Origin of the sequence: Ruegeria sp. PrR005, from assembly GCF_010500245.1 — a bacterium.
GTDB classification, from domain to species: Bacteria; Pseudomonadota; Alphaproteobacteria; order Rhodobacterales; family Rhodobacteraceae; genus Ruegeria_B; species Ruegeria_B marisflavi.
The window spans coordinates 1-57,671 of sequence record NZ_JAAGOX010000006.1 but is presented as its reverse complement, the minus strand read 5'-3'; the positions used below and the strand labels follow the sequence as shown (position 1 = coordinate 57,671).

The 57,671-nt window shown below is 58.4% G+C and carries 41 protein-coding genes and 7 pseudogenes (1 of these 48 running past the window's edge); 22 read left to right on the top strand and 26 right to left on the bottom strand.

All coding sequences use genetic code 11. The annotated features are described in order from the left end of the window. The 4 genes and pseudogenes from G0P99_RS04370 to G0P99_RS04355 form a co-directional block, all read left to right on the top strand. Window positions 1–952, top strand: partial view of a hypothetical protein gene (locus tag G0P99_RS04370; protein WP_164128083.1) — the 3' portion only. Its footprint begins 389 nt before the window's first position; 952 of the gene's 1,341 nt are visible here — the last part of the coding sequence; its start codon lies beyond the left edge, outside the window; its stop codon occupies window positions 950–952. Between the two features lies 1 nt (window position 953). Then, window positions 954–2,369: an aldehyde dehydrogenase family protein gene (locus G0P99_RS04365; RefSeq protein WP_164128081.1), complete on the top strand. Its 1,416-nt coding sequence runs from the start codon at window positions 954–956 to the stop codon at window positions 2,367–2,369. 12 nt (window positions 2,370–2,381) lie between these two features. Next, window positions 2,382–3,128: a sulfite exporter TauE/SafE family protein gene (locus G0P99_RS04360; RefSeq protein WP_164128079.1), complete on the top strand. Its 747-nt coding sequence runs from the start codon at window positions 2,382–2,384 to the stop codon at window positions 3,126–3,128. A 347-nt stretch (window positions 3,129–3,475) separates the two neighbouring features. Further along, a pseudogene (locus G0P99_RS04355) lies at window positions 3,476–4,503 on the top strand (IS110 family transposase). 284 nt (window positions 4,504–4,787) lie between these two features. Here the strand turns inward: G0P99_RS04355 and G0P99_RS24665 are convergent. Further along, window positions 4,788–4,922: pseudogene (locus G0P99_RS24665) on the bottom strand (IS6 family transposase); the annotation flags it as partial. A 68-nt stretch (window positions 4,923–4,990) separates the two neighbouring features. Further along, window positions 4,991–6,535: a hypothetical protein gene (locus G0P99_RS04350; RefSeq protein WP_164128077.1), complete on the bottom strand. Its 1,545-nt coding sequence runs from the start codon at window positions 6,533–6,535 to the stop codon at window positions 4,991–4,993. Window positions 6,536–7,009: 474 nt separating this feature from the next. Here G0P99_RS04350 and G0P99_RS04345 point away from each other — a divergent pair, with 474 nt between their 5' ends. Further along, entirely contained in the window at window positions 7,010–8,125 is a 1,116-nt protein-coding gene (locus G0P99_RS04345; protein WP_164128075.1) for a linear amide C-N hydrolase, read from the top strand. 99 nt (window positions 8,126–8,224) lie between these two features. Beyond that, window positions 8,225–9,169, top strand: coding sequence for a cation transporter (locus G0P99_RS04340; RefSeq protein WP_164128072.1), 945 nt, complete (start codon window positions 8,225–8,227; stop codon window positions 9,167–9,169). 15 nt (window positions 9,170–9,184) lie between these two features. On the opposite strand, the gene G0P99_RS04335 is transcribed toward G0P99_RS04340, so the two are convergent. Continuing rightward, window positions 9,185–10,081 (bottom strand): transporter, encoded by an 897-nt coding sequence (locus G0P99_RS04335; RefSeq protein ID WP_164128071.1) that lies wholly within the window; start codon window positions 10,079–10,081, stop codon window positions 9,185–9,187. Between the two features lie 301 nt (window positions 10,082–10,382). Between G0P99_RS04335 and G0P99_RS04330 the strand changes: the two genes are divergently transcribed. The 4 genes from G0P99_RS04330 (at window position 10,383) to G0P99_RS04315 (ending at window position 17,171) form a co-directional block, all read left to right on the top strand. Continuing rightward, the gene (locus tag G0P99_RS04330) at window positions 10,383–12,122 is read left to right on the top strand and encodes an amidohydrolase (protein WP_164128069.1); all 1,740 of its coding nucleotides are present in this window, start codon (window positions 10,383–10,385) and stop codon (window positions 12,120–12,122) included. Window positions 12,123–12,267: 145 nt separating this feature from the next. Then, a complete protein-coding gene (locus G0P99_RS04325; RefSeq protein WP_164128067.1) occupies window positions 12,268–12,750 on the top strand; it encodes a hypothetical protein in 483 nt (160 codons plus the stop codon). A 112-nt stretch (window positions 12,751–12,862) separates the two neighbouring features. Further along, entirely contained in the window at window positions 12,863–13,849 is a 987-nt protein-coding gene (locus G0P99_RS04320) for an SMP-30/gluconolactonase/LRE family protein (RefSeq protein ID WP_164128065.1), read from the top strand. A 193-nt stretch (window positions 13,850–14,042) separates the two neighbouring features. Next, on the top strand, window positions 14,043–17,171 hold the full coding sequence (locus G0P99_RS04315; protein ID WP_164128063.1) for an AAA family ATPase: 3,129 nt from the start codon (window positions 14,043–14,045) through the stop codon (window positions 17,169–17,171). Here the strand turns inward: G0P99_RS04315 and G0P99_RS04310 are convergent. The 5 genes from G0P99_RS04310 to bla all read right to left on the bottom strand — a co-directional run bounded on the left by G0P99_RS04310 (window position 17,168) and on the right by bla (window position 23,474). Further along, on the bottom strand, window positions 17,168–18,565 hold the full coding sequence (locus G0P99_RS04310; protein ID WP_164128061.1) for a hypothetical protein: 1,398 nt from the start codon (window positions 18,563–18,565) through the stop codon (window positions 17,168–17,170). The two genes, G0P99_RS04315 and G0P99_RS04310, sit on opposite strands and share 4 nt — an antisense overlap. Continuing rightward, complete coding sequence (locus tag G0P99_RS04305) at window positions 18,565–19,281, bottom strand: hypothetical protein (RefSeq protein WP_164128060.1); 717 nt, start codon at window positions 19,279–19,281, stop codon at window positions 18,565–18,567. Before G0P99_RS04305 ends, G0P99_RS04310 begins: the two co-directional genes overlap by 1 nt. A 3-nt stretch (window positions 19,282–19,284) precedes the next feature. Continuing rightward, complete coding sequence (locus G0P99_RS04300; protein ID WP_164128058.1) at window positions 19,285–20,319, bottom strand: catalase; 1,035 nt, start codon at window positions 20,317–20,319, stop codon at window positions 19,285–19,287. 490 nt (window positions 20,320–20,809) lie between these two features. Then, window positions 20,810–22,228, bottom strand: coding sequence for a serine hydrolase (locus G0P99_RS04295; RefSeq protein ID WP_203582969.1), 1,419 nt, complete (start codon window positions 22,226–22,228; stop codon window positions 20,810–20,812). Further along, window positions 22,197–23,474 (bottom strand): class A beta-lactamase, encoded by a 1,278-nt coding sequence (gene bla / locus G0P99_RS04290; protein ID WP_239059668.1) that lies wholly within the window; start codon window positions 23,472–23,474, stop codon window positions 22,197–22,199. Before bla ends, G0P99_RS04295 begins: the two co-directional genes overlap by 32 nt. 175 nt (window positions 23,475–23,649) lie before the next feature. On the opposite strand from bla, the gene G0P99_RS04285 reads away from it, so the two are divergent. From G0P99_RS04285 to G0P99_RS04275, 3 genes and pseudogenes are all read left to right on the top strand, one after another. Next, window positions 23,650–24,696, top strand: coding sequence for an AraC family transcriptional regulator (locus G0P99_RS04285; protein ID WP_239059667.1), 1,047 nt, complete (start codon window positions 23,650–23,652; stop codon window positions 24,694–24,696). A gap of 214 nt (window positions 24,697–24,910) precedes the next feature. Continuing rightward, window positions 24,911–25,554 (top strand): annotated as a pseudogene (locus G0P99_RS04280) (IS5 family transposase); the annotation flags it as partial. 661 nt (window positions 25,555–26,215) lie between these two features. Continuing rightward, window positions 26,216–27,817 (top strand): recombinase family protein, encoded by a 1,602-nt coding sequence (locus tag G0P99_RS04275; protein WP_164128056.1) that lies wholly within the window; start codon window positions 26,216–26,218, stop codon window positions 27,815–27,817. A 401-nt stretch (window positions 27,818–28,218) separates the two neighbouring features. Here the strand turns inward: G0P99_RS04275 and G0P99_RS04270 are convergent, their stop codons facing one another. The 14 genes and pseudogenes from G0P99_RS04270 to G0P99_RS04205 form a co-directional block, all read right to left on the bottom strand. Continuing rightward, window positions 28,219–29,142, bottom strand: a complete 924-nt coding sequence (locus G0P99_RS04270; RefSeq protein WP_164128054.1) for a dihydrodipicolinate synthase family protein — start codon at window positions 29,140–29,142, stop codon at window positions 28,219–28,221. Beyond that, on the bottom strand, window positions 29,135–29,815 hold the full coding sequence (locus tag G0P99_RS04265) for an aspartate/glutamate racemase family protein (protein WP_164128053.1): 681 nt from the start codon (window positions 29,813–29,815) through the stop codon (window positions 29,135–29,137). The genes G0P99_RS04270 and G0P99_RS04265 overlap by 8 nt, the downstream gene beginning before the upstream one ends. Then, entirely contained in the window at window positions 29,812–30,201 is a 390-nt protein-coding gene (locus G0P99_RS04260) for a VOC family protein (RefSeq protein WP_164128051.1), read from the bottom strand. The genes G0P99_RS04265 and G0P99_RS04260 overlap by 4 nt, the downstream gene beginning before the upstream one ends. A 12-nt stretch (window positions 30,202–30,213) precedes the next feature. After that, the gene (hydA, locus tag G0P99_RS04255; RefSeq protein ID WP_164128050.1) at window positions 30,214–31,632 is read right to left on the bottom strand and encodes a dihydropyrimidinase; all 1,419 of its coding nucleotides are present in this window, start codon (window positions 31,630–31,632) and stop codon (window positions 30,214–30,216) included. Window positions 31,633–31,806: 174 nt separating this feature from the next. Then, a pseudogene (locus tag G0P99_RS04250) lies at window positions 31,807–32,513 on the bottom strand (IS6 family transposase). Window positions 32,514–32,664: 151 nt separating this feature from the next. Further along, window positions 32,665–34,170 (bottom strand): aldehyde dehydrogenase, encoded by a 1,506-nt coding sequence (locus G0P99_RS04245; protein ID WP_164128048.1) that lies wholly within the window; start codon window positions 34,168–34,170, stop codon window positions 32,665–32,667. Further along, the gene (locus G0P99_RS04240) at window positions 34,167–35,225 is read right to left on the bottom strand and encodes an aminoglycoside phosphotransferase family protein (RefSeq protein WP_164128046.1); all 1,059 of its coding nucleotides are present in this window, start codon (window positions 35,223–35,225) and stop codon (window positions 34,167–34,169) included. Before G0P99_RS04240 ends, G0P99_RS04245 begins: the two co-directional genes overlap by 4 nt. Next, the gene (locus G0P99_RS04235) at window positions 35,222–35,566 is read right to left on the bottom strand and encodes a cupin domain-containing protein (RefSeq protein ID WP_164128044.1); all 345 of its coding nucleotides are present in this window, start codon (window positions 35,564–35,566) and stop codon (window positions 35,222–35,224) included. The genes G0P99_RS04240 and G0P99_RS04235 overlap by 4 nt, the downstream gene beginning before the upstream one ends. Before the next feature lie 12 nt (window positions 35,567–35,578). Then, complete coding sequence (locus tag G0P99_RS04230; RefSeq protein ID WP_203582968.1) at window positions 35,579–35,938, bottom strand: cupin domain-containing protein; 360 nt, start codon at window positions 35,936–35,938, stop codon at window positions 35,579–35,581. Beyond that, the gene (locus tag G0P99_RS04225) at window positions 35,935–37,056 is read right to left on the bottom strand and encodes a glycosyltransferase (RefSeq protein ID WP_370462697.1); all 1,122 of its coding nucleotides are present in this window, start codon (window positions 37,054–37,056) and stop codon (window positions 35,935–35,937) included. The genes G0P99_RS04230 and G0P99_RS04225 overlap by 4 nt, the downstream gene beginning before the upstream one ends. A gap of 195 nt (window positions 37,057–37,251) precedes the next feature. Continuing rightward, window positions 37,252–38,316 (bottom strand): ABC transporter ATP-binding protein, encoded by a 1,065-nt coding sequence (locus G0P99_RS04220; RefSeq protein WP_164128040.1) that lies wholly within the window; start codon window positions 38,314–38,316, stop codon window positions 37,252–37,254. Further along, complete coding sequence (locus G0P99_RS04215; protein ID WP_164128038.1) at window positions 38,313–39,104, bottom strand: ABC transporter permease; 792 nt, start codon at window positions 39,102–39,104, stop codon at window positions 38,313–38,315. The genes G0P99_RS04220 and G0P99_RS04215 overlap by 4 nt, the downstream gene beginning before the upstream one ends. Before the next feature lie 3 nt (window positions 39,105–39,107). Next, the gene (locus tag G0P99_RS04210) at window positions 39,108–39,968 is read right to left on the bottom strand and encodes an ABC transporter permease (protein ID WP_203582967.1); all 861 of its coding nucleotides are present in this window, start codon (window positions 39,966–39,968) and stop codon (window positions 39,108–39,110) included. 95 nt (window positions 39,969–40,063) lie between these two features. Beyond that, window positions 40,064–41,044: a spermidine/putrescine ABC transporter substrate-binding protein gene (locus G0P99_RS04205; protein ID WP_239059666.1), complete on the bottom strand. Its 981-nt coding sequence runs from the start codon at window positions 41,042–41,044 to the stop codon at window positions 40,064–40,066. 266 nt (window positions 41,045–41,310) lie between these two features. Between G0P99_RS04205 and G0P99_RS04200 the strand changes: the two genes are divergently transcribed. Beyond that, window positions 41,311–42,243: a GntR family transcriptional regulator gene (locus G0P99_RS04200; RefSeq protein ID WP_164128035.1), complete on the top strand. Its 933-nt coding sequence runs from the start codon at window positions 41,311–41,313 to the stop codon at window positions 42,241–42,243. Further along, the gene (locus G0P99_RS04195) at window positions 42,240–43,541 is read left to right on the top strand and encodes a glycosyltransferase (protein WP_164128033.1); all 1,302 of its coding nucleotides are present in this window, start codon (window positions 42,240–42,242) and stop codon (window positions 43,539–43,541) included. Before G0P99_RS04200 ends, G0P99_RS04195 begins: the two co-directional genes overlap by 4 nt. Here G0P99_RS04195 and G0P99_RS24660 read toward each other — a convergent pair. Beyond that, window positions 43,540–43,694, bottom strand: a pseudogene (locus G0P99_RS24660) (IS6 family transposase); the annotation flags it as partial. The gene G0P99_RS04195 and the pseudogene G0P99_RS24660 sit on opposite strands and share 2 nt — an antisense overlap. A 172-nt stretch (window positions 43,695–43,866) precedes the next feature. Between G0P99_RS24660 and G0P99_RS04190 the strand changes: the two are divergent. Together G0P99_RS04190 and G0P99_RS04185 are read left to right on the top strand one after the other, a co-directional pair. Next, entirely contained in the window at window positions 43,867–45,618 is a 1,752-nt protein-coding gene (locus tag G0P99_RS04190) for a peroxidase family protein (RefSeq protein WP_164128031.1), read from the top strand. Between the two features lie 32 nt (window positions 45,619–45,650). After that, window positions 45,651–46,148 carry a hypothetical protein gene (locus tag G0P99_RS04185; RefSeq protein ID WP_164128028.1) on the top strand — a complete coding sequence of 166 codons (498 nt, stop codon included), beginning with the start codon at window positions 45,651–45,653 and terminating at the stop codon, window positions 46,146–46,148. Here the strand turns inward: G0P99_RS04185 and G0P99_RS04180 are convergent. Then, window positions 46,142–48,664, bottom strand: a complete 2,523-nt coding sequence (locus G0P99_RS04180; RefSeq protein WP_164128026.1) for an adenylate/guanylate cyclase domain-containing protein — start codon at window positions 48,662–48,664, stop codon at window positions 46,142–46,144. The genes G0P99_RS04185 and G0P99_RS04180 overlap by 7 nt on opposite strands. A gap of 29 nt (window positions 48,665–48,693) precedes the next feature. On the opposite strand from G0P99_RS04180, the gene G0P99_RS04175 reads away from it, so the two are divergent. After that, window positions 48,694–49,884, top strand: a complete 1,191-nt coding sequence (locus G0P99_RS04175) for a YcaO-like family protein (protein WP_164128024.1) — start codon at window positions 48,694–48,696, stop codon at window positions 49,882–49,884. Window positions 49,885–49,952: 68 nt separating this feature from the next. Here G0P99_RS04175 and G0P99_RS24655 read toward each other — a convergent pair. After that, window positions 49,953–50,153 (bottom strand): annotated as a pseudogene (locus tag G0P99_RS24655) (IS6 family transposase); the annotation flags it as partial. 220 nt (window positions 50,154–50,373) lie between these two features. Between G0P99_RS24655 and dctP the strand changes: the two are divergent. The 4 genes from dctP to G0P99_RS04150 are packed head-to-tail and all read left to right on the top strand — an operon-like array spanning window position 50,374 to window position 57,201. After that, a complete protein-coding gene (gene dctP / locus G0P99_RS04165) occupies window positions 50,374–51,522 on the top strand; it encodes a TRAP transporter substrate-binding protein DctP (protein WP_164128022.1) in 1,149 nt (382 codons plus the stop codon). Window positions 51,523–51,580: 58 nt separating this feature from the next. Continuing rightward, complete coding sequence (locus G0P99_RS04160) at window positions 51,581–55,288, top strand: response regulator (protein ID WP_164128020.1); 3,708 nt, start codon at window positions 51,581–51,583, stop codon at window positions 55,286–55,288. A gap of 33 nt (window positions 55,289–55,321) precedes the next feature. Beyond that, window positions 55,322–55,681 carry an Hpt domain-containing protein gene (locus G0P99_RS04155; RefSeq protein WP_164128018.1) on the top strand — a complete coding sequence of 120 codons (360 nt, stop codon included), beginning with the start codon at window positions 55,322–55,324 and terminating at the stop codon, window positions 55,679–55,681. After that, a complete protein-coding gene (locus tag G0P99_RS04150) occupies window positions 55,678–57,201 on the top strand; it encodes a response regulator (protein ID WP_164128016.1) in 1,524 nt (507 codons plus the stop codon). The genes G0P99_RS04155 and G0P99_RS04150 overlap by 4 nt, the downstream gene beginning before the upstream one ends. Window positions 57,202–57,408: 207 nt before the next feature. Here the strand turns inward: G0P99_RS04150 and G0P99_RS24415 are convergent. Next, window positions 57,409–57,671 (bottom strand): annotated as a pseudogene (locus G0P99_RS24415) (hypothetical protein); the annotation flags it as partial.

Sequence of the window (57,671 nt, the reverse complement as noted above, 5' to 3'; positions counted from 1 at the left end):
GGATGACCGCGACAAGATGTTGGGGTTCTACGATAATTTTGTCGAGAAGATCGACGATGGACGGATGGACCTGCCGCCATCGGAACCGGGCATCTGGCCTCACAACCAGTGGGTCACCAACATGCCGGGCACCACGATCTTCATGCCGGTGATCGACGTCACCAAGGACATCATCAAGCTGATGATCAACCTTTGTGACGGCAAGGCCGGACGATATGCCCAGAACACCGGGGGATACTACATCGTCGATGATCGCAACGGCATGCGCCCCTGCGGCAACCAGAAATGGGTCGACAACGGGCTTTTGAACAAGCGCAAGGTCATGACCCTGAGCCGGCTGGAAAAACTTCTGTCGGACGGGATGCTGGCCGAAGGCGCCTTCATGGGCCAACTCATGGCACTGACACTTCAGGCGACAGGGCTGGGCGGTTGGGTCTATGGCGGGTTCTCTTCGACTGTTGTTCTGGGCGGAACGCCCGCCTGCCGGGGTCTCGGCTTCCGCTTCATCCAGTCCAAGTCCGACCCGTTCCCGATCCCGGTTGGCCGAGACGGAGTTTTTCAAGCCTATTGCCCACCTTATTTCGCCAACATGTCCGATGCGGTCGACGCTGCGTTGGAAGGCGCCTTGCAGACAATGGACCAGTGGGAAGCCAAGGGCATGGTCAAACCGCACACAGCGCCCAACGCCGAGTTCGACGCCGCCACAATTCCCGCCAGCCCCGAGGGCATTCAGTGCGTCAAGGACATGTGCCAGTACATCTACGATACCTATGGCAAGTTCCCCGCCACGGTGGACCCGATCCAGATGACGCTGTTCATTCAAGCTCATCACCTCGACCTCGATTTCTATGACAAGCACATGAAATCGGGGGCTTACCTCGACACTCACAAGAACCATTTCCGCGACTGGCACGGCAATGATGGCCCTCGCAAACGGGCCGGGAAGGACTGACATGGAACCGTTTCGCCTGATCATCGATGGCAAGAAAGTCCCGACAAAGCAATGTTTCGAAGTGCTGAATCCTGCCACAGAAAAGGCCGCCGGGCTGGCGCCTCTGGCGACCAGGGAACAGCTTGAGGACGCGATCCGCGCCGCCAAGGTGGCACAGAAATCATGGGCCAAGGAAACCGAGCGCAAGCGGCAGACTGCCTGCCGCCGCATCGCCGAGCGGATCGAGGCGCATGCCGAAGAGCTTGCCGCCCTTCTGACCGCCGAACAGGGTAAACCGATGGGCGGGTTGGGATCGCGCTGGGAAATTGGTGGCGCAATCGCCTGGACACAATATACGGCCAGCCTGTCGATGCCGCCCAAGGTACTACAAGACAACAATGAAGGCCGGGTGGAACTGTTCCGCAAGCCGATCGGCGTGGTCGGTTCGATCCTGCCGTGGAATTTCCCGGTCATGATCGCAATCTGGCACATCATTCCGGCTGTGCTCTCGGGCAATACAGTTGTCGCAAAACCCTCGCCCTACACGCCCCTCACCACGCTGAGGTTGGTCGAGCTAATGAATGAGGTTCTGCCGCGCGGTGTCGTGAACTGCGTCACGGGCGACGACGACCTTGGCCCGGCCATGACCAGCCATCCCGACATCGGCAAGATCGTATTCACCGGCTCCTCGGGCACCGGCAAGAAAATCTACGCCAATGCTGCCGAAACCATGAAACGCATGACCCTGGAACTGGGTGGCAACGATGCGGGCATTGTGCTGCCGGACGTCGATCCCAGGCAAATTGCCGAAGGGCTGTTCTGGGGCGCCTTCATCAACACCGGTCAGACCTGCGCCGCACTCAAACGCCTTTACGTGCATGACGATGTCTACGAGGATGTCTGCGAGGAACTGGTCAAGTTCGCCCGCAAGATGCCCATGGGCGAAGGCACCGACGAGACCGCGATGTTGGGTCCAGTGCAGAACCTGCGCCAGTTCGAGATTGTCAGCGATCTTGTTGCCGATGCCCGCAAAAAGGGCCGCGTTCTGCTGGGCGGCGACCCGCCCGCGCGTACCGGCAAGAAACAGGGATACTTCTTTCCGCTCACCATTATCGCAGACCTCGACAACGGTGACCGCCTTGTCGACGAAGAACAATTCGGCCCGGCGCTGCCGATCATCCGGTTTCGAGACATCGACGAAGTGATCGAAAAGGCCAACGACAACCCGAACGGGCTGGGCGGGTCGGTCTGGAGCCGCAACATTACGACTGCCCGCCAGGTGGCCAGCCGGATGGAATGCGGGTCGGTCTGGATCAACAAGCACGGCATGATCCAACCTAATGCACCATTCGGCGGGGTAAAGCAGTCTGGTGTCGGCGTCGAATTCGGCCAGGAAGGGTTGGAGGAATACACCGACATCCAGGTCGTGTTCTCCTGACAGTTCGCACCAATGCTGTCATTTCTTGACCCCGGCATCGTGCCGCCCCTGCTGGTCGCCGCTGTGTTCGCGGCGTCCCTGTTACAGGCTGTTACCGGCATCGGCTTTGGCGTGATCGCCGGGCCGGTGCTTCTCGTCACGATGGCAAGCGCGGGCGCTATCCAGGTTTCGATCGTGCTGAGCTTCCTCATCGCGCTGTTGCTCGCGCCATTGACCCTGCCCGCAGTCAATTGGCGGCTTTTGCGTCCACTGTTCATTGGGGTTTGCCTCGGCACGCCGGTGGGTGCCTGGGCGTATCTGTCCCTATCGCTTGAAACCCTCAAACTGTGCGCGGCAATTGTCGTCGGAGCAATGACTGTCATTGCAACCGGAATTCTGGCCAAGTTTCCGATTGCACAGTCCGACACCGCCAGCAGGCGCGGCGCAGTCGGCATGGTCTGTGGGGTGCTCAACGCGGCGCTCGCGATGCCCGGCCCTCCGGTTGCGGCCTATGTCACCGCGATCAAGGGTGATGGAAAAGTCGTTCGGGCGACGACACTGGTTACGTTCCTTTTGTCATACCCTATTGCACTGGCCTTCCAGGCGCTATTCGTCGGTGTGTCGGAAAGCCTACTGCCAACGGTTTCCGCATTGGCGGTTCCCACGATCCTGGGAACCCTGTCGGGCGTATTTCTTTCTCGTTCGATCAACGAGCAAGCGTTCAAATGGCTGACAGTGTTCTTCCTGGTCATAAGCGTGATACTGCTCGTTGCAAGATAATGTTGGCTTGCTGGTCTGAAGAATGGCCGTGTGAATAGACAATTCTTGTTGGTATCAGACCGACGACAGCCGACCTCTAGAGGGGCATAATCGTGTCTCCCCCACTTCAACGGGGCTTGGTCGTAGAACGTGCACCACCATTCGCGGTTTCTGTGCGGGGATCATCCAGCCATCGCCCATGTAATAGCACGCCGTTGATTTTCATGAATACGTCTTCAATCCCCGCAACTGTCGTCATGCAGGCGGGCCCTGCGAATGCCCCCAACCCGGCTCTGATGATGTGACCGCCCCCCGACGGCATCGATGTGCCAAGGTGGGTCTGCGAGGATCCACAGAGGAGGACGGTCATGTCGGAGATTATCACGGTCGGCTCGATCTGGCGAAGAATGTGTTTCAGGCGCACGGTGCTGACGCCTCGGGGAAGGCGGTTCTGCGCAAGAAGCTGAGACGGGATCAGGTGCTAGCCTTCTTCGGGCAGCTACAGCCGTGCGTCGTGGCGATGGAAGCCTGCGGCGGCGCGCACTTCTGGGGCCGCGAGATTGGGAAGTTGGGCCACGAGGTCCGCCTGATCCCGCCCGCCTACGTCAAACCCTTCGTGAAGCGGCAGTAGAACGATGCCGCCGATGCAGAGGCGATTTGCGAGGCAGTCCAGCGTCCGACGATGCGCTTCGTGGCCGTGAAGAGCGAAGAGACCCAGGGAGCGGCGATGGTCTTCCGGATCCGCGAGTTGCTGATCCGGCAGCGGACGCAAGCGATCAATGCGCTGCGCGGCCATCTTGCGGAGTTCGGCCAGATCGTCCCGCAGGGTGCCGCGAACGCCGCGCGCCTGATCGCTATCGTCGAGGACCCGGACAGCGGACTGCCCGCCGATGCGATTGCCACGTTGAAGGTGCTGGTCGGGGCCCTAACCCATCTGGAGACGGAGATCGACAAGCTTGACGCCGAGATCGCCCGACGCGCCAAGGAGAACGAGGTGGCCCGGCGCCTGATGACCGTTCCGGGGATCGGGCCGTTGATCGCCACGGCCATCGCGGTCCTGGCGCCGCCGCCCGAGACGTTCCGGAAGGCGCGTGACTTCGCGGCCTGGCTCGGTCTGACACCGCGGCAGCATTCCACCGGGGGCAAGCAGCGTCTTGGGGCCACGACGAAGATGGGCGAGCGCTCATTGCGACGGCTGCTGATCATCGGAGCCAACAGCGTCATCATAAAGCGGCATGTCCATGCCGCAGCCCGGCCTGGCACCTGGCTGGGCGGGATGCTGACCCGCAAGCCGCCGATGCTGGTGCGGGTGGCACTGGCGAACAAGATGGCGCGGATCGTCTGGGCCCTGATGGCCAAGGGCGGCGTCTACCAGTCTCCCTTCGCGGCGGCGTAAGCCGTCTGTCGGTCGCGAGGATGTCGGAGCGGAAGAGGGCCAGGAGCAGTTTGGCGCAACAGTCGTGAGACGGGATCGGGAGAACCAGTGTGCAACAGAGTGCCTTCGAGCACGCGGCTTTGATCTGGACCCGACCTTCGAACACCATACGGGTCCGCGGCATGACGATGGCCGCATCAGAGGCCGGACACATGTCAGCACCCGATGACGCGCCAAAGTCAGCTTCGAAAATACCCTCTTGCGCAAGGGGCGGTTACACATGTTGCATAATTCGTGCAAGGGAGCACATCGATACCGTGCTCAAGGAACAAATCTTCCACGTTCAGCAGTGATGGACGGGGCCGAACATACAGCAGGAACGCCAGGCGGATGACCTCCGGGCTGGTTTTGAAACAGCGAAACAGGGAACTTTTGGTCATGGCGCAAAGCGACAAGACCGCCCTGCCCGTTTCAAGCTGTTTTCATTCGACCGCACCCGCTGTTGCGGTCAGATGGCCGCGATCCGTTCCAGCCCAGCGGTGATGCGCTCTCGTAACCGAGCGTCCATCCTGATTGTTGAAACATAGTCCTCAGGCTCGATGCCACGTTCATTGAACGGAGCGATTGCGGCATGGGCGAGGTCCTGCTCCCCGGCCAACGCATGCGCCACCGCAATCAGCAACCAGTCGTAGATGCTGTCGCGTGCGTCGATGTCACGGACGAGATCGGAGGCGGTACGAAAGTCCCCCGCGATCAACGGCTGCACTGCCAGCGATATGGACAGCCAGATCGGCAGAAGCGGGTTGCGCTCCCGCGCCGCCCGTACGAGTTCCAGACCGCTATCAACATCTCCCGATTTTGCGAGCCAACCACCGACCAGGGCCATCATGAGCGTTGCGTTGGGATTTGCATCGATCGCCCGCGAAATCAGGTTGCGGTAACGTGCTGCGTCGCCACGGGCTTGGGCAAAAGCGGCAGCGGCAAACAGAGCTTCCTGGCAATTCGGCGCCAGTGCGATGGCCTTCTCTGCGTGGATCCGCCCCTTCTCAACAACGTCTTCCACACTCGCACTGCCGAGCGTCGCTGCCTCAATCAGCGCAATGGCAACCAATGCATGAGCGAGCCCGCTCGACGGATTATCTTGGAGGGCACTCTGCGCAAGCTCCTGGAATTCGTTCAGGCTGCTGAGGCGTGCCGTGCGCATGTGGGCGTGAAAAGCCAGAAGCGCCTCGTAAACCCCTGCATCCGTCCCCTTCCGGCCTGAGTATTGGGCGCTCAGATCCTCGGCTACAATCCCATAGGCATCAGCCAGGCGCGTCGCGCATTGGCGCGCGATCTCCTCTTGCAGCCCAAAAACGTCCGCATGATCGGCGTCGATGCGAAGCCGATCCGACCAGATGAGCGCCTCGTCCGGCAATCGGCTCAGCTGTACCGAAACACGAAGGCTTCCGCCGGCTTCACGGACATTGCCGCGCAGGACATAGTCGGTGCGTGCTGCAAGGTCCACGGCGCTTCGGTTAGCGGAAATCGCGTCCTCGTGCCATCCAGATATAACGCTGAGCTGTCCAAAACGCGCCAGTTCAAGCGCAATTTCCTCTGGCAGCCCCTCCCGGTACAGGCGCGCCCTTTCCCGGTCATCTCCGGTAAAGCTAAGGATCGCCAATCTTGGCAGTCCGGAGCGCGGAGCCCGCTGCGGACCGGTTTGCACAAGCGGCCGATACTCGAACTTCGGGCGATAATGCCCTTTGGGAACCGAAATGATGATTTCATCGCCGGCACCCGAAGTCAGGTAATAATGTTCGAGCGCCTTGCGCAGCTTGACGGCCTCGATCCGGACGATCGGGTCGCTGTTGGGGTCGAAACTGGCATCGCGGCCGAAGACATCCATTGCCAAGGCCGTTCCCTTCAACAGCTCGCCACGACCCTCCAACTCTTCCGCAACGAGATGAGCCAGAAACTTCCGCGCCCGTGGCCCCGCCGTGAAATCCGTGGAGGAGACGATGCGGTCCAGCTGCTCGGCGACCGCGTCCCTGTCTAGCTGAATATCGGACAAAACAATTCGATCCCTTCGGCAAACCTGCATTCTGCTTGTCCAGACGGATAGTATCGGCGCCCGGCAACGCGGTCGAGAGGGCTGTTCAATGGCAGGTAGGCGCCAGAAAGCCGAAACAACCGACCAGCGGGGTTTGGACCTGCACCTCCAACCCCCAAAGCTTTTCCGAGCATGGCGAGCAACCGTAAACTCACTGGTCAGCTGCTGCGTTGCATAAAGCCTCCGCAGCGCCGGGCCAGTTCAACACCTGGGCGGTACTCTTGGCCCCCGATACTTCGTCACGCTTCCATGCCGACTGACGACACAAAGTTCGGCGCTCCGCCCTAGTCGCGGACCCTAATTCGTCCCCACGACTGAACTTGCATCGGCAACCGTATCCTTACTGTTGCATACATTTCGGGCGCGGCTGAGGGCGTCTATCTCTGGCTCATCAACAACACGAACAGCAACTCTTCAAGCCAAAGGAAAAAACCAATGTTTAAATGGACCCGCTCCTCCCGCCGCTCTTTGAAATCAACCGCTGCAACCGCAATCATGGCACTTGTCATGTCCTCAACGGCCATGTCTGCCGTCGCTTGCACACGCTACATCGCTCAAACCGATCACGGTGCCATTGTCATGCGCTCAGTGGACTGGGGTGAAAAGCTTGGTGCAGTCGGCCATGTTCACCCGGTCGGTGAAGCCCGGCGTACTTCCGATGTAGACCAGTACGGCAAAGCGGCAGAATGGAGCGTCAAGTACCACACGGTCGCCATGGAAGAGCACGAGTTGTTTCATGGCGCGTCGGTTGAGGCCATCAATGACCAGGGCCTGAGTGCGATGGGCCTCTATCAAAACAACTCGAAACCGTTCAATGAACTGCACAGCGACAAAGGTTTCCCAGCAGTATCGCTGAGCGACTTCACCGCATTTGTGGCGGAAAACTATGCAACCGTCGCCGAAGTTCTGGAAGCTCATGAAAAAGGGGAGTTCCAGATCGCTTGGGGATCGAAAATGCGTGGCAGCGACACTTTTCACGGTGTTCACTTCTCTGTCGTCGACAAAAGCGGCGACATCGCCCTGTTCCAGTTGAACGAAGGCGGTACCGAAGTTGTTCACATTGGTGACGCGGCCTCTGATTTGCGGGTGATGACAAACAGCCCTCTTCAGCAGGATCACCGGGAATACGTTGAGCAATTCGATCTTTCGAACAATCGTCTGGGCGCCGACTTGCCTTCGACCATCGGTTCGCTTGACCGCAATCTGCGACTGCTCTGGTCGAGCCAGTATCAGGACTACAGCGGCAAATCCTATGATCAGACGATGGGGCAGATCCAGATGGCTTTTGACAACGCGGTTCTGGTTCCGCACGGAATCGAAGATCCGGCCGACAACGGCTCCTCGGCCACCTACGCAACCTGGATCTCGTTCCGCTACAATCTGGACAATGGTGAAATCACGACCCGCAGCCTGGAAACGGCAAAGGAGATCACGTTCACTCTTGAAGATACCAAAGCGTATGGCGGTCCTGTCTGTGCCGATTTGATCCAGCAGGCGGACAGCGGGAAAGCAACCGTTACATGGGGTTCTTGCAACGGCGCCGCATCCTAAGAAAGTTGCAATGGGAAAGGGTCGTTTCTGATAGTTGGAAACGATCCTTTCTCGATGCGAACCCCTCCACTTCGATCCGCTACCATATCGGTGATGCAAATGAGCCACCCATCTGATCCAACTCAATCCCTGGAAAGCCGGGCTCTGCGAGCGGGCATGGCGGGGAATTTGTTCATGGGGGCGGCCGGAGTTCTGGCCGCCTACCTCTCGAATTCACAAGCCATTCTGGTAGACGGGCTTTTTTCGCTTGTTGGTTTTTTTGCAGCTTTGATCGGGACGCGCGTGTCACGCAATGCGCAACGACAGCCTGACAAATATCGCCCTTTTGGTTATGCCGGGGACGAAGCACTGTTTTCCACCTTCCGAGCGATGTCGCTGTTGGGGCTTGTGTTGTTTGCAATGGTCAGCGCCGCGATGAACATCGTGTCCTATGCAAATGGCGCCCCTCCAACAGAGCTTCTGTTTGCGCCAATGGCTGTCTACTTTCTTGTCGTTGGATCAACCAGCTTCGGCCTTTGGTTCTCGCACCAGCGGGCTTGGAGGCGGACCCGGAAGACAAGTGAAATTCTGAGACTTGAGGGAACGGCAGCCGCCTTTGACGGAATAATCACACTGGCTGCGGCCGTCGGGTTGTTTGCAGTCCACTATTTCCGCGACGGAGTATTGGCTCCCATCGCCCCTGTCGGGGACTCCTTGATCGTTCTGGCCCTGTGTTCAACGGTGATTGTGCAATATTATAAGGACTTTACGGTGGGGTTGGGTGAACTGGCAGGAGTTACCGCCCGGCCGCAAGCCGTCGCAAAGGTTCGTCGTGCAATTCGCCAAACAATCAAGCTTCACAATGGTTTGCTTGTCGATCTGTCTGTGTCGAAACTCGGACGTCTGCACACCGTTGTCGCGTACTTAGATCCACAGGGGACCACGACCGCTGAACAGATCGACAAGCTGACCCATGAGCTTCAACGCGACATAGAAAGGGAATTTGTACACGTCGAGGTACATGTGGTCGTAAGCAAACACGGTCGCGTTTTGCCAAGAACCTGACGTCCACGCAGGGTTTCAGAACGCGTAGGCCAGAGACAGAAGAGCTGTCACGCCTTCGGTCGAATTCCTGTTGTCAAAGTCCTTGCCGACGCGCGAAGCGATCTGGAAGCCTGGCAAAGCTTTGGGTTTCCAGACGACCTCGGCACCGATGATGTTGATCCGATACTTGCCAGGGTCTCCACCAGGTGTTCCGGATTGTCGCGATACCTGGAATGAAGTGGCCGCAGCCAAACCGAGAGATACGCCCTTGGCGACTTCCTTGCCGAAGGCGGCTTCAATTGAAAGCACGTCACCGGGGCGGATGTTTGTCGTTTCCTGACGCCCAAAAGTTTCAAAGCGCGCCTGAAGCGTTGCCGACCAGGGAAGCTCGGTTTGCTGTCTCCATGTCGTGCCCGCATAGAACATGTGGCTCCACAAGCCCTTGCCGGTATTTTGGGCCCCTCCAGCCTGAAATCTCCCTGTAGGCGCCCAGAATGTATAGGACACTTGTGTGTGCCAGGCTCCATTGTGCCATCCCAACCCAAGGGGGCTGATGACAGTGTCACCGATTTGATAAGCGGTCCTTGCGCCGGGTGCTGGACGCAGCACTTGGTCGCGATAGGTCAAAACAAGCCCGTATGAATAGTCCCCTCCAAGGATCTGCACATCGGGAACAACGGATTTGAAGGCAAGTCGCATCGCATGGACCGACGTGCCGCCAACACCGAGGTCATTGCCGTTTCCATCCACAAAACGATCGATGCTGTAAGATATCCAACCATTCTCCACGATGCGCGTTCCTTGTGGAGGCATGATTGCCGATGTCTGCCCCAATCCTCCTCCAAGCCCGTAGTTTCCAGAGATGGGAACTTGGGCCTTGGCTGTGCCGGGTTCGACCAAAACCAGAGCAAGGAGCAACAGAGGTTGGATCAAACTCCGGGTTCGATCTGCCAGGCAGCGTTTGTTTGACCACATTGTTTTTGATCCCTTGCCACTTTCCCTGATCAGACTCGCGGGCCGAAACTGCTCTGTCAAGGGAACAGTACCCGTTCGATTGAGCTCCCGATGAAGTGACTCCTGGTTGGTTTCAAAAGCAACAATGTATTTGCCAATCCGGGCTGTAGATATTTGTTAACATTGAAACTTTTTACTCAAATTTGCTGGTACCTTGAATCTATGATGGCATTTTGGAATCTCTTACATATGATGAAATGAATAATAGGGGAGACACGAGATGAAGATGATTACAGCCAGCGTTCTTGCGCTTTGTGCCAGCCTTGCTCATGCCCAGGATGCCGCAGACCTGGTTTTGAAAAATGCTTTTGTCCTGACAATGGACAAGGAAAATCCCGAGGCACAAGCCGTTGCAGTACGAGGCAGTCAGATCGTGTATGTTGGGGACGTGGGCGGTGTGGAAAGCCTGACCGGCGAAAACACCGAAGTCCTTGACCTGACCGGCAAGATGGTGCTCCCCGGCTATGTCAGCGCCCACGACCATGTTCTTGGGTCCGCGTGGTCGACACTTGGCGTCGATCTGAACGCGGCAAAAGACAAAGAAGAAACTCTTCAGATGCTGCGGGATTACGTGGCGGAGAACCCCGATTTGCCGATCGTTGTCGGCCAGGGATACAATGCTACCCTTATGGGCGGCGCGCCCACTGCCGCTGAACTGGATGAAATCATCCCCGACAAGATCGCGATTATCATCGACTTCACCATTCACGATGCCTGGCTGAACACCAAGGCGCTCGAAGCAGGAAACATCACCAAAGATACGCCGGACCCGGTGCCAGGGGTAACTTATTGGATCAGGGATGACGACGGAAACCCGTTGGGCGTCGGCAAGGAAGGATCGTGGTTCCCTGTCTATACGAAAGTCGCTTGGGAACCCGAGCGAATGATCGAGGAAAGCCGCGAAAAACTTCAACCACAAGTCGTCGTAGGCGGCACAACAACAGCGCTGATCCCTGGAGTGGTCACGCCGAATTTTACAAACGCACCCGGCATGTTCGATGATCTGGAAGTTTCCATGAAGGTGCTTGAAAAAGCGCTCGCCGACGGTGATTTGCCAGTGCGAACATTTGTTCAGCCGGCCTACAAGGACGCGACCGCCGATCCGGTTGAATTTGCGGCACGGGCACGTGCAATGGCCGACAAGTACAACGGTGACTTGTTTCGCGTACATGGCATCAAGTTACACCCGGAAGGGACATGGAGTGCCGGCGCGGTTCTGATGCTGGAGCCGTTCGAAGGAACGGACAATATCGGCATTTCGGCGGTAAAACCGGATCAGATGAAAGAGGTCGTCAAGGCCGCAAACGACCAAGGTCTAGATGTTTTTGCCCATGTTGAAGGGTCGGGCACTGTGCGTGGAATGATTGATGCGATCCTTGCGTCGCGCGACTCCGGCAACGCGGACGAGCGCAATGCGCTGCATCACTATCAGATCGTACATCCTGATGACCAGCAACGCATGATTGACAACAGCATTCCGGTAAACATCACCCCGATTTTTTCGGTGGATTGGGCTGGGCAGGATCAGGACTTTCTCAGCATGTTGGGTGACACGCGGACGAACGAGCGTGTTTCTCAATACAGGTCACTGGCCGATGCCGGGGTCAGCGTCAGCCTTGCAGGAGATTACCCATCCGCGCCGATGTCGACCAACAGTATGCTCTATCAGATCTACACAGCGGTTACGTTCAAGAACCCCCTTGATCCCGAGAACTCCAGGAAATTCCCAAATGGAGCTGAACCGCTGGACCTGATGCAGGCAATCGAAGCCGTAACAATCAACCCTGCTTGGCAACTTAGAATGGAAGACAAGATCGGCTCTCTGGAAGTTGGAAAACTGGCCGATATCGTGATCCTGGACCGGAACATTCTGGATTTGGATAGTCCAGAAGACCTCCTGACCACCAAGGTTCAAGCAACGATCATGGATGGCCAATTCCGCCATCGTGACGGACTGTGAAAATTGACCTGAGACCCGCTTTCTCCTCGGACTTGAGGTAGTGTCCGTCCGGTGCTGGCAGGCTCGTCCGAACCAGTTTACGCGAGCATAGGCAAGCCGCTTGCTATCCCTGGCAAAGACCCGGTCTCTCGCCGAGAGCGGCGGCATGGTTCAGCTTGAAGGCCATTCGGGAAGTGAGGCTGTGATCACCTTTGCCCGAGTGGCCCGGTTTGTTTGTTGGTACGAGGTCGACCTCGGGCCTATCACGGCGGCCGTGCTTACGCATTGCTTTTTCAAGGAATTTCAGCGTGGCCTTCTTGCCCTATTTCTTCGAGACGAAGCTCTTGAGGACTTTGCCTTCGAATTCGACAGCCCGCCAAAGGCAATGGCGTTCGCCTTTGATCTTCCCAAACATCTCAGTGAGATACCGCCGTCAGCGGCTGGATTTTATCCCTTCGACCCAACGCTTACGGATTTCAGCGCCGAGCATACGAAAGGCCGCGCATGCGGGTTGTTTACGCCGGGCTTTCGTGATCGCTATCCAGTCAAAGTGACATTGCCCGTACAACTCCTCCGACAATCCCTGGACGAAGAACAACCCGACAAAGCCCTCGAAACTTTAGTTGTGAACGACTTGGTTCATGGATAGAGTAGACCGACATCCGTTAATAACTGAATATTCGTGACCACTGTATGCGGCAGCTGACGACCAAAGATGCCGTGTCAGCATGTCGAGAACGCAGTCAGTAGGGAGCGCTTTCATGTCAGATCAAAGGACAATCGAAGACGGCTATCTGGAGCCGGTCGCCGAAGGCTTGGGCTTTCCAGAAGGTCCAGTCGCGATGAACGACGGGTCAGTGCTTTTTGTGGACATCAAGGACCAGTTGCTCAGACGGCTCACCCCAGAAAACAAGATCGTGAATGTTGCCAAGCTACCCGGTGGACCGAACGGGGTAGCCATTGGCCCCGATGGCGCGGCCTATGTCTGCAATAACGGCGGGGTCTACACTTTTGTGAAAATCGATCCCTTGGCTCCTACGGGTTCTGGCAAGACCCCCAATCCGGAGCGGGAAATCACCGTACCCTGGCCAGAGCGCCCAAACTACGAAGGCGGATCAATCCAACGGGTCGATCTGGACACCGGAGAGGTCAAGACGCTTTACTGCAAATACAAAGGGAAATGCCTGATCGCGCCCGACGATATCGTTTTCGACAGTGATGGTGGTTTCTGGTTCACGGACACCGGTATGCAAGAGGGAACGACAACCGAGTCAGGGGCGGTTTACTATGCCAAGACCGACGGCACGATGCTGAACCAAGTGGCCTTAGTGCCCACGGCAAACGGTATCGGCATTTCACCCGAAGGCGACAAGCTCTACGTCTCTGACACGGTTTTCGGGCGCCTCTGGTCCATGGAAATCGTCGGCTGCGGCGAGTTGAAAAAACCAAACCCCGTGCCACCGATGCCCGGCAAAGTTGTTCAGACCCTACCAGGCTATCAGTGGCTCGATAGTCTCAAGGTCGAGGCTGACGGACGCGTTTGTGTCGGAACGATCTTTAACGGCGGCATCACCATATTCTCACTCGATGGGACGACGCAGCATCTGCCGGTCGATGACATTTTCACGACCAATCTCTGCTTTGGCGGAGAGGACATGTGTGATGTCTGGATAACCGCTTCGAGCACCGGAAAAATCTACAAGACACGCTGGCCGCGTCCGGGCCTCAAGCTGGCCTTTACCGCCTGACCTGCTGGCAAAGTCAGGAGAAAAAGAGTGTCGCTGCCCCGCGGCCAGTCTTGACCGTGCCGCTCTGGTTATGGGGCCGTTATCCTTATGGAGAGTAGCAAGAAGACCGCCTGTCGTGTTAACCTTCGTTAACATGGTTAACGCAGCCGCAAACGACACAAACGAGTCAAAGCGCCCACCTGAGCGGCGGCTTGTGTCGGTACTGTTTACCGACATGGTCGGCTACACCGCGACAATCGAAAAGCTGGGCGAAGAGAAGTCCGTTCATTTTGCACGGATGCTCTATGAAATGCTCACCACCGTTGTTCAAGAGAACGGCGGCGCGGTAAGAGGTTTTGCCGGCGACAGTATCATGGCGATTTTTGGGGTTCCGGTTGCTCTTGAAGAGGCCGGCCTGAAGGCATGCAGGGCCGCTGTGGCATTGCATGAAGCTTTTGCAGAAGCTGGCGACAACATCGAAGCGCGATTTGGCGTGCGTCCGATCATGCGCGTTGGAGTCTGCTCAGGATCCGTGGTGGTCGCAGCGGTCGAAGGAGAAGCAGGCGAACTGACGGCGGTCGGAAACACGGTCAACCTGGCATCTCGCATCCAGTCTCTGGCGCCAGAGGGCGGCTGCCTGATTTGCGACAACACCCGGCGACTGGTCGAGTGGCGCGCCGATCTGAGCTTTGAAGGCGAATACACGATCAAAGGCGTGACGCGGCAACAAAAGCTTTGGCGACTGCGGTCCATGCGAGAGGGAACCACCCGATTTGATGTCTCGGTAGGGCGGGGTTTGACCCGGTATATCGGGCGCGAAGCCGAGCTTTCCACCGTGGCCGACGCTTTCGATGCGAGCGCGACAGGGTTGCGGGCAGTCGATTTCGTAGCTGAGCCAGGTTTGGGCAAGACACGTCTGATTTTCGAGTTCCTGCGCAGCGAGAAATCAAAACCGGCCAGGATTTTCACCGGCCATTGTACCTCGGACGGGCAGCAGGTTCCGTTTCTGCCGTTCATCGAAGTCGTACGTAATTCATTCCGGATCCAGGACGAAGATGAACCAGAGGAAATCGCCGGCAAATTGCGTGCGGGCCTTGAGCGCAGGCGGCTGTATACGGAAGAGAATCTTGGTCTCTTGATGAATCTTCTTGGGCTGGTGCCCCCGGAGGGGTCGCTTGAAGGCCTTGATGGAGTTCTCGTGGGGTTGCGTACACGCGACCTGTTGCCTGCACTGCTCAAGGCGCAATGTGATATGGGTCCCGTAATCCTGCTGGTCGAGGACATTCATTGGATCGACAGCGCGTCCGAAGACATGCTGCGAAAGTTGATTGGCGGAGAAGAGTTCGTCAACCTGTTGATCCTGACCACCCGGCGACCGGAATACATGCCGGACTGGTTCAAGAATGAGGTTGTGCAGACCGTTGCGCTCAAACCGCTTTCGCACGAGGATATTCGGAACTTGTTGCAAAGCCGGTTGCAGGTCGAAACGCTGCCTGGGGACCTGATCCACGCGGTTGTCGAGCGCTCAGGCGGAAACCCTCTCTTTGGCGAAGAAATCCTTATTTATCTGGGCGAACAGGGCGCATTGAAAATCGTCGACGGGCACGTGGAATACGATCCCGACTCTGGTATTGGCGTCTTGCCATCCAGCATGCAAGCCCTTCTTTCAGCGCGGATCGAACAGCTTCGCCCCGAAGACCGCGCGATCTTGCAAGCGGCCGCCACGATCGGGCGGCATTTCGATCCCGGCCTGTTGTCCATGGTTGTCCCGGATGCAAATCAAACCGGCGCGACGCTTGAACGGCTTCAGGCCCTTGATCTCGTACACCGCAGGGAAAACTCATCGGACTACATGTTCAAACACGTGCTGCTTCGCGACACGGTGTATGAAAGTCTGTTGTCGGACCACAGGGCCGAATTACATCTAACCATTGCCGAGGCCTTGGAAAGGCGCAATGCCAACCGGCTGCCGGAAACGGCAGAGACATTGGCCCATCATTATTTGCAAACAGATCGGACAGATCTGGCCTTTCGGTACACGGCGCTTGCCGGGGCAAAGAGTCTTGGAACTTACTCGCACGATCAGGCCAATCGCTACTTTGCAACGGCCTTGCAGCTCTATGAACAGGATCCTGACTGTGCCAGCGATGCTGCTTTTGCGGAGTTTCTGGGCAATTACGCGCTTTGTTCGAATATCTCTCTTGATATCATGACGACGATCAACCTGGCCAAAAGGATTGAACCAGTTCTGAACAGGATTGGAGACAATGGCGACCACGTCCTGTTCCTGCACCACTATGTTTCCTGTTTGGTCTGCAACAGTCAGTTTCACGAGGCATTGCGTGTCCAGCGAGAACTGACTGAAATGGCAGAGCGCCTTGGCGACCCCAAGTCGCGCGCCTATGCCATGGTAAACGAGCTTTCCGTAGCCATCTATAGTGCGCCCATTTCAAACGCTGAATTCGAGGCCAAGAAGAAGGATATCGAGACGGCCTTAGCCAGTTTCGATGATGCCTATCTTCAGAATTTCTTTTTGGCCACGGTCGGTTGGAACGAATTGACGCGCGGGCGTGTTGTCGGTGCCCGCGAGACTGCCGAGCTCATGATCGAGTTCGGCAAGCGGCACAATGACCCTCGCGCCTTGGGCTATGGCACCGCGATGAAGGCATTGGTCGCAGTGGTGACCGATGATCACGACGCAGCGTTGAAACTGTCCGAGGAGGCCTTGAGTCTATCCCGAGCGGAGTTCGAAACTGCCATCGCCGAGTCTTCGCGCGTGGCCGCGCTGGTCGCGTTGGAGCGCCCCGGCGCGCTTGAGGCGGTCCAGGAATATGTCGAAAGAAGTGCCGCCGACGGCTGTACGCTGTTCAGCGGTGTACCGCAAACAATGCTGGGCGTAGGGCTCGCATTCCAAGGTCAGATTGCCGAGGGGCTGCAACAAATCAAGAATACGATAGCCATGCGCGAAGCAGAAGGAATGCAGATCGGGGCCGACTGGAACAGGCTTTTGCTGAGCGAAGTCTATATGCAAATCCTGTCTGGTGAAGGTGGTGCCTCGCTAGGCGTGCTGCTGCGAAACTTCCGAACATTGGCAGGCGTAATGATTACGGGAGAAAAACAAATCAAGGAGCTGATCGGCAAGGCACGGGAGAACCCGCAATTCGATACGGACGGCCACTATTATGCCCGAGGCGAGATGATACTTGGCCTGTTGTGCAAGGCCAAGAAACGTAGCCAGAACGCGATCCACCATCTTGAGACAGCGCACCGCCTGATCGCGCCAACCGGTGCCTCGCCTATGCTGGCCAGGATCGAGGAGGCACTGGCGGAACTGGCGGCCTAGCCGGAAAGCTGGGCCAGGTAACGAATAGCAGGCAGACTGGGCAACATGGTGTAAGCGCCACCCCGCGTGATCACGAACCTGGGAAAACCGCTGAGCCTGATATGGCCGCCGTCGCGCAAGGTCAATTCAAAGGCGCTTGTTTCAGGCACGTTTGCGCCCAGCAGCGGATCATTTGTTCCGGTAATTCTGGGGTCTTGCAGCCCAAAGTTGATCCAGTCGCACATGACCGCCTCAAACTGCGCTCCGTAATTGGCGCCGATGAAATTGCCAAGCAGACCGTGTTCGCCGGTTTCCGGGTCCGGCCCATAGGACATCCCACGTCTGACAATGCGGCGCGAATAGTTCGAGACCCGCTGCACGATAGGTCCACCACGCGGATTGGCCCGTCGCATGTGGGATCCGGCAGGGCATCGCGATGTGAGGGTATAGTCGTAGTTCGTCAACGACAAATCTCCCCTCTCATCTGAATTCGGCGACAACTCATAGGGTGTTCCATTGCGCCAACGCCCGCACATCTGCGCGGCAACCACCTCGCGCAGGGCGTCGTGACGGCTCATGCCGCCGCAGATACTCGCCTCGGCCCCCTCGGGTAAAAGTTCGAACTGCTTGGGGTGTTTCTCCAGCTTGGTCGCGGCTTCGCTCAGGTAAGTCTCGAAGGCATCGGTTTTCTGCTGCAACACCCGGAACGCATTAAAGGAACAGTCGTGAAACACCTCCTTGGGCTCTGGGATTGCGAATTCGACACCCTCGAAATGTGTGGGATAGCCCAGTAGCGCGGTGCCCAGAGGATCCTTGGGTTCGTCAACGTTGACCATGGCAGGGTCGAAGATATGTCTGAAACGCGGTTGGGAAATGCTGTCTCGATAGCCAAAGAAGACCTTGTCATCGGGCAGGTTGCGGCCCTCGCGAACGCCCAGAACGGTGAACGCCTTCGCCACCTGCTTTTCGACCGGGTCGAAATTATCAACATCGTTGGAATAGACCGACGCAACAATATGGATACGATCGGGCTGGTCGAACGGGCTCGGCCAGTTCTCAGGCGCGCTGTCGCCGAAATCGCCCAGCTTGACCGCGCGCTTTGCCATTCCCTCGGCATATTCAGTGGGAAAGGTTGCAAGCTCGCTTGCTGGCAGACCCAGGGCGCGCAACCCTTCGAACGTAATTCCTATGTTGAAACAGACCTCGGGGGCGGGGGGCGCCCAATTGGCCGAGCGTGTTATGCGCGGGACCGTCTTGTCTGTGCCATCGGCCGAAGCGGCCAGGAACCGCCTTGCTGCATCCCTGTTAGTGACTTCCAACATGAGGTGGCGGACGTTGTTGTGTTTGTAGCCCCTCAGGATATTGCCCTGGACCTTTTCGGCATCAAAATCGTCTTCAGGATTAATGTTGGACATCACCATCCCACCCCGAGTTTGTTTCTGATCTGTGCCGCCGAGTAGCCGGGATAACCGCGATAACCGCCACCAAGCGAGATATTGCGGTTCGAATGCAGTTGGAGGATCAGCGAGCGCGGGAGCGATTGTAGTTCGTGCGGCGGATCGTTCGGTTTCCGGCCGGCCTGCACATCCTGGAGGGCGAACAGGTCAAACGGATAATCAGGTGCCTGAAACAGGTCGTGCGCCCGCACCCAATCAATGAAAGCTTCGACATTCTCCTCGCAAGGATAAAGCTTGTCGCCGCCCTCTACCTCTTTCATCAGGGCGTCGAAAACGCTTCCGATCGTGGCAATGAAATCGCGGATGTAATTGCTGAAATCCCCGTCATAAACGGAGATCATACAGATGTAGTCCTCGACCAGAAGGAACCGGGCGGAATGCACGGTGCCCACATTGTCGAGACCGGAAAAAATCTCGTCCACATTCTGAGCCAGAGCCATGACCGCCTTTGCCCGCCCGATCGGCGACGTGTCCCTGAGCGGCATCAGCAGGTTCATCATCCGCTGTGTGCTGTCGCTGGGTTGTGGCGAGGGGCGCGGTCCGCCTGGCAGTTTGGGTCTGCCTTCTCGCCAGACCCAATAGGGAACGACCACATATTTGGAAAGGAACTGAAACCAGCCGCGTTCCGGCAAGCTGTTGATATACCGGTTCAGCCATCCGCCGTCATCGTTCATGCTTTACCCTTTCGCGCCACTGAAGGGGCAGGGAATACCGCCCCGCCGGTTGCTGGAATATTCGTACACATCCCTGCGGATCTCCAGGATCGGATCCCCCGACGGTTCGATCCCCGGAGTGAGATGCCAGGGATTGAAACTCAGCTTCTCGGAATGCGCCTCCTGATCTTCTGGCACATGCTTCAGGGTCAAGGTCCCCATCATGACCCGCTTGCGGTGCGGCGGCCATTGCCGGGTGGAATCGTTGAAATCGTCGCCTTCTTCGCCGATATGCATGACCAGCGAAAACCGCTCGGTGCGATCATCCGCAAGGCGGTCTATCATGTCTTGTTTCAGGTAATTGTCTTTTGGCGGCTCCAACGGATTGGTGTTCAAGACACCTGCGATCGGAGCCCATGTAAACCGAACCCAGCGTGTCTCCTCCTCCTTGCCGGTCGCCACGAAGGTATGCACCGCATGATAGGCGGCGCGCACGTAGCTTACCGGCGCACCGATCGAAGAGGCATCGATGACCGCAGGTTGTGCCCAGACATGTTCATTCGCAAAGGCGATCGCTTTCTCGTTCGGCCGTTCTGTCTGACCCGGATAGGGATCCGGCATCGGCAATTCCAAACGTAGATAATCCTTGATCTTCTGCCAGGGTGTTTCACGTTGACAGCGTTCGGGTCGCGCTGCACGGGCGAACTTGAGGAACTTCTCGGGCGTGGGAGCGAAAAACACTGGCAGCGTCATGGCAACCAAGTCGGTGGACTTGCCGTCCTTGAGGTGAAAACGCACCGCCATTCCACGGACGTCTGACCATCCATCATGTTCGTCCACAACACCCATTCCGTTGGAAAACCGCACGTCTACAGGGACGCCTTCTGGATTGGCAGGCGGTTGGAAATGCTCGGCAATGCAAAAATCTTTTGCTACTGGGGATGGCATGAAGTGTCCTGTCACCCCAACGCCAACGGTATGAACCGGCCGCTTTTCCGTACTCCCGCCTGGAATATCGAGCGCCTCAACGATCTCTTGGACAAGCTTCGGGTCGGCCATCGATTTCCTCCACGTTGACGAAACGAACGGTTGCCCGGTTCAGTCTATTATCCACCTTATAGCAAAACCCATCGTCTGAAGACTCTTTTCGGGAGTTGCCATTTGTGGACATACGGTATTCGCGGCGCAGCCCTGAAGGTCGGATGGGTACACATGAAGGTAGAGACTTCGAACCAAATTTTTAAAGAATTTGAGCGTTGGGAAGGTGAACTCCGAAGTCTAGGGTCAGGACCTATAAACGAGCGACCGCTTCTCCAGACAGCGGACCTTGGCTGAAAATGGGGCAAGGACCACAGTGCGGACTTAGCCGCTGTTCGCCGCAGAGCGCCACTAGCTTGCTAGCTGAATGACCGCTGTGCAGACAAGCGCCGCGGTCAAGGTCTTTGGGTTTAGTTTTCGCATTGGACTTCTCCTGTTGCCGATGCAACGGGTTCGGTGGAGAGTTCAATCTGCGCTGTGCAGGATCGCCCCTCCACCGAACCCGTGGCTCTTACTCAGCCGGTTTGTCGAATGCAGTTCCAGAGAGCGAGAATTCGTCGACCGCCCCGTCGCCCCGAATGAAGATCCGGTGGTTGAATCGCACGAAGTTGAGTTCGCCAGACGGATCTTCGAGCAATTCGCCGAGAGCGCCCTCGTTCGGGCCTTCTGTGATGATGAAATAACCCTCGGCCGTGTTGGCCACATTGGCAGGCGCGGGATCTGCTCCGCTGGTCAATGCGGAGAACTGGACAAACACATATTTGTCGCCCTCTTTGCGGATCTCGATGTTTTGGGAATTCCCCTTGAAGACGCCGACGAAGGGATCGAGCACAGACGGATCAACGCCCGCTGCGACCGGAGAGTCGGCCTCGATTCCCGTGAAGGCTTTGACCATTGCGTCCGAAATTTTACTGTAGGCTTCGACTCCGCGATCGCTGTGGACCATGATCACCACCGCAAAGTCGTGTTCCGGTATCAGCTTCAGAAAAGACCGCGTGCCGGGCCAATTCCCCCCGTGGAAGGGGCTGGTGACGCCGTCGTAGTCATGGACGAACCATGTCAGTCCGGTAAACTCGCCGGCCGCAGCATCGACTGCCGGCGCATGGGCATAGTCCAGCGATTCCATGGACAACAGCTGGTTCCCGGTGGCGTCCTTGCCGTCCAGCTGAAAGCGGGCGTATTTCAGCATGTCGGTAACCGTAGACCGGATTCCGCCGGAGGCAGCGGACTCTCTTATCAACGGAATGTAGTACGGCTTTAGATCACTGACGCTGCCTTCCCCGTAGATCGGCGGATGACCCCACGCGTAATCTTTGGCCGGCGGGGTGGCGTCGTAGTTGAACGATGTCGAATCCATGCCGAGCGGAGTCAACAGGTTCTCTTCGATCAGGGTCTCGATCGGCTTTCCGCCGACATGCGACACCACATGGGTCGCGAAGGTGATACTGGTGTTGTTGTACATCCAGGTTTGACCGAACGGATAGATCTGCTCGACGTAAGCCGCCTGGAGCATGACCTTCTCGCTGATCGACCCACCCGGAGGCACAGTAAGGAACCCATGGTCGCCATACCAGCCAGCGTGATGGTGGAACAGGTCGACGACCCGCGCTTTCGACGTTGCATCGGGATCCGCGACCCTCCACCACGGCAGGATGTCGACGACACGCGCGTCCAAATCCAGAATGCCCCGTTCGGACAGCTGCATGGCCAGAGTCGAAAGGAAGGTTTTTGTCACAGAGCCAATTTGAAATTGCGTATCAGTGGTAACGGGCTCTCCGGTAGTTACGTTCGTGACACCGAGTCCGGCGCCGTAGGCGTTGGGCCCATGGATGACCCCGATACCAAGTCCCGGGATTTTCAGTTCCTTGATCAGTTCAGAGGCTTCGGCGAGGACCGCATCAAAGGTCGCCTGGCCCTCTTCCTGTGTCATGGCCTGCTGTGCGAGTGCCGGTGTGACGCACAGTAGCGACGAAACAAGCAGGGCAGGTATTGGTTTCATTCGGTTCTTCACTGGGTTTTTCCTTTGCATTGGAGTCTTCGCCAGATTTCCCCTGGCGGGATAACGATGGCTCTTCCCGGAAGGTTCTGTCTTCGCAGTGCAGGATCGCACAGGCAGAGCGTGCACGGCGAAGTTTCCCCTTTTGCTGCTTCGCCATCTGCCCGAGGTAGAAGTAGTCGAACAGCGACCGGGCGACCTCTGCAATTGCCCGATCCCTGTCCGCCTCGGATGTCTCGCTGCTCTTGGTGAACACGGCGATTGCGAACCGACGACCGTCGGGGAGCGTGATATAGCCGACGTCATTGGCCACGCCCCCGATGGTCCCGGTCTTGTGCGCCACGGGCGTTCCTCTCGGCAGCAGCCCCTTTAGCCGGCCAGCGCCGGTGCGCGTGCGTGACATGACATCAATCAGGAAGTCGCGGCTCTCGGCGCTCATCGCCGTGCCACTGTCGATGGCAAGCAGGAGTTGCAGCATCGCAAGCGGCGTTGCATGGTCGCGGGGATCCGCCTCGAAGTCCAGATTGCGGTCACTGACGATCGTTGCAAGCTCCGGGTTGGTCTTGAAGGCCTCTATGGCGACCTTCATCGTGGCCGGTCCCGGCAGACCATAGAATTCGCCGATGATCTCGCCAGTCGTCCGATCGACCCTGAAATCGGCGATCCCGAGCCTGCGCAGGTTTTCGGTCACGGCCGCGGCGCCGCCAGCCAGCCCGATCAAGGTGTCGGTCGCCGTGTTGTCGCTCTCCGTGATCATGATCTCCATCAGGTTCGCCACCGAAAGCTGAAGCCCGGGGTGCACGAAGGTGTCGCTCAGCGCAGCGTCGCCGATCATCATCATGTCGGGTGTGATTTCGACCATCTGGTCGAGGCTGAGTTCCCGCCTGTCCACGCGGTCCATTATCGCAACGGCGATCGCAACCTTATAGGTGCTGGCCATGGCGAAGGTTTCATCGCCATTGAACGCGATGACGTCGACGCCGCCGATTTCCTGCGCCGCAAAGCCGATGCGCCCGGCAAGCCCCGTAGCGACCCGCTCGATCGCGGCCCCAACGTACTGGCCTTCTGTTGTCTGGCTGTATGCCGGGCCGAAGGTGGCCGCCGAAACAGTCATCAGCACGGCAATAAGTGTTTCGGTCAAAAGGGATTTTCTGGCTTTTGCGGTGTTTTCCTTCGACATTTGATGGCTCCAACTCTTTCCGAGATCGCCAGGGCCGCGTGGCCATCGCCCGGGTCTCATCGTTTAGGGCTTGTTGATTAACATGCACGAAGCCCAACCTGTTTGCGGCTCATGCCGCCTGTGTCATAAACTTGTCCCACAAGGTTAACCTCAGGGCGTTGAGGGAGCAGCAAGAATGAGCAAGAAATCTGGCCCGAGATTCACGCGCGGGATGTTGCTTTTGTCCCCCTTCGCAAGGGCCTTCACCTCGCGGGGCGGCGATATTGAAGCGCTCCTGGTCCGAAACGGTATTCCCGTCGACGCGCTGACCGATCCTGCGATGCTGTTTGACGCGTCCGCCTGTTATTCCGCGATGGAGGATATGGCGGAAACTCTCGGTGATCCGTATTTTGGCGCAAAGGTGGCAATCGAAACAGCGAAGAAGGGAACGCCAGCGTTTCGGGATTCGGCGACCCATGCTCTCAACTTGGGTGATTTTCTGTCCCGGGTGGTGGTGGAAGTCTCAAAACAGGTTGATAACGTGCGGTACTCCGTTTCCATCACACCCGACATTGTAAGCTTCGACATTCGCCGCACCGTCAAGGTGACTAGGCCGTCAACACAGTTGGATGCAGTCGGCATCGCACTCTATGTGACTCTGATAAAGAAAGGGATCGGAGAAACCTTCGACCCCAAAGACATCCTGATCACTGCACCGACCACCCAGGGGCTTCCGCCGGGTTTTCTTCCGAAACAAGCGCTCATCACATCCCAGATCGACGGTTTACGGATTTCATTTCCGCCGCACTGGCTTTGGGCACCATTCTCGCTGGACTGGGACTTAGTGAAGGCGTCACGAGGGGAGTTTGCCACAGATGGCGCCAGCGAAGCGACCCTTTCCTATCTTCGCGGAATGCTGAGGGACAACATCGCTTATCAGGATCTGACACTGAATGACTTTGCCTCGATCTGCCGCATGCATCCACGTCGCATCCAGCGCATCCTGTGGGCACAGGGCACCTCCTACAGTCAGATGAAGGACGACGAGCGCAAGAGCATCACCGAAGACCTCTTGTCGAACACGACCCTACCCATCGCGCAAATCGCTCTCGAGGTGGGTCTCTCCAGCTCTGCCGCCCTAGACCGGGCATTCCGGCGATGGACCGGTAAGACGCCGTCAGATTTCCGGGGTGATCTCCCCCGCTATCAGGCCTATCCGGGGCCGGTGACGGGGTCACGCTAGCAGACTTCGGATGCTGAAGGATCCACCAACGTGCCCGATCGCAGCGTGATATGGGAACGAACAAGCGTCTGCCCTGGAGCACTTCCGGTATGGGCTCACTGCCGTCATCTGAGGCTTTTCGTCGGATGACCGGTTCGCCGCTCTGAGCGGCCATAGCATTGGCCGATTCCATCGGCAAAGCCGTCGTGATTCAAGGGCGGCAGGAGGATTGTCCATGTCGCACTTGTTCTGGCTCGACCTACAGCACCTGAAACGCATCCAGCACCTGTTCCCCAAACCGCGCGGGGTGGCGCGTTCCGACGACCGCAAGGTTCTCAGCGGTATTATCCACGTCATTCGTAACGGCCTGCGCTGGCGAGATGCACCGGCTGAGTATGGGCCGCACAAGACACTTTACAATCGGTTTGTCAGGTGGTCCCGCCTTGGTGTCTTCGCTCGTATCTTCCGGGGACTGGCGCAACCGGGACCGGACGGCGAAACCATCATGATCGACAGCACCCACCTGAAAGCGCACCGAACGGCGGCAAGCCTCTCAAAAGGGGGACTCGCCCGAGGGCCATCGGTCGAACCAAAGGCGGCCTGAACAGCAAGTTGCACACGGTCTGCGACGGCCGCGGAAGACCGCTGACGTTCTTCCTGTCAGCCGGGCAGATGAGTGACGCCAAAGGTGCGTTGGGTTTGCTGGGCAGCTTGCCACCGGCCAAGGTGCTTTTAGGGGACAAGGGGTATGATGCAGGCTGGTTCCGGGAGGCGCTGACCGTACGCGGTATCGATGCGTGCATTCCAGCGCGCCGGGGACGAAGGAATCCTGCCGACCACGACGCCAAGCTGAATCGCAAACGCCATCGTGTCGAAAACTGACCTGATTTGGCACGCGCCTGCATAGGGATACTGACTGGAAGTTTGAGAATGTTCCATACCGATTCGCTACAAATTTGGGACCGGATTCCTACGTACGTATCGGTTGTTCCCCCAAAACTCGAACTAATTTTTGGTTACTCTGAATGACACAAAAGGCGAACTAGCCCAAATTTTGAAATAATTTCAGCTCTAAACATCGCGCGCGCCCGCAAGCACCATTGTGATTTAAAATCACGTTAAAACAATGATTTGCATTAAACTTTTCGAGCGTCAATGCTTGAACATCTCCGATGCGAATGACCTTCGCAGCAGCAACTAGCACAGGAGGTTCGAACTTGACACGCACATCTAAAGAACTTCCGACAGAACGTCTTGGGATCTCTTGGCACACATCTACGAGCCCGCCGACAACTTGTGGCCTTGACACTGAACTCTACTTGAACGCCCTCAACTCTTCTGACCTTACAGACAAGCAAAAATCTGAGTTACTTGCCGCTCTCTGGTCCATCATCGTTGCATTCATTGACCTAAGTTATGGCGTACATCCTGCTCAGCGTGCGGGCGCAGATGATACCGCAAATGCTGAAATGCACTCCCTAGCCAAAAGTTTCCTCCTTTCGGAACACCTCTAGAGCCTCAATAACGTGGGAGATTAATCATGAGTGAGAAAATCAACGACCGAACAAAAGCGGTAATCTATTGCCGTGTTTCCTCACGCAAGCAGGAAAGCGATGGGTCGGGATTGTCAGCCCAAGAATCTACCTGTCGCGACTTCGCCAAGCAAAAGGGATATGAAGTCGTCGAAGTATTTCAAGACGTCATGTCAGGAAAAGCACATGCCCGACCCGGTCTACAACGTCTCCTCGACTTGTTAGAATCCGTGGACTGTCGTCAGTACGTGGTACTCATTTACGACGGTAGTCGCTTGGCCAGAGGAATTGCTGTACACACTTGGTTGCGGGCAAAAATAGACTCGCTTGGTGCAGCCGTCGAAAGCCCAAGACAGAACTTTGGGGATAAGGCAGCAGACAGGCTTCAGGAAAACGTCGTCGCCGTCGTCTCTGGTTTTGAAAGAGAGAACATAGTCGAGCGCGCGCATAATAGCAGCGTCGAGCGACTCAAAGCCGGTTTCTGGATTTTCCAAGCTCCAAACGGCTATGAGTACGAAAAGTCTCCATACGGAGGGAAAATACTTGTTCGGAAGGAACCAGTAGCCTCCATTCTGTCTGAAGCACTACAAGGCTTTGCAGACGGCCGCTTTCAGAATCCGACGGAAGTTTTACGCTTCCTAGAGCAGAAACCTCAGTATTTTGCAGGCATTAAGGCGCGAAGCGTCAGAATAGACAGTGTGACAAAAGCCCTTCGAAACGTTCTTTACGCTGGTTACTTGGAATACAAAAACTGGAACATCCCGCTTGCCAAAGCAAAACATCCTTCACTCATCTCCTACGACACGTACCTGATTATCCAAGATCGTCTAAAGAACCGAGGCGTAGCCCCAGCTCGCAAGGATATCGACAAAGACTTTCCACTCAGAGGTTTCTTGGTATGCGAGTCTTGCGGACGGAGACTAACATCTTGTTGGTCGCAGAGTCACACTGGACGCAAGTACCCATACTATTTTTGTTATCAAAGAAAATGTGTGGAGAAGGGAAAGTCAACTCCAAGGGCATCGGTCGAAGAAGGCTTTGAGGCCATTTTGCAAAACGTCGTTCCAGACCGATCGACATTCAAGGTCGCACAGCAAATGTTCCGGGACGCTTGGGAAAACCGCCGCCAAACCACTCAGGCAGAACTTGCCAGCTTAAGAGCACAGTCAAGGGAAACGGAAAAAAGGATCAAGAAATATCTCGAAAGAGCTGTGCGTGCAGAAGATGATGAAACAGTGGAAGCGTACGAAAACCGCATCTCGGAACTGCGCAGAGAACAAGCAAAAATCGATGCTGAAATTGATAAGTTGGCGACTCCTGCATTAGACTATGACGAAATGTTCGAACTCTCCATGCGCTTTCTGTCAAACCCTTACGAAATATGGAAAAAAGGGAGCATCTCCCTCAAAAGGACTGTCCTCAGGCTTGTGTTCGCTAAGCCTCTATACTTCAGTCGAACTGAGGGTGTTCGAACCCCGGAAACCACCATTCCATTCAAAGCGTTACGCTTTCTGTCAATGACAGAAAACGCTTTGGTACGGTCAGACGAATTCGAACCCTATACTTACACAGTCTCACTGCCCCTTATGTCGTGCAGAGGTGCTGGCTGACCAATGCGAACTCGCCTCGGCAACGCCAAGATGACGGCCTTAAAAGCCAGGCAACGAGCATCCCATTCGCCGAGATGCCACCGCCAACCTCTGGAATTCCCCCTTCAATCCGGCGCTTTTGGATTTCAGCGATGAACATGGCTCAGAACCGGCGCTACCGGAACAGCACCCGCCCTTGCTTCACACCGGCCCCGCGTACACACAGAAGACTTTCTACGTCCTGCACCGAAAGCGGAAATCTGTCTCACAACATCATCGCCAAGCAAACAATTTCAGGGCTGGTCTAGAAACAACGAGGGGGGCTTGGGGGTACTCGTGCAAGGTCATGAGATCGCCCTGCCCGTCTCAAGCTGGTTTCCTTTGACAGCAACCTCCGACAAGCCTCTTTTCTCAACCAGCGCTTAGTCCACCAAGCCCAATTGAGTCATCCTGATCCGCTGACGCGCGGCCAGCGCCTCGATCTCGGCTGTGGTTGTCGATGTCAGGGCGGCGCTAGGTTTCCGCAGGGTGGGATGGGCAATGACACCTTGCCGGGCGAGAGAGAATTTCCGGATCGCCAATCCCAAACCTGGCTGGGCCTCATAGCGGATCATCGGCATGTAGGCATCAAACACATCGCGCGCATGGTCGATGTCGCCCGCGTTGACCGCGTCGACGACACGGCGCATCATCTCGGGGTAACCGAAACCGGTCATCGCGCCATCCGCGCCGCGCATCATTTCCTCGAGCAGGTACATACCGCCATTCCCGCAAAGGATCGAGATACGGCGTGTCCCTGCGTCCGATGCGGCCCGCAGTGCGGTTATCTTTTCCAGACCCGGCCAGTCTTCGTGTTTCAGCATCACGCAAGTCGGGCAGGTCTCGACCACCTGCAAGATCAAAGAGGTCGAAATCTGGACACCCGTCGCAAGCGGGAAATCTTGCAGTACAAAGGGCGTTTCACCCAAGGTTTCAGCGATATCTTGAAAGTAGTTGAGGATCTGCGCATCCGTTCTGAGGGTCATGGGAGGAGCAACCATCACACCGGCGGCACCCGCATCCATCGCTTCTTTGCTCAGCGCAGAGATCGCGGCAAGACCCGGCGCCGAGACACCGACCACCACCGGCACAGAACTGCGCGCGGTTGCACGCCGGACAACAGCGACGGATTCCTCGGCCGTCAGTTTTCCCGCCTCGCCCATCATACCAAGAACCGTCAGGCCGTTTGCGCCTCGCTCGATGTAGGCATCTACCATCCGGTCAATGCTGTCGAAATCCAACGCGCCATCGGGCAGGAACGGGGTGACAGCAATGGTGAAGACGCCCTTGGTTGTTTCGTCAAGCATGTTCGGATCTCTGCGATGCGTGTGACAGGTTCAGTCGAATTTGGCCCAACGCCATGCTAACCGCGCATTGAGTGGGTTCGACCACCGGTAAACCGGTGGCTTCTTCAAGTGTGGAGCGATACCGGGCCATACCCGCGCAACCCATGATCAGTACATTCGCACCGTCCTCGTCACGCAGCCGGCGACTCGTGACGATCATGGCATCCAAGGTCTTGTCCGGTTCCGCCAGATCGGCAACGCCGAGGCCAAGCGCCCGATCACCGGCCAGCCGGCCCAGCACACCCATGGCGCCGAATGCCCTCAAATGGCGCGGGATCGAGGCCGGAAGGATCGCGATCACGCCGAACCGCTGACCAAGGGTCAGCGCGGTCATGACGGCGGCCTCCTGAATACCAACAACAGGTAGTCTGGTCTGGTCACGCAGGGCGTGCAGCCCAGGATCACCGAAGCAGGCGATCACATATCCCGCCGCGTCTTCCTGCGCCTCGGCGAGCGCCAGCAAGGGGGCGATGGTCAGGTCCGCCTGGCGCTGGCTTTCGATGCCTTCCGGCCCCTCCGGAAGGGTCAGGCAGCGGATAGGAATGCCAAAGCTGCGCAACGGGTCGATGGCTGCATCGATGCCTTTTGTGACCGTTTGCGAGGAATTCGGATTGATGACGATCAGGTTTTTCATGCGCCGGGCCGCGTCGCCGATTGAATTTCGATCTGATAGCCTTCGGGGTCGTGGAAGACGAAGGCACGAATGCCAAGGCGTTCGTTGTCAAATAGGTCCGACAGGGAGTCCAGCCTCTTTTCCCTGGCATAAGCATACCACCCATCTACATCCGCAACCCGGATGCAAAGTTGCACCGGTTTTTCCTTGGTCCATTTGTTCATGCCACGTTTCTCATCTACGAGCCCCACACAGGCGCCAGAGCAAATGCGGTAGATCTTGCACCAGCCCTGGTCGATGGCGAGCGCCAGTCCCAGAACTTCTTCGTAAAAATGCATCGCTTGCGGCAGATCACGATAGTAGAGAAAGGTGATCGCCAATTCCGGATCCAACTTGGGTCGCTGCATTTCGTCCTCGGATCAATGAACCGGCCCAACCGGTCTGGTAGCGAGCGTGGGGCGGTCGATCCAGTGACCGCCGCCCGGTTTACCCAGAAAGACTCCGTCTTTCACAAGGCTCTGCCCACGCAGAATGACATGCTCGGGCCAGCCCGTCACGCAGAACCCCTCCCAAGGATTGTAGCCAACGTTGTCGTGCAGATCGTCGGATCCATAGATCACGGTCCTATGGGGATCCCAGATCACTGCGTCTGCGTCCATCCCCTCGGCAATACCACCCTTGCCGCGAAGCCCATATAGCCGAGCTGGGGCATGTGCGGTGAGTTCGGCAAAGGCCTCGGGCCCACCCTTGCCGCCAGTCACCATCGCGTCAAACATGAGAGGCAGTCGGGTCTCAAGCCCAGGCAGGCCGTTAGCAATCTGGTGAAATCCGGCATCCGGACCCGCGGCGAGTTTGCCGGTCTCGTCAAAGCGGTAAGGCGCGTGATCGGACGACACCAGATCCAGTGCCCCCGACAACAACGCCTGCCAGAGGGCCTGCTGATCCCGCCCGGTACGTTGCGGTGGAGAGCACATCCATTTCGCGCCTTCGAGTCCAGGTCTGTCCAGCACCCCTTCAGTCATCAAGAGATAGTGCGGGCAAGTCTCGGCCCAAACAGGCGCTCCCCTGTCCCGCGCCGCCCGGACCGCTTCTGCGGCCTCGAGCGTGGAAATGTGAAACAGCATCGTCGGCTGATCGATATATTCGGCAAAACGGCAGATACGTTCGACAGCTTCGATTTCGGCCACCCGGGGCCGGGATATGGCGTGATCTTTTGGGGCCGTCCGCCCGGCGGCGACCAGCATTTCGCGAGCCTCGGCGATGATAGCGTCATTCTCGGCATGGACGCAGACCAACGCGCCGTGCTGTCTGGCAAGCCGAAAGATGCGAAGCAGGTCTGCATCCTGAAGCTGGATGTTGTAGGTCGTGAACACTTTGAGCGAGCGGTGACCTGCGCGGATCAGGGCGGCCAGATCGGTCTCGAAATCAGGCACCGACAGATCTGTGACAGTCAGGTGAAAGGCGTGGTCGATCATTGCGCCGCGCGCGGCCCGGGCCGCGTAATCCGACAGAGTGTCGTTGAGGCGCTGGCCCTTGGCTTGCGCGGCAAAGGATATCACACTTGTCGTACCGCCCATCGCCGCCGATTTTGTGGCGGTTTCGAAAGTGTCGGCGTTCCATTGGCCCATGCCGGACATCTGTTCGATATGCGCATGAGAGTCGACACCTCCGGGCATGACCCATTTCCCATTGGCCGCGACCTCGACAACGGCGCCGGAGACAGAAGGCCCTACCGACACGAACTTGCCGTCGGCGATGGCAACATCCCCTTGGACGACGCCTTCGGGCGTGACGATTTTGCCGCCGCGGATAACAAGATCTGGATATGATGTGGGCATAAATCGGTCCCCTGTGATGCGATGCGGCTGCGCCCTGAGCATGCCGCCACCAAGCATGGCTGCATAGTACCAGAGTTGGGTGCGCTGTCGAACAAGGGTCTTGTCAAACAGATTCCAAACAGGAAGTGTCAGACAAATTCCAGCCAGTCTCGGTTTCCCACGAACCGCAGGAACTCAGGCAGCGCCAAGTTGACGCCACTCGGCGAGAGCGGCGGCGCGGTTAAGCTTGAATTTCTGTCGGTTGGTGAGGCTGCGCTCCGAGTTGAAATGGTTGAAGACCGAGGCGTGGACGGAAGCAAATTTCTGTAGACTTCGCATGCGCCGAAAGCGTTGCATTGCCCGCTCTCTTCGCCGAAATGGCAGGTGCGAGTTCTCCGCCCTGTTGTTCAGCCAGCGACCCGTTTCCTGCCTGTGGGCATTGCCGATGTCTTTCATCGCCGCGCCATAGGATCTCGACTGGTCGGTTACCAGAACATGGGGTCGACCGTGGCGTTTCATTGATTTTCTGAGGAGTTTCAATGCGGCTTCTTGTCCCGCGTCTTCGTGACAATGCTTTCGAGAACCTCACCTGCGTGATCGACGGCCCGCCAAAGGTAGTGCCGTTCTCCATTTATCTTCCCGAACATCTCATCCAGGTGCAAACGCCACTGCGGCCAGGACCGAAGCCGATCGGCGCGTTTCTTGCAGATCTCGGACGCAAACATCGGACCGAACATTTGCCACCAGAACCGGATCGTTTCGTGGCTGACATCGACACCGCGCTCGTGAAGCAGATCCTCGACATTGCGCAGTGACAGGGGAAATCTGACGTACTACATCACCGCGAGACGAATGATTGCTGGGCTGCTGTGGAAGTAACTGAACGGATCGCGTTTCGACATGCTGAGAAGCTACGAGCGCCCTGCCCGCCTAAATCGGATGCCTTCTGACAACGCCCGGCCTATTACCTCGCCACCCTGATTTCCTTTGGCATGACCTCTCGGATGTCGTCCGGATGGGCGAAGCCATGTTCCTGTTTCATCGCATCCACTTTCACACGTGCTTGCGTCCACCGGTCTCGAGAAACCAGTCGTCCGGATAGGGATACCACCAGTCCTGCACAACAGGCTTGTGATCGAGAATGACCATCTTCGAGCGTCGGAATGCATCTAGACCTTGGCGACCGAGTTCGCGGCCGAGGCCCGATGACTTCCACCCACCGAATGGCAGGGCGTCGTTGTCGATCATCGGGTTGTTGATCCAGACCATTCCCGCCTGAAGACGCTCGGCGGCTTCGTGCGCCTCGGCCAAGTCGGTGGTAAATATTGACGCCCCAAGACCGAAAGGTGAATCGTTGGCCATCGCGACGGCGGTTTCAAAGTCGGGCACCCTGACAATGGCCGCAACCGGGCCGAATACCTCTTCCTTCATGATATCCATGTCGGGCATGCAGCCGGTCAGGATGGTGGGTTCAAAAAACCATCCGCGGGTCCGACCCGCGGGCACCCGGCCACCGCAGACACATTCGGCCCCGCGCGCAATCGCGTCGGCGACAAGGCGTTCGACCTTCTGGCGCGCCGCCTGCGACACGAGGGGCCCGATCTCTGATTTTTCCAGCCCGCTTCCGATCCTCAGCCGGGACGTTGCATCGGCAAATGCCCGGACGAAACGGTCATGAACCTCGTCGACGACATAGATTCTTTCCGTCGACGTGCAGACTTGTCCCGACAGGTGAAACGCACCCGTGACCGCCCCCGCAGCAGCGACCTCGATCGGGGCACTGGCCGAAATGATCATCGGGTCGGAACCGCCTGCCTCGATCACTGAGGGCTTCATACGCCCGGCCGCCGCCGCTGCGACCTTGCGGCCAGCGGCAACCGACCCGGTGAACGCGACCGCGTGCGTGTTCTCGCATTCGACCAAAACGGCGCCCGTCGCGGCATCGCCAGGAAGGCAGGCGACAAGACCTTTCGGCAAGACATCGAATACGCTCATGAACTTCAGCGTCGAGAGCGTGGTGGCTTCCGCCGGTTTGATGATGCATCCGTTCCCTGCCGCCAGCGATGCGGCAACGGTCCAGCATGCCAGCAAGATCGGGAAATTGAATGGCATGATGTGAACCGAGACCCCGTAGGGTTCATACCGCGAAAACTGCAATGATCCGGCCTGGGTCGAACCCGCCACCTTGCCCGCGTCATCCCGGGCCATCTCGGCGTAGTAGCGGAATATCGGGGCGCAATTGGCGACCTCGCCAATTGCCTCCGGGTAGGGCTTTCCCATTTCGCGGCTCATTAGAACGGCGCACTCGGTCATGTCCGTTTCCTCGATGCGGCTTGCCAGCCGATGAAGATACGCTGCCCGGCTCTTGGCGTCGAGACGGCACCAGCCGGCCTGAGCGACGCCGACCTCGGCCACGATGGCTTCGATATCGCGCGGCTGCATGACGGCCCGTTCAGCAAAGGCTTCCTCTGTCGCCGGGTCCGAGACGGGCTGTGTCACCGCATCGTAACAAACGAAGTCCGGCGCCAAATAGTATCTTGCAGACAACGTCTCGTTCATGCGGGAACTCCCTGTATTTCCAAGTCTTCGGCAGCAAAAGAACTGCCACGTACACGCCAATCAGGCAGAAAGCGATTCATGACCGCTTCAATACGGATCAGGCCCGATCGTTTCAGCGCGGTCTCAAGATGGCCCAGAGCTCGTGGCAAAAACCGCAGGTATCCCGGGAACCATAGGCGAGCGACCACACCAGCAATCCGCGCATGTTGCTGAGCGCCCAGCCAGAGATTGTGCCACACAATATCGCCGCGAGTTTTAGCCGTGGCCGGGGCTCTTTTCAGATATCGGTCGAGCATCCGGTCTTCCAGACCGGGCCCCAAGTCGCGGCGCGCGCCTTGCAGAACGGATACCAAATCGTATTCCAGCGGTCCGACAACAGCGTCCTGAAACTCCAGCAGTCCGCAGCGCGCAACCCCGGTGCGTTGCTCCAACAGCATCAGGTTATCGCCGTGGAAGTCCTGAAAATCCAGGGTTTGCGGCCAGTCCCCGTTCGAAGCGAAGGCTTGCGACCACAAATCGCGGAACACTTCGGCGAAGTCCTCCACGGCTCCCACTGTTCCTAGTTGGGGCGCAAACCAGCTTGAAGTCACGTCAGTCTCGACGAGCACCGCGCGCCGGTCGTAAAGACAACACAAAATGCTGGTCGCGCCGGGTCTGTGGTGCAGATGCACAAGCGCGTGGATGGCAAGTTCGTAGAGCCTGGTTTCATCGGCACCACGGCCGGTGATCTCGGAATAGGTCGCTTGTCCGAAATCTTCGACCAACGCCAAGCCTGTCGCCACATCAACGCCTCGCACCTTCGACGCAGACAGCCCGAGCCGGTTCAGATGCCGAGAAACCTGCGCGCATGCAGCAACCCCTGCCGGATTTGTCCAGTCGTCCAACAACAGCAAGCGGTGGTCCGGCAGAAGGAAGAACCGGCGGGCCGAAGCGTGGGAGGACAGCAGAACAACCCGCGCCCCCGCTAAACCGTGGCGGGCCAGAAACACAGCGGTCGGCGCCCGTGCATCTGTCGTGTTCGCAATCAGCGTAAAGATGCCCGGGCCGCCATTCATCTGATCATGTAGACCTTCTTGACGGTCTCATGGACGGTGCAGACTCCCTTCCAGTCCTTCGGGAAGAAGGCAGCTGTATCCGGCGTGATCTCGATCACATCACCCGACTCGTGAACATAAGTGCAGCGCCCTTCAAGAAAATGGCAAAGCTCGTCACGGGTGACGTGGCATTCCCACTCGCCGGGTGTACAGATCCACAATCCGCATTCCGACTGTCCGTCGGGCCCTTTGTGGAGCAGCTTGCCCGAGGTTCGGGACTGGCCCTTGACCATAGTGGTGATCGGCCCCCAATCGACCGTATCGGTGATGTCCAGCGGCTGACGCATTACGGGTGTCGTCATTTGGTTGTCCCTTCAGACCAGCATGTAGATGTTGCGAATGGTTTCGGTGACATCGGCCTCGCCGGACCAGCCGGCAGGGAAAAGGACACAGGTCCCGGCCCGCACTTCGATCGTTTCGCCTTCATCTGACCGATAAACGGCGCGTCCCTTCACGAAATGACAGAACTCGTCGCGCGGAATGGAAAGCCGCCAACGGCCCGGCGTACATTCCCACACCCCGGCTTCGGGACTGTTCCCCGACCCCTTGAACAGAAGCCGTCCGGAAGAACGCGATACTCCTTCCACCATGTCCGGTTGCTGGCCCCAGTCCAGGACATCGGCGAATGCCGTGGCCCCGTGGATGTGAGGGGCGCTCGATTTCAGGTTGCTCATGCCTTGTTCTCCACCAGTCCGGTCAGCAAACGTGCCGCCTTCTCCTGGCCGTTGGCCGCCTGCATATGAGCCGAGGTCTTTCTCAGGCGCGCGGCCATGGTCTCGTCTGTCAGGCAGGCTTCGATCTTTTCGATCATTTCCTCGTCGGTCCAGTCGTACCGGTCTGATCGGAACCCGTGCCCGGTTTCCTGCACCCGCATCGCGTTGTCGTGGCCGTCCCAGACATAAGCCATGACAATCGCCGGCTTGCCGAAGTAGAGGCACTCAGTGAAGGAATTGTTGCCACCGTGATGGATAACGGCATCGACTTGCGGGATCACGGAAGGCTGCGGATACCAGCTTTGAATGATCACATTGTCGGGCAGGTCCTCGTAGGCGTCCATGTAATCGCCCACATTCACCAAGGCGCGGTAACGGCTCTTTCCGATAAGACTGATCAGGCGCTTCAACAGTTCGGTATCCCCTGCCCCGAGCGAACCGAAGGAAATGTACAGAAGCGGCCCGTCACTATTCTTCTTGAACGCAGGAATTTCGTAGGGGTCATCCTGCCGTACGCAGCCTTCGAGGTACTGGAACCGGCCCGGATCAAGCGGTTCTGCACGATCGTAGGTTACGGGCTCCGGGTACAGCAGCAGGTTCAGATAGGGCGACGCCTCAAAGAACTGCCCAAGCGGATAGGGATCCTCGCCTGTGGTTGCAAGAAACGCATTGAAGTCTTCGTGAATTGGCTTGATGACCTCATTGAACTTCTTGCGGAACGCCGCGTGGCCTTCCTTGTCGTCGACCGACATACCAGAAAGATGCGGCGGGATTGCATCGTCTTCGATCTCGTTCTCGCTGCACGAGATGATTCGGACCCAAGGCACCCCGAATTGCTTGATCGCCGGGAATAGGATGACATTGTCGACCGCAATCACGTCCGGTTGGATCCTGGCCAGGATTCCGGGCAAATCTTTTTGCGCCCACTTCGCGCTGTCGACGATCGCCTCCCAGCATTCCTTTACGTAGTTGTCTATCTGATCGATTGGCGCCTTGCGGAAATTGGGAATGTGCCCGTTGATGAAATCCTCCCAGAATTTCGCCATCTGTTCCGGCGGCATCGGCTCGGACAGGTTCACGGGATGTGCTTCGAAGCCATAGCCCTCGTAAACCCCAACGAAGCCCGGATCGGACAGGAAGACCGCCTTGTGGCCCAGACGTTCGACCGCCTGAGCGATACCTACGGAATTGAGTGCGGGCCCAAAGGCCGCTTCGGGGAAAAACGCGAATGTTTTCTGGCTCATGTCGTATCCTCTTTTCTGTTTGTCAGCGCTTCAAGCATCGAAGATTCTGGTGTCCTTGGCCGACCATCCAACCGCGAGCGTATCGCCGATGGACAGGTTCAGCCCTTCGGCGGCGTCAGCTGTCAGCCGCACCATGACCGGCTGCGGTGACGACGGGGTTTCCAGATGCACCTGCAAATCCAGCCCGTGATAAGCCAACGCCGATATCCGGCCAGTGAGCTGGTTCAGATGGGGTTCAGGGTTCAGCAGCATCCGCTCTGGACGAACCGCCGCGACGAGCGTTGCACCATGGCCCAGGACGCCCCTATCCGTCGCAGTTATGGCCGCCCCGTTCCGATCCTGGTACCCGTCACCGCTGCGTACCACCGGAAGAAAGTTCATCACCCCGATGAACTCTGCCGAGAACCGGCTGTTCGGATGCTCGTAGACTTCGCTGGGAGAACCGATCTGCAGAAGTTTCCCGTCCTTAAGGATCGCGATCCGGTCGGCCATGACCAGAGCCTCTTCCTGGTCGTGGGTAACGACGATGAAGGTTATTTTGAATTCGTCCTGAATACGTTTGAGCTCGAGCTGCATCTCGCCCCGCAGCTTCTTGTCCAGCGCCCCCAGCGGTTCGTCCAGCAGCAGGATCCTCGGCCGCTTTACCAATGCACGGGCCAAAGCAACACGCTGTCGCTGCCCGCCAGACAGCTGATCGGGTTTCCGGGCGGCGACATGTGACAACTGAATTGTCTCCAATATCTCGTCGACGCGTGCTGTGATTTCCTTGCGCGGCAGCCTCTCCATCTCAAGCCCGTAGGCAATGTTCCGGGCTACGGTCAGGTGGGGGAACAGTGCATAGGACTGGAACATGAGGTTGACCGGCCGACGGTGCGCGGGAACCGCCGAAATGTCATCTCCATCCAGCAGAAGGGCGCCGCTGGTAAGGTCCTCAAACCCGGCTATCATCCGCAGCAAGGTCGTTTTTCCGCTTCCTGACGCACCTAGGAGAGCAAAGAACTCGTTTTCATTGATATCGATCGAAACCTGATCGACAGCCTTGAAGGTGCCGAATTGTTTTTCAACGTTTTGCAGGGAAAGAAGTGGTTTGCTCATTGTCCCGGAAGACCTCCACGGTTCAGCCTTTGCGACAAAGCCAGAGCGACCAGAGAAACGGACATCACGATCGTCGAAAGCGCGTTGATCTCAGGTGTCACGCCAAAACGGATCATTGCGAAGATCTGCATCGGCAAGGTGATGGAATCGCGCCCCGCGCCGGCAGTGAAGAAAGCAATGATGAATTCATCCACCGACAGCGTGAATGCCAGCAGCGCCCCTGCCACGATGGCCGGCATCAGTACCGGCAGAACGATGCGGCGGAGCGTGGTTAGGATGCTTGCACCCAGATCGGTCGATGCCTCCACAATGGACCAGTCGAAGTTCTTCAGGCGCGCCCGGACAACCGCGCAGACAAAAGCCAGATTGAACACCACATGGCTGAAGATAATCGTGTGCAGCCCCATGGTCACGTTCAGCATCGAGAAAAAGCTCAGTAGAGCGATGGCCAGAACGATGTCGGGAATGATCATCGGCGCGAAGATGATCGTTTCCAGGAAACGTCCCTTGCGGCGACGGATTTCCACCCCGATGGCAAGCAGGGTTCCCAGCGCCGTTGCCATGAGCGTCGACACCACCGCGACAATCAGTGTGTTGAGCGCAGCGCCCAGGATGTCCTGGTTCGAGAACAGGGCACCATACCACTTGACGGAAAAACCCGTCCAGGCCGTCGGCAGTCCGCCCTCGTTGAACGACAGGGCCAAGAGCACCGATATCGGGATGTAAAGAAACGCGAACACCCCCGACAAGACCAGCAGCATAAACCTTGTGGATTTGCGGTGGTCCATTGGTCAGTCCGTGCCATGCCGTGCGCCCGAGGCCCGCTCGGTCGCAAAGGTCTGAATGGTCAGCAGCCCCATCATGATCGCGATCAGGATCATCGACAACGCGGCACCGAACGGCCAGTCGTTCGCGGTCAGGAACTGCGCATAAACCAGGTTTCCGATCATCTGGAACTGACCACCTCCCAACAGGGCAGGCGTGACAAAATTTCCGATCGACAGGACGAAGACGAAGACGAAACCGGTGGCGATACCGGTTACGGTCATCGGCAGAATGACACGTCGGAACGTGGTCCAGCCAGTAGCACCAAGATCGCGCGAGGCTTCCGAGATTTCCGGGTTCAGGCGCGAAAGGGGCGCATAGCAGGCCAGGATCACGAAGGGTAGGTAATTGTAGACCAGTCCGATAACGACGGCTCCTTCGGTATAGAGCAGTCGCGGCAACTCGCCTTCATAACCCATCCACCGGGCAATGCCGGTGATCAGCCCTTCGCGGTTGAGCAGCACGATCCAGGCGTAGGTGCGGACCAGATAGTTCGACCAGAACGGCAGCACCGCGAAAAACAGAAGCGCCGGCTGCGTACGCTTTGGCATCGAGACGATTGCATAGGCAGCCATGTAGCCTATCACGGCCGCAATCATCGCCGAAGTTCCGGCGATCGTGGCCGATTTCAGGAAGATCCCCGCATAAAGCGGATCGAACACCAGCGCTAGATTTTCCAGAGTGAAGGTGTATTCGACCCCGCCGTAGGTTCCGCGCCGGAAGAAGGCCAGAGCAAGGATCAACAGGCAGGGGATGACCATGAACACCGTCAGCCAGGCCAGCGCCGGAGCTATCAGAAACTCGGGTCTTCTTTCGATGGTGGTCATGATCCGAATATCCGAGGGTTTTCCCGATGAAATCTGTTGGACAGCCAAGATGGTCCGGCCGAACCTATCGGCCGGACCAGAGAATGGCCGCACCCTCAGTTCGCGGCTTTGATCTCCGAAACGATCCGGGCGTATGCGCGCTGTGCCTCGCCCACATCCCTAAGCTGTTCGTAGGCCAGCATGTCTTCGGGCGAGTAACCCATGTTCGGGAAGGCATCGATCAGGCTGGGATCAAGAGCTTCCATCGCGGCCTTGTTCGGAACCTTGTAGAGAATGTTCTCGGCCGCCCAGCGATGGGTGTCCGCCCCGAGTATGTAATTGACGAACTCATAGGCCGCATCCTTGTTTTCGGACGCTTTGAGAATGACCATCGTATCGACCCATAGATCGCTGCCTTCTTGCGGGATCACGTACTTGATCTGATCGTTCTCGGCGATGCCGTAGTTGCACCAGCCGTCCCAGGCATGCACCAGGCTCGCCTCTCCGGACACCAGCTTGGCGTAGAACGTGGTGTCGTCATAGGCCAGAAGCGTGCCCTTGGCCTGGATCAGAAGATCGCGGACTTCGGCCATTTTGGCCTCGTCGGTCTCGTTTACGGAATACCCCTTGGCCAGTTGCCCGGCAGCCAGCAGCCAGCGATCGGTGGCGAGCATGGTGGTCTTGCCGCTCACGTCGTCGGACGGGGCCAGAAGGTCCATCCAGCTGTCGGGGGTCTCAGCGACCAGATCGGCACGATAGCAGAGCCCCGTGGTGCCCCAGGCATAAGGCATCGAGAACGTGTTTCCGGGATCGTGCGACAGCTGCGTCGCAGCCTCATAGAGATTGGTGGCGTTGGGAAGCTTCGAATGATCCAGCGTTTCTGCCAGACCAAGATTGTGCAGCACCTCGGCGAACGGCGAGGACACGAACACAACGTCATAGCCGCGTCCGCCGGACGCGATCAGCTTGCCCATGATCTCTTCGTTCGTGGCGTGCAGCACCAGTTCGGCTTCATTGCTGGTGGCCGCGTTGAACGTGTCGATGGCGTCCGGCGCCATGTAACCGTCCCAGTTCGACACGACCAGGTCGCTCGCCATAACGTTCGTTGCGGTCAATGATATCGCTGCGCACGCGCTTGCGATCAGTCGATTGGTATGTCGGGTCATTCCGTTCCTCAACTGTTGTGGGGCGGATTTTCCGCCTTCAAGGCATCCGATTGGTCGACAGCAGCTATTGAAAGCCATCATCAGAATCTGTACTAATGATCTAACATGTACGTCAAATTGTATTCTCTGTTCTTTTGAACACAGCGGTATCGGACCACGAGAACGGGTGAAATCCAGAGCCAGAATAAGGAAGTTCGATGCCCACCCCCCGCCAAAGTACGCGACTTGGCCATATTGATCTGGCGCGAAAGGTTCTCGCGATCGCGCATGAGCGCGGGATGAGACGCGGCGACCATCTGCCCGAACAACTGCTTTCGGAATTGTGCGGCGTGTCGCGAACACCGATCCGTTCTGCATTTAAAATATTGTTTGAAAATGATTTTCTGACATGGCGGGAAGAAGAGGGATACTTCCTGGAACTGGATGATGCCGAAAGCCTGCTACAGGCGCAGCGCCGGTTGGAAGAATTTGAACAATCCCTGGCGCAAACAATTCTCACGGACCGCTCACTTCGCCGCATCGGGGAAGTAGAGTCGGTCAATGCGCTGATGCGAAAATACGGCGCATCCCGGCATATGGTACAAAATGCATTAAAAGTACTGTCTCAAGATGGAATTGTCACGCAACTTCCCGGCCGTTCCTGGTCATTCCAACCGCTTCTCGATTCTCCCCGCGCTCAGGAACAAAGCCTGAATTTCCGTATGGTGATCGAACCTCAGGCCATTCTGGAACCTAATTTCCGGCTTGATCCGAAGAAGGCGGGCGTGCTGCGGCTGCGGATGCAGGACATGTTGCAGGCACGCGAAGGCGGCATCGGTTCGACAACCTTCCTTGCGCTTGACACGGACTTTCACAGCTTTGTCGGCGAGTGTTCGGGAAACCAGTTCGCACGAAATGCGATCATTGCGCACCACCGGCTTCGCCGGGCTACACAAAGGGCGATTTCCATACCCGATTTCAGGTTGCGGCAGGCACTGAAAGAACACATCGAGATTCTCGAAAGCCTGCAGACCGGCCAGTTCGAACTGGCGGCTGACCTGATGTTGGTTCATCTCAGGCGGTCGCGCACGGTCCGGCCGGAAACCGTCAACCGTGGCGCGCCTCCGATGGTCCGTGGAGTCCGGGCTTGAGCGCGGAGCCAATCATTGCGTTGTTCCCCGAGGCCAGTTTTGGCGCGGCACTCAACTGCGTCGGGATCGCGCAAGCCTTGCGGGAGAGGGGCGGACGGCCGGTTTTCATCTGCCATCCAGGCTTCACCGGTGTTTTCGCCGAATATGGATTTCAGGAGTATCATCTGCCCGTCGGGGACCAGTCCCGCGAAAATGCCGACGATTACTGGCAGAGATTCATCCAGACGCACCTGCCCAATTTCCGCAAGGATGCCTGGGAGCAACTCGACACTTACGTGGCCCCAACCTGGGATGCGATCGTGAATACCGTCGAGAAGGTGGAAGATGCCTTGTCCGATCTGCTGTCGATGATCCAACCGGATGCCATTCTTCTGGACAACGTGATCATGTTCCCGGCGGTTGCCCGCGCGAACTGTCCCTGGGTGCGGGTGGTATCCTGCGCGGAAACGGAGCTTCCCGACGCAAATGTTCCGCCCTACCTGTCGGGGCTGAAGCCCGAAAGCACTGTCGACCGGAAACGCTTCGAACGGACCTACGAAAGGGCTGTTCGCAGCGCCCACAAGCGCTACAATCGCTTCCGGAAAAAGCGCGGGCTCGACCCGTTGGCTCCGGCGATCTTTCTGGAACCCTCCCCGGACCTGAATCTTCTGCTTGCGCCTTCAGCCGTCAGATACCATCGGAAAATACCCCTTTGCGAACCACAGTTCGTGTACCTTGAAGGATGTGTGAGGAATGAAACCAAGTTCGATTTTCCTCATCTGAAACGATCTGATACCCCCCTCGTCTACATGAGCTTCGGCAGTCTTGGCGCGATAGACACGGGCATCATCACCCGGATGCTGAATGTTTTTTCAAGTATTCAGGCGCAGTTCCTGGTGAATGTGGGTGGTTTTCTGGAATCCTATGGCAATGTGCCGGACAATGTTTTGCTAGGCAGTTGGTTCCCGCAACCGTCCGTTGTCGCGGAATGCGATCTGTTCATTCATCACGGCGGCAACAACAGTTTTTGCGAGGCGCTCTATTTCGGCGTTCCCAGCCTTTTGCTGCCCTATTGTTGGGATGGTTTTGACAACGCGCAACGCGCAGAGGCCACCGGAACCGGACGTTGGCTGGACCGAAACAACTGGAGCGAGGCCAAGTTGAAAGGAATCGTCGAGAGCATGCTTGCGAGCAAGGACATGAAAGCGCGCCTTGCATCCATATCCACCAAGATGCAGTCCGCGCCCGGACCTGTCAAATCCGCGGACGCCATCATGTCGATGCTCGCTCGCAATCAGGACGCAGTACCGGTAGGCTGAACCGCACGGTTACGTGCCTCGCATTTATGCCGCGTTCGTGAACCAGATCCTCGACATTGCGCAATGACCGCAGAATTGTGTCGTACAGCGTCACGGCCAGACGAATGATCTCCGGGCCGTTGTGAAGTAGTTGAACGGATCACGTTTCAGCAATCTGAGAGGTTACGAGGCCGCCGTGCCAGTCTCGACCGGATGCCTTCTGACACCACCAGCCAGTTTGCTTTCACAACACAGGTTGCCGGCCAACCAAGTCCTCTGAAATCTCTGGCTTTACCGGTCCTCGCCACACCGGCTGGTACGATTCCCTAGAAAAAAGCCGGATTTCATGTTATGGATCAAGTGCCTGATTGATGCGGCCATTTGCGGCGCGCTCTGTGAAAATCGACCGACTGGGGGAAGAATGCCCGGCTTGCATGGCGGTGGTGTCCGTTACATTTCAGAAGATGTGAAAATCCCGTACGTTCAGAAAGGCCAGCGGATTTTCAATGCTGCCGAACCCGGAGACGGAATTTTCCCGGCGCAGCTCAAGCTGCAACTGGAAAGCGATGCCGCGTGGCGCGCCCGAGAAGCTGACGGCCCGGCATTGCTGCTTGACCTGAGCTCGCCAGGCGCCCAGGCGCTGCCGCGAGATGCAGAGGGCGCTCCTGATGTCGACCAAGTGATGTTTTATCAGCAAATCATGCCGGCGATTGCCCCGCCGGGTCCTACACCGGGAGTTCTACGGAGGGTTGCCGACAGGCTCACAAGATCTGCGCGGCCCGGGGACCTCGTATCGGGCAAGCCGGTGCTACCGGCAGCCTACACGTATTTCGGTCAGTTCCTCGCCCATGACCTGAGCCACATGACATGGAACGCCACGATCAATGGATGGGAGAACGCCCAGAACCTGCACGCCTTCGATCTCGGTTCGCTGTTCGGACTGCGCGTTGCAGAGACTGCCCTGAACAGCGTGGCGCATGCGGGGCACGACACCTGGATCGGGCTCGACTCGGGTAGCCGCGCCGCTGATCTGCCGCGCAGCGGTGCGGATGGCACCGCCGTATGCACTGACCGGCGGAGCGACAGCAACCTGGGCCTGGCCCAGATGACCGTATTACTGATGCGGTTTCACCAGCGCGCAGCGACCCAAGCCGGGCTTTCAGTCACCTCGACAGATCAAGCCAAGTCGCTGACCCGGCGGCATGTTCAGGCGGTCGTGTTGACCGATTACCTCAAGCGTCTGATACCCGACCACGTCTATAACGATGTTCTCGACCACGGACGCAAGATCGTCGCCACCGACGCCGCGGCGCCATTCGAGATCCCCATCGAATTTGCTGCTGCCTGCTTCCGGATCGGCCACAGCATGGTGCGCAGCGATTATGTTCCCTGGCTTCCCGACGACGTTCTTCCCGGCTTCATGAAGCGAGATGTCTCTTTCGAGGACCTTTTGGATTTCACGAAGGACGGCGGGAAGCTGGCAGGCGGCCACCTACCCAGAAACTACGTACAGGTTTGGCGTCATATGGCCGGCGATCCGCAAACACCCGCCGGCGAAGCTGTTGCCGCGGCTTGTATCGATACGTGGATCGCGAACGATCTGAGTTACGTGCCCCGGCGGTTTTTCGAACCCCGGGCCAACGAGAACCTGCCGAACTCGCTGAACCTGGCACGCCGCACGCTCGAACTTGGGGTGAAGCTTGGCCTGCCGTCCGGACAGACTCTCTACGATCACATTGCCGGAGCGGGTATCGCAATGGCGCGGATCAAGGCAGATGTTCGCACGTTCCTGTTCGACCGTCAGTCGCGGTTCGGCGCCCTTTACACCGACACAACCCTTTGTACCCAAACACCGCTTTGGCTTTACAGCCTGATCGAAGCCGAGCTTGAGCCGAGCCCCTGCCTGGGCGAGGTCGCGGGCCGCGTGGTGATGGAAACATTCCATGCCGCGATCCAACGGAGCGGAGATAGCATTCTGAACCCGGCGCCTACCGGTGCAAGGATCCTGTTTTCAAGGGAGCTCAACACCCAGCAGGGGCCGCAAAATGAATTCAGCATGGCCGACCTGATCGCGGTGGCCGCTATGCCGGATCAATAAGTCATGGGAATCTGAAGACAGAGGAAATGAAAATGACCAATATCGTAGCGAACGTGAGCGAGCCGGTGAACAATGCGAACCGACAAGCCGGCATGAAAATTGCGGGCCAAGGGCTTGCGACCTGGTTGACGAACCACAGCAACAACTCCAATGCCAAGTCGAAGGACATCTTCGACGACCTCTACAATTCGGTTTCCGCCCTGAACGTTAACTTTTTTCTTGTCGACGATGAGCAGAATACCTTCAAACTTCTACCTGTCGCCAATGGCTCCGGCGGGGTCATAGCCAATCAATTCGAAATTGATGGCACCACTGACAAGCTCATCATCCATGGGGAAAAAGACAACAAGAGTGGCCAGAACAAGCCGATGACAATCGCGGTGCCCGAAGTCGTCGGAGCAGACACCATTGATTATCTCGAAAACTATGTGACCGATGTCATGGAAATCGCTCAATCCGGTTCGGCAGATGTCGAACTCCAGCTGCGCAACTACCTGCTGGCCTCGATCTTTCTGACGCGCTGTCACTGACCGGAAAGACCCATCGCAGCATCGAGGGCGGCCGCGAGTTTCAGGCGGTCTTCCTCCCTGCGGATCGGGAAGGCGGTCACGAACCAGTCGCGCACGCTGTGCGGTGTAGCGGGCTCGCTGCCCGCCCAGACGTCGGACACACGGCTCACGAAGCGCTCGGCGGCGGCTCTCGCCCGCTTGCCATGTCCTTGACTTTGGAGCGCCGCGGCAAGCCAGCCCTGGATGTCGACGATGCTGTCGCCCGCGATTTCCGCCGCCTCAACGGCCTTGTCGAACCGGTCGAGCAGGAACAAGGTCGAGGCCAGATAGCCCCAGATCCATTCAGGAAACACCTCGGACACCGCGAAGAGGCGCGTGACGGTGGCGTCTGCCTTTTCGCGCTCTCCGAACCAGGCGAAACCCATGGCGCATGAGGCAAGCGTTGTCGGGCTTACCGGGTTGAGTTTCAAAGCGAGGTCAAGATGCATCGACGCACGGGCAAAGGAGCCGTTGAGTGCCGCCGACCACGCCACCGCCCGTTGGTTGCGCGAATCCATGGGATCGATCTCGGCCGCCCGCGCGGCCAGGGCATCGGCCCGCTGTGTGTCCGCCACATTGCGGGTCAGTCCGGGCCAGACGACATGGCTGATGTTCGTCATGCTGGCAAGGCTGGTCATCGCTGGTGCATAGTCCGGATCCTCCTCCAAAAGACTGGAGAAGATCGCACGCGCTTCTTCAGCGCCTTCTGGCGTCCAACGCATCATGGCTCGGTCGCCGCGCAGCCAGGTGTCATGACTGGTGGCGCGCGCGCCCGGCATGCTCAACGTGGCGGCCAGCCTGTCAGCCGAGACGTAGCGCTCGATCGCGGCGGCGACCTGACGCACGATACTGAGCTGCGCCGCGTGCCAGCCGCCGGTTTCAACATCGTATGTTTCGCTCCAGATCATCCGATGGGTGGGCTTTTCCGTCAGCCGGATGGTAATCGCGCGAACCGGATCGTCGTGCAGTTCGCCGGCCACCCCGTAATCGGCGCGCTCGTCGGAACCGGCATTGCGGTCGCCGTCGATTACCGACCATTCGCGGAACCGCGCAAGATTCGCCATCAGATCGGCGCGGAAAGTCCGGGCCAGGTGCTCGTCGGCGCCGGGCGCGGTAAAGCGGTCGACCAGAAGGCGCAGCATCCGCCGCGGTCTGGGCGCGGCCTCCAGGGCATCTGCCCGCGGCGTCTTGCGGCTTTTGCCGTCAAGTGCCCTGCGCACGGTTTGCAGGATTTCGGGCCCGGACTGGGCACCATGCGTCCGCGTGAGGTAGTCCTGTAATCGCGTGAACTCTTCGAGAGCCGGTGCCATGCTACCCCGCACCACGAAATGCCGGATCAAGGCCAACGAGGCGACCTCGTTACCCGGTTCTTGCCGCAGTATCGCCTCGGCAGCGGCCCGATGGGAATCGGCACTACCGGCCGTCTGTTCCAGCACTCGTTCAAGCCCCTGCATCAACCGCCGCTTCCACGAGGCGCGCAGGATGCGAAGCCAGCCGTCGAATTCCGGGCTCAGCCCATCGGCATCGATGAGAATCCGGTCCGGCCAGCGCCCGTCACTGCTCAGCGTTTCGGGAACGCTGCCTCGGCGCAGGGCGTGTTCGAAACTGTCCAGGTCAGTCTGGAACGCCATTGCGTCGAGCATGACAAAGCGCTCGTCTCTGAGCAGCAACCGGCGCATCCTCTCGGGGAGCAGGTGGTTCAACTCGTCCACGGTGTCGTCAAGCGGGCCCAGTACCGTTCCGTTCCGTGCCTCGGGCCACATCAGCGCGGCAAGCCTGTCGGGCGCTTCGCAATGCCCCGGACACAAGGCGAGATAGCCAAGCAGGGACCGGGCATGCCGAGAGCCCGGCATCCTGCGCCTGCCGTCTGCGCCAATGAGCCCGGTCTGCCCAAGCACCGCGATAACTGCGTTCTCGGACTCTGGCGGGCCCGTCGAAGAGGAGGGCGCGTCGATGACACGGAACGCCTCGATCCACTGGCTCAGGTTCTTCAGCCGCTGGGTGCCGGCGGCCTCGAACCGTATGCCGTGCTCGGCGCTCAGGCCGTCGCGGATCACTTCGGATACCAGGCAGGTGCCTGGCTGCGCCTGTTCTTGCAGTCGGGCCGCCACGTTCACAGCGTTGCCCAGCACATCGCCGTTCCTTTCGATGATGGGACCGGCATGGATCCCGATCCGGAACAGGTTCGGATCGCGCACCCCTGTCTGTATTTTCTGGACGATACGGTGGAATTCGATACCCAGCCGCACCGCGGAAACCGAATCCGGGAAGACAAGGAGTGCGCCGTCTCCCATAGTCTTCACGACGGCGCCGCCATGGCGGTGGGCAAGAACCCGCAGCGTGTCGAAACAGCCCGACATGAAATCGAGGGCGCTCAGTTCGTCCACTTCCACCCGGCGACTGTAACCCACCATGTCGACAAAGAGGATGGTGCGGACACCGCCGCTCTCCTCTGCACCCGAGACCAAGGGTTGCGCTTCCGGACTTGTCGACGCCATTCTGTCGCCACCTGAGAAAGAGGTCCACTGTGTCAACCTTAGACAAGTTGCGTGACTATTTCGACGTTGTTGATATTGCGCCGCCGGATTGGCCGGTTCGCTGTTGTCTGGCTCTGCCGACCCAGGCTGCGGCGGCGGCTTGGGGGGCGTTGCCGCCCGGTCTGCGCCTTGAAAACGGTCGGGTGGCGGGCGGACGGGGCCTGTCCTTCGACGCGGCAGAGACCAGCGCACTCGGCGAAGCCGCTGAACTGGCCAGCACGATAACATGGGGCGACGAGGCCGTCATGCCGCCCGATGCGCCGCTGGGCGAGGGTAAGTGCTGGCGGTTGACGGAGTTGCTGGGGTTCTCGCCCGAACAGTCGGATGCCCGCAGCAGCTGGAACGAACGGCTGGACGGAACAGACTGGATCCCCCCGGCAGGGGCGCAAGCCACAGGTTGGATCATGGCCGAGGATGCGTTCGGTGGCGATCCGGTCCGGGTGCCGACCGATGCCGTGTTCCTGGGCACTAGCGCGTCTTCCTACGCTGACACATCGGGATGCGCCGCCGGTGAAACCGACGCCGCAGCGCGGCAGGCGGCAGTTCTGGAACTGATCGAGCGCGACGCCACCGGTCGCTGGTGGTATGGTAACCGCGCGCGCGCGGTGCTCGACACCGCAAACCTGGGCCCAGAATTCGACGAACTTCTCGGCTGGTTTGGCGATCGAGGCCGAAACCTTCGGTTGTTCGATATCACCACCGACCTTGGAGTACCGGTGGTGGCCGCTGTCACCGACGATCCGGAAACCGGTAGCGTGTCTATGGGGTTCGCCGCCGGGCTATCGCATCCGGTCGCTGCGCAGAAGGCCACCAGCGAGATGGGCCAAATGGCACTGCTGGTCGAGGCCGGATTGCAGACCGGACAGATGCGTCCCGGATTGCGGCGCTGGTTGGCCGAGGTGTCGCCGAAAACGTCGCCGCTCGGTGCGCTGGCAACCGCAGCGCCACTGCGTCCGGCGGTCATGCCGGACGAGTTGCTGCCCGCACTACAGCAGCACGGTGTCCGACTGGCATTCCACAACATGACGCACAACTTCGTCGGTGTGTCGGTCTGGCGCGCGATCTCGCCTGATCTGTGCCACTGGAAACCAAGATTTGGCAGGGCGCGCCTGCTGGCGCCAGACGAGGCTGACCTTGAACCGGCAGCCGCCGCGCCTAACAGTGTGATACTTCGACTGTGATACTGTCCAAACCACCGACCTGTCAGACAAATTCCAGCCAGTCTCGGTTTCCTACGAACCGCAGGAACTCAGGCAGCGCCAAGCCTACGCAACTCGGCCAGAGCCGCAGCGCGGTTCAACTTGAAATTCCGTCGGCTGGTGAGGCTGCGCTCCGAGTTGAAATGGTTGAAGACCGAGGCGTGGACGGAAGCCAATTTCTGCAAACTTCGCATCCGAATGAAGCGCAGCATCGCCCGTTTTCGTCGTCGGAATGGCAGTTGCGCGTGCTGTGGAAGTACGTGAACGGATCGCGTTTCGACATGCTGAGAGGCTACGAGGCCGCCCTGCCCGCCTCAACCGGATTCCTTCTGACACCGCCTCATTGTGTCAAGCAACCTATTTTTTGTAGCTATCCCAAACGACGGGGTTAATAGTTGTATTACCGCTCCGGTGATCCGACGTCCGTTCCGGGCACGGGCTCCGCGAAAGAAATGTGGGAGGTGAGCAACAATGACACACCGGGGACAATCCCGGCGGGAGTCGGCCGTCGTCACGCCGAACACGACAAGACGCAACGCGCTTTTCGTGGCAGCTGCCGCGAGCGCAGGGGCCGTGGCGGCTCCGTTTGTGGGCAACGCTCAGGTTTCTGTTGGAAGGAAGCTGAAGATCCAATCACTCTGGACAGAGAACACGATCGGCTACCGGACATTTGAAACCTGGTGCAAGAGCATCGTCGAACTGACCGCAGGCGAAATCGAGTTCGTCCCTTTCGCGGGCGGAACGGTTTCTGAAATCTTCGACATGATGACTGCTACTTCAGCGGGTGTACTCGATGGCATGCACTGGGTCCCACATTATGCAGCAATCACCGGAGCGATGCCCGCGGGAGCTCTACTGACGTCCTTTCCGATGGGGCTGCCCCATCCGCACCAATGGGACATGTTGTTCGATAGCTACGGCGGCACCGAGCTGGCCCGCGAACTATACGCCCGCCATGGCTTGCACTATGTCGGCCACGTACACCACGACATGAACCTCATTCACTCCAACAAGCCGATCCGCTCGCTTGACGATTTCCGGGGGTTGAACCTTCGGATGCCCGGAGGGATCGTAGCTGACTGCTTCGAGGCCATTGGGGCGCGAACCATCGCGCTCGCGGGGTCCGAGGTGCAACCGGCGCTGGCCTCCGGCGCGATCGACGCGGCAGACTTCACCGGACCAGCGATGAATTACGACCTCGGTTTCGCCGAAGTCAGCAAATACATCGTCATGGGTCCGACCTCGACGCCCTGCCTGCATCAGCCGGTAGACCTGACAATCGTCGTCTTCAACCAAAACGTCTGGAATAGTTTCCCCGCAGCGACACAGGAACTGCTGACGGAGCTTGTACGCGCCTTCTCGATCAAACACTTCACAGCCCACCAAGAGGCCAATGTTGCTGCCTGGACGAAGTTCGCTGAGGCCGGCGTCGAGGTCACACGGCTGTCCGAGGACGACGTGGGGCGGTTCCGCAAGATTGCCCTGCCCCTCTGGTTCGAATGGGCGAACCGGGACACCGACTCTGCACGGGTATTCAAGCTGCACCTCGACGTGATGCTTAACCCGGCAGTGGCTTACATCAATCCCGAAGATATCAAGGATTTCGAGCTGAAGCTCTGATGCGTAGGTGACCTGGCCGGGTAAACGCACTGGCGAGAAGGGATAGGAAAGGCGCGCAATGGCAACGGCAGACGAAGGAAGGTCCGGCCTTTCGGCCTTGCTTCCCTACACGATCCGAGGAAAGCTCCTTCTGGTCGTCATAATCATCTTCCTGTCGGCAGCTATCAGCGCGCTGATCGCGCACCGCACCAACCTCGTGATCCAAGAGCAACTCACCTCTATATCAAACGAGAGCATTCCGGCCCTCGTCATCGCGCACCGGGTTGCTGAGGATACAACGAACATCCGCAACGCCGCCGCCTCGGTCGCCAGTTCCGAAAACGCCGATCAGCTTGAAGCCCGGATGTCGACTCTCGAGGGGCATCTCGATCGCATCCGATCAGTCATCAACGAGTTGGAAACACACGGTAGCGGAGCTGAGACGGTCCTTAGCCTTGAGGCCTCGATCCGCGACGTCGGCGAACTATCAGAGACACTAGCCACCATCGTCGCACAAAGGATAGAGCTAGGCGGGAAACTTGGCAGCCGGATCCGGAGCCTTGCCCGGACCCACGCAGCGTTCAACCACTCCATCGAGCCCCTAATCGCCGAGCAGCTAGACGTCCTCAGTGCCGAAATCGACCGCGTGAACGCCAGCACCGAGGCTTCGGTCACCTTTCTGAACGACCTCGGGGTACGGGGGTTGATCCCGCTTTTGACTATGCAAGTTCAGCTTGGGACTATCGAGCAGTCAATGATCGGTGCGCTGACCGCACCAACGGACGAAGCCGTCCGTGATACTTGGAGCGACTTTGTCACTTCGAGTTCGATCGCTGCACGCAACGTCGATGAACTGAAAGGAAACGGTCCGGTCCGGCAGGTGGTCGACGTCAACGAGTTGTCGGAGATCATTGACCGCATCATCGCCTACGGTGCCGGCGCAGACAGCATCTTCGAACTCCGCAGAGCGGCGCTGGCCGACCCCGCAACGACCTTCGATTCGGAAGAAATCGAACGCGACCTTCGCCAGACCTTCCTACAGCTTGATATCGTACTGCGCCGTTCGATCATCCTCATCCGGGGTCAGACCGTCACCGTGAGCGCCAACCTCAACAGCGAAGTCGCAGCGAGCCTCGACGCCATCAATGACGCCAGCGTCGTCGGCTACGGTACACTTCTCGCGCTGGAAACGCTTGGCAACCGGACCGTCGGCATCCTCTCCCTCGCTCCATTCTCGGAAGACCGGACCGCGCTGAATGGGTTGCAGGCGGACCTTGGGGCGGTTGCGGCCGAAACCTCGGAACTAATCGCCCGCCTCGACTCTCGCACAGACATCTCGGATACCGCCGAGCTAGCGGAGCGCTTGATCGGCTTCGGAAGCGGAAACGAGACAGTCTTCGATCTGCGTGCGAGTGAGCTTGGCGCGCTGAAGCAGACCGAGGGGCTACTTCTCAGAAACAACGAACTCACCGAGAGGATGAGCGATATTGCCGCGAAAATTGTTTCCGAAACCCGTCAGGCCACCGACGCCTCGGCCGCTGCAGTGCTTTCGTCGCTCGAAGCAAGCCGGCTGACCCTAGCAACCGTGCTTCTGGCCTCTCTCGCAGTAATTATCGGCGCTATCGCTTATGTGAACCGCAGCCTTGGCTCGCGGCTCAGCGCGTTCAGCAATGCCGCCTTGTCCCTTGCCGAGGGCGACTTGCACGTTTCCCTGCCAAAACCCACTGGACGCGACGAGGTTTCGCGCCTGATGCGAGCGCTTACCGTCTTCCAGGACACAGCCGTTGAGATGGAGCAGAGCAACCTGCGTGAGATCGCCGAGACCCGGCAGCGATTGATCGACGCCATTGAGAGCATCTCGGAGGGTTTTGCCTTTTACGACGCGGACAACCGGCTTGTTCTATACAATACCCGATACCGGGATTTCCTGAACGACCCAACCGGAGATTTCGTCCAACCTGGGCGTTCGGCAGAAGAAATTGCCCAAGACGCGCCGAAAGGCTCAGGCCTGCGGCTCGAGGCTGACCTTGACGGTCGAACGCCGCGTGCATCGAACGTCCGACAGTTGCAGGACGGACGCTGGGTCCAGATCGACAAACGGCGAACGACCGACGGCGGCTCGGTAGTGGTATATTCGGACATTAGCGAGCTCAAGCAGCGCGAGGCCGAAATAACACAAGCCAAGGAGCAGGCAGAAGCCGCCAACGAGGCGAAAAGCTCGTTTCTGGCTACGATGAGCCACGAGATCCGAACGCCGTTGAACGGTATCATGGGGATGAGTAACCTGCTGGCCTCGACGAAGCTCGATGCCGAACAGCGAGACTTTGCCGCTACAATCGGCGACGCGGCCGACACGCTTTTGACAATCATCAACGACATCCTTGACTTCTCAAAAGTCGAAGCAGGAGCGCTTGAACTCGAAGAGCTTGAGATCGACCTCGCCGAGACTGTCGAATCGGCAGTGGAACTGGTGATGCCTAAGGCCGACGAAAAGGGCGTTGAACTGGCCTGCCGGATCGCGCCCGAGGTCCCACGTGGTCTGGTAGGCGACCCGACCCGGCTCAAGCAGGTGTTGCTAAACCTGCTGAACAACGCCGTGAAGTTCACTGAACAGGGCGAAGTCCTGTTGACGGTCAGCCTTGTTGGGCACGTGCATGAAGCCGCCGATACTGCGCATGTCGCCTTCTCGGTTCGTGATACGGGCATCGGCATTCCTGCAGATCGTATGGACCGGCTCTTTCGCTCATTCAGCCAGGTCGACGCCACTACGACACGGCGCTACGGCGGTACTGGGCTGGGTCTGGCCATCAGTCAGCGCCTGGTCAAAAAGATGGGCGGCGAGATCGTGGTCGAGAGCGAACTGGGGTGCGGCTCCACCTTTTCCTTCGCTTTGCGACTGCGGGGATGCGCCTTGCCAGACCGCAACAACCGCCGGGCACGGATCGAGGTGTTGCGAGGCAAGACCGCGCTTGTGGTGGACGACAACCAGACCAACCGGCGGATCATCGACGAAAGACTCCGCGCTTGGGGCATGTTGCCCGAGGTCTTGAGCGCCCCAAACGAGGCGCTTGAGCGGCTCAGAGGCGAACCCACTCCCGACGTGGTGATCATTGATTACAAGATGCCCGAAATGAGCGGGCTCGAACTTGCTCAGCGGGTCAACACCACGCTTGGAGAGGCCGCGCCGCCGATGATTCTTTTCACCTCGCTTACGCCCGCCGAGCCGGATTTCTGGGCCGAAATCCGAAATGTCGGCTTTGCATCTGTGATAGCGAAGCCAGCGAAGTCTGCACAGCTCCTGCAAGCCCTAGCCTCTGCGATCGGCGGGCAAGAACGTTGCGTGGCGCCAGAGACCGAGGTGCCAGAGGTTCGAGCTGAGGCACTGTCGATCCTTCTCGTCGACGACAACCGGATCAACCGAAAGGTCGGGCAGAAGATGCTCGCAAAGAACGGTTACAACTCCGATCTCGCCAGCGGCGGTGCCGAGGCGATCGGGCTAGCTACCGGCGGGAGCTACGATGTCATCCTGATGGACATAGAGATGCCTGAGATGGATGGTGTCGAAGCCGCAGCCAAAATCAGGCATGCCTTCGAGGGGCGGCACCGGCCCTATGTTGTGGCGCTGACAGCGAACGCGCAGGCCTCAGCCCGGGACGCCTATCTAAACTCGGGAATGGACGACTACCTGAGCAAACCGGTGGACGAAGCGGCAATGGTTGCTAGCCTGAAGCGCGGCGCAGCTTTCCGGCAGGCGCAGCGAGAGGAAGGCGAAGGAAGTGGAAACTAAACTGGAGAGCCGATGGAGAGTGGTGACATCGACATGGCCGCGCTGAAACGGCTGCTGGACATTGTGGGAGGGGATATCGACGAGCTTGAGGAGCTCCGGGACGACTATCTTGAGGACGCTCCCGATCTCGCCCAGCGTATTCTTGACGCTGCGGGTAAAGGAGACCAGACCGCGCTCAAAATAGCCGCCCATACGCTCAAATCAAACGCTCGGGATTTCGGCGCAGTGCGGCTGGCGGATCTTTGCGCCAAGCTGGAAAAGACTTGCCGAGAAGGCGGTTCTGAAGAATTCGTCGGACTTGCCCAGCGTATCAGCGACGAAGAGGACGCCGCCCGGCGCGCACTGTCGGGCCTGAACCTTGGCGATCTTCAAGGACCACGGATCGGAACATGATCAACATGAACGACCCAGAGACCATCGCGGAGGCATCGGTCCTGATCGTCGACGACAGTCGGGTCAGTGGTCGCAAGCTTGCAAAGGCTGTGAACTCGCTCGGCCACCATTCCAAACGTGTCACTGGTGGTGCCGAGGCGCTTGCCGTCTTGCATGAGACGCCCTTCGACATCATGCTTTTGGACATCGTCATGCCCGAGGTGGACGGCTACCAAGTGTTGAACGCCATGAAGTCCGATGCCGCGTTGCGCGACATCCCGGTGATCGTGGTCTCGTCGCTAGACGAAGAGATCGACAGCGTCGTCCGCGCCATCGAGCTTGGGGCGGAGGACTTCCTGCCCAAAAACTTCGAGCCGGCCATTCTTAAGGCGCGGATCAACGCCTCTCTGGCCCGCAAACGGTTCCGCGATAGAGAACTCGCCTATTTCCGCGATATTGACACGCTGACCCGGGCCGCCCAGGTCATCGAAGGTGGAGCTTTTCGTCCGGCGGAACTCGACATTGTAGACGTGGCCGCGAGGAACGATCCCTTGGGCGCGCTTGCCAAAGTCTTTCGCAGCCTGGCCGAGGAAATCTACGACCGCGAACGCCGCGCTGACCTGACGGTGCGCACCCTTCGCGGCACTCTTCTGGTTCTCGCGGCGGGCAGCATCTTTGGGATCGCACCTGCTCTTGGCCGTCTCGCCTCTGCCAGTGATGTGCCGCCGCTGGGACTGGTGTTCTGGTCGGCAGTCGTCGCCGCGGTGTTTTGTCTTTCGGTGTCGGTCGTTCGCCGGGGGCTGCCGCGCTTGAAATTGCGGGACTTCGGGTTTCTCGCGCTTTGGGCAGTGCTGCTCGGCTCACTCTACCAGTTGCTAACCGTGGTAATCTCGGCCCATGTCGAGGCCACGATGATTGCGCTTATCGGAAGTTCGCGTGGGTTCATGGTTTTCCTTCTGGCCGCGCTTCTTGCGCTCGAACGTCCGAGCCTTCGGCGTTTCTCCGGTCTCGGGCTCGGCTTCGCCGGGATAGCCATCGTTCTTCTGGTGAAGGGCGCTGGTGGTGAAGGCGAGCTTCTCTGGCTGATCTCGGCGTTGGCCCTTCCCTTTCTTCTTTCGCTGCACACCCTTCTGATGTCCTGGCGCCCGAGGCACATAGACGCTGGCGCGACGGTCGGGGTGATGATGGCGCTTTCAGCGCTATTCCTGCTGCCGTTTGCCATGGCCCAAGACGCATTGTTTCTGCCCTCAGCCTCTTTCGGCCAACGCGAGGTGATCACGTTCACGCTCGGCGTGTCGACAGCAGTCGCGTTGGTTCTGGCGCTTGACCTCGTGGCGACAGCAGGGCCAGTCTTCGCCAGCCAGATGGCCTATTCACAAACGCTGGCCGGGATCGCCTGGGGGATGCTGCTGCTGGGCGAAAGTTTGTCACCGCTGGCTATCGCCTCGCTCTTGCTAGTGATTGTGGGCTTCTGGCTGGTCGAACCAAAGCGCGCGGGGGATGATTTCCGGATCACACTAAGGATGCGGGACGAGCGGTAGCCGAGGTCGGGCAGCAAGGGATTCGAAATCGAGGGACCGACTATGGTTGCCTTGGAGTTTTGCAAAACAGCACTAACCCCTTGCATACGTTTTATTTCGGAGCATTGCTTTGCTGCTGCGAGTTGGGGGAGAGGGACACCCCGCCTTTCGCGGCCAAGCTGCTTTGAGAGGAATTCTTGCTATGCGCACCAGCCAGATCCATCCGCTTCAGATCGCCAGGCTTTGCCCCGATGCAGGGATTGGACGGATCGAAATTACCTTCTGTCCCGGCAAGGTGCAGGCCGGTGCGATGACCGGCAGTTGGAACCGCTGATCAGCCCCACCTGAGTGGTCCAATTTGATTGTTAGTGCATGACCGGCCTTTGGTCCATCTGGACGATGGTTTCCGGGGCCGGCCAAGCATTCCCGGCTGTATTCGTCGATGATGTTAAGCGTGCGGAACGCTTTCCCATCTTCAGTCCGGCAATGCA

Excerpts from the sequence above, each read along its gene's own strand:
- G0P99_RS04260 (WP_164128051.1), bottom strand. The coding sequence starts at position 30,201 with ATGCAGCGACCCAAGTTGGATCCGGAATTGGCGATCACCTTTCTCTAC.
- dctP (WP_164128022.1), top strand. The coding sequence starts at position 50,374 with ATGACACACCGGGGACAATCCCGGCGGGAGTCGGCCGTCGTCACGCCG.
- G0P99_RS04365 (WP_164128081.1), top strand. The coding sequence starts at position 954 with ATGGAACCGTTTCGCCTGATCATCGATGGCAAGAAAGTCCCGACAAAG.
- G0P99_RS04235 (WP_164128044.1), bottom strand. The coding sequence starts at position 35,566 with ATGACGACACCCGTAATGCGTCAGCCGCTGGACATCACCGATACGGTC.
- G0P99_RS04215 (WP_164128038.1), bottom strand. The coding sequence starts at position 39,104 with ATGGACCACCGCAAATCCACAAGGTTTATGCTGCTGGTCTTGTCGGGG.
- G0P99_RS04155 (WP_164128018.1), top strand. The coding sequence starts at position 55,322 with ATGGCCGCGCTGAAACGGCTGCTGGACATTGTGGGAGGGGATATCGAC.
- G0P99_RS04305 (WP_164128060.1), bottom strand. The coding sequence starts at position 19,281 with ATGAACGATGACGGCGGATGGCTGAACCGGTATATCAACAGCTTGCCG.
- G0P99_RS04275 (WP_164128056.1), top strand. The coding sequence starts at position 26,216 with ATGAGTGAGAAAATCAACGACCGAACAAAAGCGGTAATCTATTGCCGT.
- G0P99_RS04340 (WP_164128072.1), top strand. The coding sequence starts at position 8,225 with ATGAGCCACCCATCTGATCCAACTCAATCCCTGGAAAGCCGGGCTCTG.
- G0P99_RS04200 (WP_164128035.1), top strand. The coding sequence starts at position 41,311 with ATGCCCACCCCCCGCCAAAGTACGCGACTTGGCCATATTGATCTGGCG.
- G0P99_RS04360 (WP_164128079.1), top strand. The coding sequence starts at position 2,382 with ATGCTGTCATTTCTTGACCCCGGCATCGTGCCGCCCCTGCTGGTCGCC.
- G0P99_RS04210 (WP_203582967.1), bottom strand. The coding sequence starts at position 39,968 with ATGACCACCATCGAAAGAAGACCCGAGTTTCTGATAGCTCCGGCGCTG.
- G0P99_RS04325 (WP_164128067.1), top strand. The coding sequence starts at position 12,268 with ATGGTTCAGCTTGAAGGCCATTCGGGAAGTGAGGCTGTGATCACCTTT.
- G0P99_RS04245 (WP_164128048.1), bottom strand. The coding sequence starts at position 34,170 with ATGAACGAGACGTTGTCTGCAAGATACTATTTGGCGCCGGACTTCGTT.
- G0P99_RS04295 (WP_203582969.1), bottom strand. The coding sequence starts at position 22,228 with ATGACACAGGAAGAGGGCCAGGCGACCTTTGATGCGGTCCTCGCCGAA.
- G0P99_RS04285 (WP_239059667.1), top strand. The coding sequence starts at position 23,650 with ATGAGCAAGAAATCTGGCCCGAGATTCACGCGCGGGATGTTGCTTTTG.
- hydA (WP_164128050.1), bottom strand. The coding sequence starts at position 31,632 with ATGCCCACATCATATCCAGATCTTGTTATCCGCGGCGGCAAAATCGTC.
- G0P99_RS04205 (WP_239059666.1), bottom strand. The coding sequence starts at position 41,044 with ATGGCGAGCGACCTGGTCGTGTCGAACTGGGACGGTTACATGGCGCCG.
- G0P99_RS04300 (WP_164128058.1), bottom strand. The coding sequence starts at position 20,319 with ATGGCCGACCCGAAGCTTGTCCAAGAGATCGTTGAGGCGCTCGATATT.
- bla (WP_239059668.1), bottom strand. The coding sequence starts at position 23,474 with ATGTCGAAGGAAAACACCGCAAAAGCCAGAAAATCCCTTTTGACCGAA.
- G0P99_RS04190 (WP_164128031.1), top strand. The coding sequence starts at position 43,867 with ATGTTATGGATCAAGTGCCTGATTGATGCGGCCATTTGCGGCGCGCTC.
- G0P99_RS04185 (WP_164128028.1), top strand. The coding sequence starts at position 45,651 with ATGACCAATATCGTAGCGAACGTGAGCGAGCCGGTGAACAATGCGAAC.
- G0P99_RS04330 (WP_164128069.1), top strand. The coding sequence starts at position 10,383 with ATGAAGATGATTACAGCCAGCGTTCTTGCGCTTTGTGCCAGCCTTGCT.
- G0P99_RS04320 (WP_164128065.1), top strand. The coding sequence starts at position 12,863 with ATGTCAGATCAAAGGACAATCGAAGACGGCTATCTGGAGCCGGTCGCC.
- G0P99_RS04150 (WP_164128016.1), top strand. The coding sequence starts at position 55,678 with ATGATCAACATGAACGACCCAGAGACCATCGCGGAGGCATCGGTCCTG.
- G0P99_RS04180 (WP_164128026.1), bottom strand. The coding sequence starts at position 48,664 with ATGGCGTCGACAAGTCCGGAAGCGCAACCCTTGGTCTCGGGTGCAGAG.
- G0P99_RS04310 (WP_164128061.1), bottom strand. The coding sequence starts at position 18,565 with ATGTCCAACATTAATCCTGAAGACGATTTTGATGCCGAAAAGGTCCAG.
- G0P99_RS04230 (WP_203582968.1), bottom strand. The coding sequence starts at position 35,938 with ATGAGCAACCTGAAATCGAGCGCCCCTCACATCCACGGGGCCACGGCA.
- G0P99_RS04160 (WP_164128020.1), top strand. The coding sequence starts at position 51,581 with ATGGCAACGGCAGACGAAGGAAGGTCCGGCCTTTCGGCCTTGCTTCCC.
- G0P99_RS04270 (WP_164128054.1), bottom strand. The coding sequence starts at position 29,142 with ATGCTTGACGAAACAACCAAGGGCGTCTTCACCATTGCTGTCACCCCG.
- G0P99_RS04220 (WP_164128040.1), bottom strand. The coding sequence starts at position 38,316 with ATGAGCAAACCACTTCTTTCCCTGCAAAACGTTGAAAAACAATTCGGC.
- G0P99_RS04240 (WP_164128046.1), bottom strand. The coding sequence starts at position 35,225 with ATGAATGGCGGCCCGGGCATCTTTACGCTGATTGCGAACACGACAGAT.
- G0P99_RS04265 (WP_164128053.1), bottom strand. The coding sequence starts at position 29,815 with ATGAAAAACCTGATCGTCATCAATCCGAATTCCTCGCAAACGGTCACA.
- G0P99_RS04345 (WP_164128075.1), top strand. The coding sequence starts at position 7,010 with ATGTTTAAATGGACCCGCTCCTCCCGCCGCTCTTTGAAATCAACCGCT.